Below are 57,671 nucleotides of genomic sequence, written 5' to 3'. Positions count from 1 at the left end.
CACCCGTCGACAGCGTGACATGTCGCACCTCCATATGCGGGCCGAAAAAGGACAGGATCTCCGGCCCCAGCCCGAGCATGAATCCCAGCGAGACGTTGGCGACAATGCCCGACAGATTGCGCTTCCAGAAGCTGGCAATGCGCTGTGCGCCCTGGGTGCCGACCATGAAGCGCAGGCGCCGGTGATAGGCAATCACATCGTGCACACGATGCAGCGCAAACCAGTTGTCGGCCCAACCCGCCGCCAGGCTTGAGGCCCACAGCAGCACACCCGTGAAGATGGCGTACAGCGGTGTCGGCCCGAGAATCGAAAACGACTCGATGGTCGCCATCGCCTTCGCGGCCGAAATCAGGTCCGCATGGAACAACCGCCCGGCCAGCCACTGCACCAGGAAAGCCACCGGCGCCACGGCCACCAGGTTGCCGGCGATCGCTGCCGCGTTGGAGCGGATCATGGCGACGGTATCGTCGACAAAGCGGTCCAGCCCTTCCTGGCGCCCCACCTGGTCCAGCCGATGCGCCAACGCGGGCGCCGTCATGGCGGGTTGCTTGGTGGCCAGCGTGAAATGCGCGAAATGGATGCCGAGAAAGCTGAGCGCATAGTTGATCGACGCGAACAGCCCTTCGGTAAAGCGCGACAGATGCGCTCCGGTGATGAAGAACTTGATGTACACCGTGGCCGCCGTGATGACGCCACCGCCCGCTGCGGCCTTCACCATCGCCCCGTATTCCTTGCCGTCGCGGGTGATGTAGTGCTCGCCGCTCTCGGCAGACCGCTCGACCACCTTGCGCGCCAGATCAGCGAACGTGGAGCGGATCAGATACCCCACGCTGCGGCGATGCTGGCTGGCCGACACCAGCTCGGCCGTCATATGCACGAAGCGACGCGAGCCCTGCGTGTCCGCCCATGCCGTCAGCAGCAAATCGATACGGCCCAGCCACGCCTTCATGCGCTCAACCTGGAAGACGACTTCCACTGAGACGCCGTTCTCGTCCAGATGCTGATACACGCTGGCCGTCGCCGTTCGGCAGCGGTCCAGCACGGCGCGGAAATAGTTGAGTTCCTGCAGGAACCGCTCGGGGCTTGCCAGCGCCGTGTTGGGCCGCTCCAGGAAGATCGCGTTGGCCGCATCGGCGAGCAAGTAAAACGGAGAATCGGTGAGTTCCGCATGGTCCATACGGCTGCGAATGCCGCGCGACAACCCGGCCGCGCGCACCTGGCTGATCAGGATCTGGATGCTGATACCGAGGCTGCGCTCCAGTCGTGTCTGGCCTACAGCGTGCTCGTCATCGCTCATCCCGGCGCGGAACAGCCCGTAAAGGCGCGTGACCAGTTCGTCGTCCAGACCGTCGACCCACTGCGCGTCGGTCGGCCCCACAAACAGCAGTGCAAACAATGTCGCCAGTTGCGCCTGATTCGGGGCGGGCGGCAGCCAGCGCGCCTGCCAGCGGTCGATCAATTCGCTCCAGAAACCCGAGCGTGACGACAACCCCGTATCGCACAGCAGCGACACCGGATCGTTGTCCTGCACGATGCTGCGCAATGTCTGCCCGACGCGCTCTGCCAAGGCCGGATTGTTCTCCAGCACTTGCAGCAGATAACGCAGGCGGGCATAACGCCACGACTCTGAGGCCGCGCCCGCAGGCCTGTCCGCGCGGCGCAGCCAGTAGCCCAGTTCGATCAGCCATTCATTGCGTTCGGCCAGGCTGCGCGTGGGCTCAAACTGCGCCAGGATGGCATCGAGTTGATGGCTGGCGTGCCGGGACGCGCGCCACTTGCGCCACGGGTTAAGCAAAAAATCGAACATCGAACTCCCTTGATGGCAGACGCGTGCAGCAAGCGCTGCAGCAGGTGCCGGCTCCCCGGTCAGGCGACGCGCACGGCCCGAATTTGATCTGAAATGATGTCAACAGCAACCCCTGCCACCTGCAACGAGGTGGCGGGGTTTCAAGCGGAGGCCGCGCGATTCAGGCGGCCGGAACGATGTGGTCTTCGCCGCTCGCCCCAAAGAGCTGCGACTTGAGCTTGGCAAGCTGATCGCGCACCGCCGCCGCCTTTTCGAATTCGAGATTCTTGGCGTGATCGAGCATCTGTTTTTCCAGGCGCTTGATTTCCTTGGACGCCTGCTTCTCGCTCATGTCTTCGTACTTGGCGGCCTCTTGCGCGGCCTTCAGTTCCGCGCGCGCGTCGTCGACGTTGTACACGCCATCGATGATGTCCTTGATGCGTTTGACGACGCCGCGCGGCGTGATGCCATGCGCCTCGTTGTGGGCGATCTGCTTGGCGCGGCGGCGCTCGGTTTCGTCGATCGCCTTCTTCATTGAATCGGTCATGCGGTCCGCATACAGGATGGCGGTACCGTTCACGTTGCGCGCCGCGCGGCCGATGGTCTGGATGAGCGAGCGCTCGGCGCGCAGGAAACCTTCCTTGTCCGCATCCAGGATCGCCACGAGCGACACCTCGGGAATGTCCAGCCCCTCGCGCAGCAGGTTGATGCCGACCAGCACGTCGAAGGTGCCCAGTCGCAGGTCACGGATGATCTCCACGCGCTCGACGGTGTCGATGTCCGAATGCAGGTAGCGGACCTTGATGCCGTTCTCCGACAGAAACTCGGTCAACTGCTCGGCCATGCGCTTGGTGAGCGTCGTTACCAGCACGCGCTCGCCAGCCTCGACGCGCACGTGGATCTCAGACAGCAGATCGTCGACCTGCGTTGTCGCCGGGCGCACCTCGATGATCGGGTCGACAAGGCCCGTGGGGCGCACGACCTGCTCGACGACTTCCGTGCCGGCGGTCTTCTTTTCGTAATCCCCCGGCGTGGCGGACACGAACGTCACCTGCCGCATCTTGGTCTCGAATTCGGCGAATTTCAGCGGCCGGTTGTCGAGCGCAGAAGGCAGGCGGAAACCATATTCGGCCAGCGTTTCCTTGCGCGCGCGGTCACCGTTGTACATGCCGTTGAGCTGGCCAATCAGCACGTGCGATTCATCCAGGAACATCAGCGCATCCGGCGGCAGGTAATCGACCAGCGTCGGCGGCGGCTCGCCCGGCGCAGAGCCAGACAGGTGCCGCGAATAGTTTTCGATGCCCTTGCAGAAGCCCAGCTCCTGCAGCATCTCCAGATCGAAGCGCGTGCGCTGCTCCAGCCGCTGCGCTTCCACCAGCTTGTTTTCCTTGTAGAAGAAATCGAGCCGCTCGCGCAGTTCGGCCTTGATGGTTTCGATGGCGCGCAGCACGGTCTCGCGCGGCGTCACGTAGTGGCTCGAGGGGTACACCGTGAAGCGCGGAATCTTTTGCCGCACACGGCCCGTCAGCGGATCGAACAGTTGCAGCGATTCGACTTCATCGTCGAACAGCTCCAGGCGCACGGCCATTTCTGCGTGCTCGGCGGGGAAGATGTCGACCGTGTCGCCGCGCACGCGGAAGGTCCCGCGCTGGAAATCCGTCTCGTTGCGCGTGTACTGCATGGCGATCAGGCGTGCGATCACGTCGCGCTGGCTGACCTTGTCGCCTGCGCGCAGCGTCAGGATCATCTGGTGGTATTCGCTCGGGTTGCCGATACCGTAGATGGCCGAGACGGTGGCCACGATCACCACATCGCGGCGCTCCAGCAGGCTCTTGGTGGCGGAGAGCCGCATCTGCTCGATGTGCTCGTTGATCGACGAATCCTTCTCGATGAACAGGTCGCGCTGCGGCACATAGGCCTCAGGTTGGTAGTAGTCGTAGTACGAGACGAAGTATTCGACTGCATTGCGCGGGAAGAACTCGCGGAACTCCGAATACAGCTGCGCCGCCAGCGTCTTGTTCGGCGCAAAGACAATCGCCGGACGACCTACGCGCGCGATCACATTCGCCATGGTGAACGTCTTGCCCGAGCCCGTGACGCCCAGCAGTGTCTGGTACGACAGGCCGTCTTCGATGTTCTCGACGAGCTGGCGGATCGCCTCCGGCTGGTCGCCGGCCGGCGGGTACGGCTGGTACAACTGGAACGGGGAGCCCTCGAAAGTCACGAATTTCGACTCGTCGTGCGGGCTGGGGACTTGGCTCAGATCGGTCATGGCGGGGGGCAGGATGGCAGCGCAGAAAGTCGACAAAGTGACTCGCACGCCCTTAGCAAATGAGGACGGCAGCGGCAATTGCAACCAATCGTCTAGTGTAGCGTGCGGCCCGGGCAATCGTTTGGACGACCGGGCCCGCAGATCTGTACCGGCCGTTGAAACGCTTTAGGCGCCTGTTCTGCAAGGATTTTTCGGGCGATTAGAGCGTGTATTCGGTACAATCCATCTTCGTGCGCGCCTCGTTGTACATCTGGCGCCGGGCGAGCCGCCCCGGAGTCCGCGCCGCACCGCCTGCAAGATCCCACCGAATTCCGAACCAACCGATCGAGACATCTCATGTCGCTTTTCTCTGCCGTCGAACTGGCCCCGCGCGACCCCATCCTGGGCCTGAATGAAGCTTTCAACGCCGATACCCGCAGCACCAAAGTGAATCTGGGCGTGGGCGTGTACTTCACCGACGAAGGGAAAATTCCGGTGCTGCGCGCCGTACAGGAAGCCGAAAAGGCCCGCCTGGCTGCCGCTGCCCCGCGCGGCTACCTGCCGATCGAAGGCATTGCCGCCTACGACCAGGCCGTGCAGAAACTGCTGTTCGGCGCTGAGTCGCCGCTCATCACCGAAGGCCGTGTGGTCACCGCGCAAGCCCTGGGCGGCACCGGCGCACTGAAGATCGGCGCCGACTTCCTCAAGCGTCTGTACCCGAACGCCAAGGTCGCGATTTCCGACCCGAGCTGGGAAAACCACCGCGCGCTGTTCGAGTCGGCCGGCTTCGAAGTCGTCAACTATGCGTACTACGATGCCCCGTCGCACGGCCTGAACTTCGCCGGCATGATGGATTCGCTGAACAGCTACGCGCCGAACACGATCGTCGTGCTGCACGCCTGCTGCCACAACCCGACCGGCGTGGACATGACCACCGAGCAGTGGAAGCAGGTCGTGGAAGTCATCAAGGCCAAGAACCTGATCCCGTTCCTCGACATGGCCTACCAAGGCTTTGCCGACGGCATCCAGCAAGACGGCCTGGCGGTGCGTCTGTTTGCCGAATCCGGCCTGCCGTTCTTCGTCTCCAGCTCGTTCTCGAAGTCGTTCTCGCTGTACGGCGAGCGCGTCGGCGCGCTGTCGATCGTGACGACCAGCAAGGACGAAGCCACCCGCGTGCTGTCGCAAGTCAAGCGCGTGATCCGCACGAACTACTCGAACCCGCCGACCCACGGCGGCACGATCGTCGCCAGCGTGCTGACGAGCCCCGAGCTGCGCGCGATGTGGGAACAGGAACTGGGCGAAATGCGCGACCGCATCAAGTCGATGCGCAACGCGCTGGTCGACAAGCTGGCCGCCAAGGGCGTGAAGACCGATTTCTCGTTCGTGAAGGCGCAACGCGGCATGTTCTCGTACTCGGGCCTGACCTCCGCGCAAGTGGATCGCCTGCGTACCGAGCACGGCATCTACGCCGTGTCGACCGGCCGCATTTGCGTGGCCGCGCTGAATACGCACAACATCGACGCCGTGGTGAATGCCATCGCTGATGTCCTGTAAGGTGCGGTAGGCATCACGCCTCACGGGCAATTGCAAAAAGAAAAGCGGCTTCGGCCGCTTTTTTGCTGCATCGGACTAGACTGACACGGGCGCATCATAGAAGCAGCGCAACACTCCGTTATCAGGGTTTATGCTGCATCGCGGTAACGTGCACCCAGGTGCATAATCGTTTGCGTCGCCTTCGCCACCAGAGATCGGTCCAGCCATGCTTTACCAGCTTCACGAATTCCAGCGCGCCCTGCTCAGCCCCATGACGGCTTGGGCCCAGGCCACTGCCAAGACCTTCACCAACCCCCTGAGTCCGCTGTCCCTGATGCCCGGCGCGCAACGCTACGCTGCGGGCTACGAGCTGCTGTATCGCCTGGGCAAGGAGTACGAGAAGCCGGAATTCGGCATCCGCTCCGTCAAGTCCAACGGCCGCGACATTCCGATCGTTGAGCAGACCATCATCGAGAAGCCGTTCTGCCGCCTGATCCGCTTCAAGCGCTACGCCGACGACGCCGAGACCATCAAGCTGCTCAAGGATGAGCCCGTCGTGCTGGTGTGCGCACCGCTGTCGGGTCACCACTCCACGCTGCTGCGCGACACCGTGCGCACGCTGCTGCAGGATCACAAAGTCTACGTGACCGACTGGATCGATGCGCGCATGGTGCCGGTCGAAGAAGGTGCGTTCCACCTGTCGGACTACATCAACTACATCCGCGAGTTCATCAACTACATTGGCGCCGACAAGCTGCACGTGATTTCAGTGTGCCAGCCGACGGTGCCGGTGCTGGCCGCCATCTCGCTGATGGCCTCGGACGGCGAGAAGACGCCGCGCACGATGACCATGATGGGCGGCCCGATCGACGCCCGCAAGAGCCCGACCGCCGTCAACTCGCTGGCGACGAACAAGTCGCACAGCTGGTTCGAGAACAACGTGATCTACACGGTGCCGGCCAACTATCCGGGCCACGGCCGCAAGGTGTATCCGGGCTTCCTGCAACACGCCGGCTTTGTGGCGATGAACCCGGACCGCCACCTGTCATCGCACTACGATTACTACCTGAACCTGGTCGAAGGCGACACGGAAGACGCCGAAGCGCACGTGCGTTTCTACGACGAGTACAACGCCGTGCTCGACATGGCCGCCGAGTATTACCTCGAGACCATCCGCGACGTGTTCCAGGAATTCCACCTGGCCAACGGTACGTGGGTGGTGGAAGGCAAGCCGGTGCGCCCGCAGGACATCAAGAGCACCGCGCTCTTCACCATTGAAGGCGAGCTGGACGACATCTCCGGCAGCGGTCAGACCGAAGCGGCGCATGGTCTGTGCACCGGCATCCCGAATGCGCGCAAGCAGCACCTGACGGCGCCCAAGTGTGGCCACTACGGCATCTTTTCGGGTCGCCGCTGGCGCGAGCAGGTGTATCCGCAGTTGCGGGACTTCATCCGCCGCTACGAAGAGAATGCTCCACGCATCAAGGCTGTGGCCTGAGCCTGAAGCACTCAAGAAAAAGCCTCGCAACCGCGAGGCTTTTTTGTTGTGGCGACGATCCGTTCGCCGATCAGTTCTTGGGCCGGTCCAGATACGCCAGCAGCATCTTGATATGCAGTTGCGCGAAGGCTTCGTGCTCATCGGCCGAGGCGATGTCGCGGCCGACCACAGCGCTGATCGTGTAACGGTTGGACAGCACGTAATAGCCCAGCGCCGAGATCGTCAGATACAGGCGCGACACATCGACATCGTCACGGAAGATGCCGCTGCGCTGGCCGCGCTCCACCACGCCGCGCAGCACGTCGATGACCGGGTTGACCAGCTCCACCAAGTGCGGCGACGTCTTCAGATGCCGCGCCTCGTGCAGGTTTTCGCTGTTGAGCAGGCGGATGAATTCGGGATTCTCGTAATAGAAATCCCAGACGAAACGCGCAAGCTGGATGACCGCCTCACGCGGATCCGACGACTCGATCTGCACCTGTTCTTCCGCCTCCTTGAAGCGGAAATACATGTTCTCGAGCACCGTCAGGAAGAGCTTTTCCTTGCTGCCGTAGTAGTAATACAGCATGCGCTCGTTGGTTTCGGCGCGGCGGGCGATGGCATCGACGCGGGCACCGGCAAAGCCGCCGCGTGAAAATTCTTCAGTGGCCGCAGCAAGGATGCGCCGACGCGTGCCGGCGGGGTCGCGACGCGTGCGGGGTGCGGCGGATTCGCCATGAGCATCCGCTTCGATGTCGGCGAGCGGCGCGGCTGGGTGAGACGGCATGGCACCTCGGTCCGTTTAGAACGCAGGAATTATGTCATAGGGTCAAGACATGCCCGCCGTGTGCGATCTCAGGGCATGCACGCCTTGCGCCGCAGCCAAATCGGCGATAATGGCAGGCTATTCAAACGACAAGTCCCATCGTGGTTTCCTTGGTCTCCACAACCGCCGCATCCTTGGCCGACCGGCTCGAAAACCTCCTGCCGCAAACGCAATGCACCAAGTGCGGCTACAGCGGCTGCCGCCCCTACGCGGAAGCCATGGCCAGCGGCGAGGCGCTCCCCAACCGTTGCCCACCCGGCGGCGCGGAAGGTATTCGCCGGCTGTCAGACGCACTTGGCCGCACGGGCGACCTGCTGCCGCTGGACCCGTCCAACGGCATCGAACAGCCTCGCGCCATCGCCGTCATCGACCCGGAGCGCTGCATCGGTTGCACGCTGTGCATTCAGGCGTGCCCGGTCGACGCCATCGTCGGTGCGCCCAAGGCAATGCACACGGTGCTCGAAGACTGGTGCACCGGTTGCGACCTCTGCGTGCCGCCCTGCCCCGTCGATTGCATCGACATGCGCCCAGTCACCGGCGAGCGCACAGGCTGGGATGCCTGGAGCCAGGAACAGGCCGATGTCGCACGGGACCGCTACGTCTTCCGCAACGCGCGCCTGAAGCGCGAACAAGCCGAGAACGAAGCGCGCCTCGCCGCCAAGGCCGCGGCCAAACTCGCAGCGGTGAGCGCCGAGCAACCGGCCGATGACGCTGAACTCGCCGCCCAGGCGCGCAAGAAGGCGATCATCCAGGCTGCGATCGAACGGGCGCGCCAGAAGCAGGCCGAGATGGCCGCGCGCGGGCTAGGTCCGCGCAACGTGACCAACGTGTCGGCGGATGTACAGGCGCAGATTGACGAGGCCGAAGCGCGCCGCAAGCGCATCGCGAGCCAGATCGAACGCAGCGCCAAACCCGACGCAGATAAACCCTGACCCCGGCCCCGACGATGAATCCCGCCAAGCGCCGCGCCATCTTCGAGACACTGCGCGAAAACAACCCGACGCCGACCACCGAGCTGGAATACACCACGCCGTTCGAGCTGCTGATTGCAGTGCTGCTGTCCGCACAGGCAACGGACGTGGGCGTGAACAAGGCGACGCGCAAGCTGTTTCCGGTGGCCAATACGCCTGCCAAGATGCTGGCGCTCGGCGAGGAAGGCATTACCGAATACATCAAGACCATCGGGCTGTATCGGACGAAGTGCAAGCACATCCTGCAGACGTGCCGCATCCTGCTCGACCAATACGGCGGCGAAGTGCCCCGTGACCGCGCCGCGCTCGAAGAGCTGCCGGGTGTGGGCCGCAAGACAGCCAACGTGGTGATGAACACGGCCTTCGGTGAGCCGACAATCGCGGTCGACACGCACATTTTCCGTGTCGCCAATCGCACGGGGCTGGCCCCCGGCAAGAACGTCCTTGAGGTCGAGCTGAAGCTGCTGAAAGTGGTGCCTGAAGAGTTTCGGCAGGACGCGCACCACTGGCTGATCCTGCATGGGCGCTATGTGTGCAAGGCCCGCAAGCCCGAGTGTTGGCATTGCGCCATCGAGCCGCTGTGTGAATTCAGGCCGAAGACGCCAGCGCCGAAGGAATGAAAAACGGGGACCGCACCTTCCGAGGCGCGTCCCCGTTTTCCTTGCGTGACGGATCGTGGCTTAAATGATCTTGCACGCCTCTTCGAATGACAGGCGCGGGTTGCGCGGGTGCAGCTTCTCGGCGTCGCCATAGCCGATGTTCATGATGAAGTTGACCTTCCACTGGCCATCGGGGAAGAACGTCTCGTTCACCTTGTCGGCATCGAAGCCGGCCATCGGGCCGCAGTCCAGGCCGAGCGCACGGGCAGCAAGCACCAGATAGCCCCCCTGCAGCGAGCCGTTCATCAGCGCGGCCGCGTTGATCTTGGCCTGGTCGCCGGCGTACCACGAGCGCGCATCGGTGTGCGGGAACAGCTTGGGCAGTTGCTCGTGGAATTGCGTGTCATACGCAACGATCACGGCCACGGGCGCCTGGCGGGTCTTTTCCTGGTTGCCGGCCGACATGCACGGAATCAGGCGCTCCTTGGCGGCAGCGCTCTTGACGAACACGAAGCGGGCCGGCGTGCTGTTGGCGGCGGTCGGGCCGTACTTCACGGTGTCGTACAACGTGTGCAGCAGTTCGTCATCGACCGGCTTGTCCAGCCACACGTTATGCGTACGGGCTGCGTGGAACAGTTGGTCCAGCGCGGACGGTTCAAGCATCGGCATTGCAAGGTGCTCCGGAAAAAGTTGAGGAGCGCATTGTAATGCGCCGTATCCGCGCGCGCCGGACACTCGCACGCTCCGGATGGGCGCCCTGCCTTCCATCGGCAGTCCGGTGGCTTTAGAAGAAACGGCATGCCTTCTTTGTATTTAATCGCATCCGCCGCGATGCATCTGCATCAACATGGTCATTTTTACAGTGCATCGCGCACGATAAAAAACAGCCCTTTACAACGGTTTCCTTACGAACTACTTTTTCGTTCGTCATTGCATTACCCGCAGAGTTGGACGTATCGGATTCGCGCCCGAGTTAAAGCAGGCGCGTAGCCGCATTCATCCCGACGCTTTTGCATGGACTGTTACAGACTTTGCGCAAACGCGCTGCGGGCTTGACTCCAGAGCCGTTCTATTTTTGAAATCCGATCGGATTTCAGGGGCTTCTTTTACCAAACAAAAACCGATTGCATTAATTTCCGCAGACAAGGCGGGAAATCAGAATATTCGTTTCGCGTCGCACAGAAATTACAAAACGCAAATCGAATATGGAGCCCACTTAAAACCACACGTTTTAAGTGATGGCGTTCGTCACCCTGAAAAAGGCCATTATCGCCATGAAAAAATCCAGGTTATCGACCAGTGATTTTGCAGGATTGTCCCGGACCCTCGGTGTATCGTTTGCGGCCGCAGCGCTATCCGCGGTGCTGCTGGCAGGTTGCGGCGGTGGCGACTCGTCCGCCGCGGCAAACCCGAGCGGCGTTGCCACCAACGCCGGCAACGCAACCACGCAACCGGTGACGGCCGCCGTGCCGCCCGACCAGCCTTACGTCGACCCGAACGTCTACGGCACCGGGCCCAATGACGCGCTTGCTGCCGATCCGGGCGAAAGCGCGGCCATCACGCACCACACCGTGACGATCGGCGGCAAGAGCATCGCCTACACCGCCACCGCTGGCCACCTGACGACCATCGACCCGGTCACGTCCCAATCCAACGCGACGATGTTCTACGTGGCGTACACGCAGGACAATCCCGATCCGGCAAAGCCGCGTCCGGTGACGTTCTTCTATAACGGCGGCCCGGGCTCGTCGTCGGTGTTCCTGCTGCTGGGCTCGTTCGGGCCGAAGCGGCTGCAGTCGTCGTTCCCGAACTTCACGCCGCCGGCGCCGTACAAACTGCCCGACAACCCGGACAGCCTGCTCGACCGCTCCGATCTCGTGTTCATCAACCCCGTGGGCACCGGTTATTCGGCCGCCATCGCACCGGCCAAGAACAAAGACTTCTGGGGCACAGACCAGGACGCGCGCTCCATCGACCGCTTCATCCAGCGTTACCTGACGAAGAACTCGCGCTGGAATTCGCCCAAGTTCCTGTACGGCGAGTCGTATGGCACGGCGCGCAGTGCGGTGCTGTCGTGGGTGCTGCATGAGGATGGCATCGAGCTGAACGGGATCACGCTGCAATCGTCGATCCTCGACTACGCGAATGCGCTCTCGGCCGTCGGCACCTTCCCGACGCTGGCCGCAGATGCCTTCTACTGGAAGAAGACGACGCTCAACCCGGCACCGACCGACCTCGACAGCTACATGGCCCAGGCACGCAACTACGCCGACAACACGCTCGCACCGCTGGCTCAAGCCCCGAGCGCCGCAGACGGCGGCTTCGTGAACGTGCGCCTGAACCTGAACCTGTCGACAGCGCAGACGATGGGTTCGTACATCGGCACCGATCCGGTCTCGCTGATCCAGACATTCGGCAATCCGGCGGCGCTGGGCAACGTGCCGTCGCAGAACAACAACCCGCCGTACACGTTCTTCCTGACGCTCAACCCGGGCATCCAGATCGGCCAGTATGACGGCCGCGCCAACTACACGGGCCAGGGCATCGCGCCGTTCATCCTGCCGAATTCGGGCAGCAACGATCCGTCGATCTCGAACATCGGCGGCGCGTACACGGTGCTGTGGAACAGCTACCTGAACACCCAGCTCAAGTACACGTCGACCTCGTCGTTCGTGGACCTGAACGACGCCGTGTTCAACAACTGGGATTTCAGCCACATCGACCCGACGGGCGCCAACAAGGGCGGCGGCAACACGCTGTACACCGCCGGCGATCTTGCCTCGACGATGAGCCTGAACCCCGACCTGAAGGTGCTGCAGGCCAGCGGCTATTTCGACGCCGTCACGCCGTTCCACCAGACCGAGCTGACGCTGGCGCAAATGCCGCTCGACCCGACGCTGAAGGCGAAGAACCTGACGATCAAGAATTACCCGTCGGGCCACATGATCTATCTGAACGATGCGTCGCGCACCGCGCTCAAGGGTGACCTGGCTTCGTTCTACGACGGCGTGATGGCCGATCGTCCGGCCCTGATGCGGGTGCAGAGCCTGCAACGCCTGCCGGGCGGGCCGAAGAAGTAATCGGCTCTGGCAGAAAGCAAAACCGCCCAGTTCACGCTGGGCGGTTTTTTGTTGGTTGGACTGTGGATTCGGCTTCAGGCCATGTCGTCTGCACCGTGCCCAGCGGGTTTCGCATCTGCACGTGTGAGCCACAGCACGCCCGCCAGAATCAATGCGCCGCCGGTCATCTGCATGGGCGCGATCGACTCGCCGAGCAGCAATGCCGCGAGCAGCACGGTCACCACCGGCTCCAGCGTCGACAGCATCGACGCCTGCGCGGCCCCCAACTTCTGCAAGCCGGCGAAGAACGTCAGGATGGCCACCACCGTCGACAAGCCGGCAATGGCCAGCGCCGCGGCCCAGCCGCTGAACGTGCCCGGCAGATGCGCCGGCGCGCCGAGCAACGCCATCCCCGTATACACGACAGCCGCAGCGGTACAGATGACGGTCGTACACGCCAGTGGATCGAGCCCGCGCGTGACCCGTGCACCGACCGTGATGTAGATCGAGTAAATGACCGCCGAGGCCACACCCAGCCCGATGCCGAGGAGGCTGCCGCCCGACAGGCCCGCACCGCCCACCGTCAGCCCCGCCCCGACCGAGCACAGCACCAGCGCGATGATCGCCGTGGTGGTCAGCCGCTCGCGCAGGAAAATCGCCGCCAGCACCGTCACGAACATCGGATACAGATACAGCAGCAACGCGACCAGGCTGGCCGGTGCGTAGTTCAACGCCGTGAAAAACGCGAACGACTGTCCGGCATAGCCAATGCCGCCCATTGCCGCCAGCCCCGCCACGCGCGACCACGGCGGTATGCCGATGCGGCGGACACGCATCACGACCATCAGCGCCGCGGCTGCGATCACAAAGCGCACGATCAGCAGACCGACCACGTTGGCGCCACTCGCATAGGCGTAATGCGTGAAGATGGCCATCGCGCCGAAGGATGCGGCGGACACGGCGATCAGCAGCACGCCGAGGAGCTTGTCGGCGGCGCGTGCTGCGAGGGGGGAATCGGCGGCTTGTCTCATGAGGGGCGGCGTTTTTGTTGGAATCGACCTCTGCGGGAGCGGGCGCCATTGTAGCGTTGCCGTCTCGCGAAGCTGCCCGGCAGGCATCGAGGCGCGCCGGTACAATGCCGGGATCATGTTCAATCCCTCCCGCGACGAAGTCCGTCAATTCTTCTGCGGCGCGTGGCGCAAGCACCGCCAGGCAGAAATCCTCACGCCGCTCGAAGCCATGGCGCTCGACTGGATGCTGCAGCATCCCGAATACCACGACACCCTGGAAGCCGGCGAAGAAGCGCTCGCCCGCGACTACACGCCAGAAAGCGGCCAGAGCAACCCGTTTCTCCACCTGTCGATGCACCTGTCGATCAGCGAGCAGGTGTCGGTGGACCAGCCGCGCGGCATTCGCGCCGCGTATGAAGCCCTGGCCCAGCGGCTCGACTCCCCGCACGAAGCGCAGCATCAGGTGATGGAATGCCTGGGCCAGATGCTGTGGACGGCGCAGCGCACCGGCCTGCCGCCCGACGGCGATGCCTACATCGAATGCGTGCGCAAACGCGCCACGGCCCGCTGAATCTGACGCTCTGACGCCAACAAAAAACCGCTCCGAAGAGCGGTTTTTATTTACCGGCGACGCCGCATTACTTCTTGAGCACCAGGGAGCCCGGCAGCGATTCGATGTACGCGGCAATGTCCTTCAGCTCAGCCTGCGTGAACGGACGCGGCTTGCCGTCGGCACCGATCGTGGCAGGGTTGCTGTTGACTTGGCCCGCCATGATGGCGTTGCTGCGGCCCACCAGCGGGTTGTTGCTGGTCTGATAGGCCAGCAGCGCGTGATAGATGTAGTCGCCGTGCTGGCCGGCGAGCTTCGGATAGTCCGGCGAGATCGGGGCATTCAGGCCCGCACCGTGGCAGGCCGCGCACGCGCCCTTCTCCACCAGCTGCTTGCCCTTTTCAATATCTGCAGCTTGTGCCGACACGGCTGCTGCCAGCATCAGCGCGCCCAGATTGAACGAGATTGCGAGCGAGATCTTCTTCATATTCTTCCTCGTCACTTCTGGGGATTGTTTTGGGTGGCAGGCGTCTGCGCCGCGTAATAGGCGGCCAGGTTGGCGATGTCCTGGTCGGTCAGCGACCCGGCGATGGCGCGCATCGTCGGGTGCTTGCGGTCACCCTTCTGGTACGCATGCAGCGCGCTTTCGATGTACTTGGCGTTCTGGCCGCCCAGATAGGGCACGCGATACACCTCGGGGAACGACGTCTTGTAGTCGGGGATGGCATGGCAGCCGATGCACATGGCGACCTTGTTTTCGGCGGCGGCAGCGTTGCCCTGAACATCGGCAGCGGCAGCGCTGTTGGCTGCGGCCAGTGCGCCTAAAGTGCCCAGTGCGGCCACCATGGTGAGGATCTTTTTCATCTCGTTCTTAAGCGTGGAGTTTCAGAATCCTGCTCGCCCTGCCGGCTTGGCTCGTCTCAGCCGGCTGTCTCGCTGGGCGCATTCACCCGCCGTTGGCAACAAGCCAGAAGACGGTCATTTGAGGTGCGTCAAACCGGCGCATTGTACCGCACCGCTTTTTTGCCAGTCCAGTTAGGGCTCCCGTGACTTGACAGCAAGGAATGGCACGGCGCGGCGCCCTCAACCCGCCCCCGCTCACGCCCGGCGTCAAACACCCAAATGCTCTTATACTGGCCGTTTCCAAATCTTTTACCGCCCAGTAGGCTTGCACGATGAACACCACCACCTCGCCTGCCCCATCCGACCAGCGCACCCGCTTCGAAGGCTCCGACCAGTACGTCGCCACCGATGACCTCAAGCTCGCCGTCAATGCGTCGATGACGCTGCAGCGCCCGCTGCTCATCAAGGGCGAGCCGGGCACGGGCAAGACCATGCTGGCTGAGGAAGTGGCCGCCGCGCTGGGCATGCCGCTGCTGCAGTGGCACGTGAAGTCGACCACCAAGGCCCAGCAGGGCTTGTACGAATACGACGCCGTCTCGCGCCTGCGCGACTCGCAGCTCGGCGATGACAAGGTGCACGACATCCGCAACTACATCGTCAAGGGCGTGCTGTGGCAGGCCTTCGAGGCGGATGAACCGGTCGTACTGCTGATCGACGAGATCGATAAGGCCGACATCGAGTTCCCGAACGACCTGCTGCGCGAGCTGGATCGCATGGAGTTCTACGTGTACGAAACGCGCGAAACCATCCGCGCCAAGCATCGCCCGCTGGTGATCATCACGTCGAACAACGAGAAGGAATTGCCCGACGCGTTCCTGCGCCGCTGCTTCTTCCACTACATCAAGTTTCCGGATGCCGAGACGATGCAGGCCATCGTCGATGTGCACTACCCGGGCATCAAACCCGCGCTGGTCAAGGCCGCGCTGGATGCGTTCTACGAGATGCGCAATCTGCCGGGGCTGAAGAAGAAGCCGTCGACGTCCGAACTGATCGACTGGCTCAAGCTGCTGCTGGCCGAAGACATTCCGCCGGAATCGCTGCGCAGCCAGGACAAGAACGCCGCGATTCCACCGCTGCACGGGGCGCTGCTCAAGAACGAACAGGATGTGCACCTGTTCGAGCGCCTGGTGTTCATGAACCGCGCCAATCGCTGAGCGAGCCCCGCCATGCCGCGCCTGATCGAGCCCGTCACGCTGTCCGGCCAGCACGCCTGGCTGGAGCCGCTCGGCCCCGAGCACGACGACGAAGTGCGCACCGCGGCCGCCGATGGCGAGCTGTGGAAGCTTTGGTACACATCCGTCCCGTCGCCCGACAAGACCGGCGAGTGGCTGGCCATTGCGCTGGACATGCGCGAACGCCTCGGCGCGATGCCGTTTGTCGTGCGCGAGATGCGTGACGGACGGCCCGGCAAAGTGGTCGGAGCCACGCGCCTCTTCAACGTCGACGAAGCCAACCGCCGGCTCGAAATCGGCCACACGTGGTACGCCAAATCCGTACAGCGCACGGCCGTCAACACGGAATGCAAGTTGCTGCTGCTCACGCATGCGTTCGAAGCCCTGCGCTGCATTGCCGTGGAATTCCGCACGCACTGGATGAATCACCAGAGCGGGGCCGCCATCGCCCGGCTCGGCGCCAAGCAGGACGGCGTGCTGCGCAACCACCAGCGCATGCCGGACGGCAGCTTCCGCGACACGGTCGTGTTTTCGATCATTGAATCGGAATGGCTGACCGTGAAACGCCATCTGCAATACAAGCTCGAGCAACCGCGCGCCTGAGCGCCGGAGGACCACCATGCTCATCGATTTCTTCTTCACGCTGCGGCACGCCAAGCTGCCGGTCTCGGTCAAGGAATACCTGACGCTGCTCGAAGGGCTCAAGCAGCAGGTCATCGCGCCGTCGCTCGACGAGTTCTACTTCCTCGCGCGCATGACGCTGGTGAAGGACGAAAAGCACTTCGACAAGTTTGACCAGGCGTTCGGCGCCTACTTCAAGGGCGTGGAAGGCGCGGTCGATTGGCGCGCAGACATTCCGCTGGATTGGCTCACCAAGAAGCTGGAGCGCGAACTGTCGCCCGAGGAGAAGGCCAAGATCGAGGCCATGGGCGGCCTGGACAAGCTGATGGAGCGGCTCAAAGAACTGCTGAGCGAGCAGCACGAGCGCCACGAAGGCGGCAACAAGTGGATCGGCACCGGCGGCACGTCGCCGTTCGGGCACGGCGGCTACAACCCGGAAGGCATCCGCATCGGCGGGCCATCGAAGGGCAACCGCACGGCAGTCAAAGTGTGGGAAGCCCGCGCGTACAAGGACTACGACGACACCGTCGAACTCGGCACGCGCAACATCAAGGTGGCGCTGCGCCGCCTGCGCAAGTTCGCGCGTGATGGTGCCGACATCGAGCTGGACCTCGACGACACCATCCACTCCACCGCCGCCAACGCCGGCATGCTCGACATCAAGATGCGCCCCGAGCGGCACAACAACGTCAAGGTGTTGATGCTGATGGATGTGGGCGGCTCGATGGACGACCACATCAAACGCGTGGAAGAACTTTTCTCCGCCGCCAAGACCGAGTTCAAGCACCTCGAGTATTACTACTTCCACAACTGCGTCTACGAATGGCTGTGGAAGAACAACCGACGACGCCACGCAGAGCGCTTCTCCACCTGGGATGTCATCCGCAAATACCCGCCTGACTACAAGCTGATCTTCGTGGGTGACGCGACCATGAGCCCGTACGAAATCCTGCAGGCGGGGGGCTCGGTGGAATACAACAACGCCGAAGCCGGCGCCACATGGCTCAAGCGGCTGATCGAACAGTTCCCGAAGTTCGTCTGGCTGAACCCCGAGCCGGAAGGCCTGTGGGAATACCGCCAATCCATCTCGGTCATCAATCAGATCGTGAAGACGCGGATGTATCCGGTGACGATCGCGGGGTTGGAATCGGCGATGCGGTTGCTATCGAAGTAACACGCCTCCCAGCGTTTCTCCAGGCGTGGACACGGTGATTACCTGACGCGTAATCGACACCATCCACGCGGGTGCCGAAGATGAAGCCATCCAGCGCAATCGATCCATCACCGCGCTGGGCAAGCTCCCCACTTCGAACGGAGAAACGCCATGACAGCCACCCAACTCGCCGCCAACGACACGCTCGCCGATACGCTGGTCGACCGTTACATTGCCGCGTGGAACGCAACAGACGCTGCGCAACGCCGCGCCCTCGTCGCGCAAACCTGGACTGAGAGCGCCACGTATGTCGATCCGCTGATGCAGGGCGCCGGCCATGACGGCATCGACGCGCTCATTGCCGGCGTGCAGGCCAAGTTCCCTGGCTTCCGTTTTGCGCGCGACGGCGGCGCGGATGTCGTGCAGGACACGATCCGCTTCCGCTGGACGCTCGGCCCCGACGGGCAGGCGCTGGTAAAGGGCACCGATTTCGTACGCATCGAAGGAGATCGCATGCAGACAGTCACCGGCTTCATCGACCAGATGCCAGGCATGGGCGACGCCGCCTGAGCGCCCCGCACAAAAGCAAACGCCCCGAAAGTCGGGGCGTTTTGCATGGCGGCACGCGGCAGCGATCAGATGGACAGCGCGCCTTCCTGGCCGGCGTTGGCACTGCGCAAACCCTCAGCCCAACCCTTGGTCGGCAGCTTGAGCGAGGCCTGCAGCGCGGCGGCGCGCGCCTGCACTTCTTCCCAACTCACCTGCAGCGGCGGCCCATTGAACGCAAGCGCGATCACATTGCCGTCGTGCACTTCAGGGAAGACCAGCACGCGATTGTCGAACGCGTCGCAGATGCGCTCGATATTGCGCGGGAAGCTGGTGTGGTCGCCAAACAGGTTGATCGTCATCACACCCGGCGCGCGCAGCACCTGGCGGCAAGCCTTGTAGAACGCCGGCGTATCGAGCACCGGGCCGCGCGCGGTGGCGTCGTACAGGTCGATCTGCAGTGCATCGACGGTGCCGTGGTGGCTGGCGTCCATCACCCAGTCGTAGGCGTCCTGTTCGAGCACGCTCAACCGCGCGTCGTCAAACGGCAGGCCGAACATGCTGCGCGCTGCGACGATTACCGACGGATTCAACTCCACTGCGGTCACCTTCGCGGGCGCGAGTTGACGATGGCAGAACTTGGTCAGCGCGGCCGCGCCGAGACCGAGCTGCACGATGTGGAAGTCCGCGCCTCGCGCGGCCGGATCGAGAAACAGCAGCCACGCCATCATCTGCTGCGCGTATTCCAGTTCGATGGCGTCGGGCTTGGACAGGCGCATGGCGCCCTGCACCCATTCGGTACCGAAGTGCAGGTAGCGCACGCCGGCCAGTTCAGAAAACGTGACGGGCGCGAAGCGCGGGGCCATGCGCTTCGGTTCGTCATCGTGGCTCTGGCGGTCTTCGCGCTTGGCGCGGGCAGGTCGTCGCGAGGCGACGGCCTCGATGGATTTACGTTTCAACAGCGTCATAAAGCGGATCAACGGGAAGAAGACTGAGCGGCAGCCGCGCGCTGCAGCCACTCGCGATTGTGGTCTTTGGCATAGCGCGTCCAGTACTTGGCGTCGCGCAGGATTTCTTCAAACAGGGCCTGCGCGCGCTGCTTGTCGGCATCGTTGTTCTGGGCGAGCAGCCATTCGCCGAAGAGGCAACGGGCTGCGGCATCGTTCGCGCAGGTCAGGGCCTGCTCGAACGCCGCACGCGTATTCGGCGCGTTCGTCGCAGCCAATGCCCGTGCGTAAAGCAATGTCGGCTCGGGCTGCTGGCGCGTCACGCGATGCGCTTCGAACAGTGTGTCGAGCGTGCCCTTGGCGAGTGCCGCATCGCCCGTGGCGAACTGCGCGCGGGCCAAGCCCAGCAGCACGGCCGGGTCACCGGCAAACGGGCCCGTGGCCGCCTGCTCGAAGTGCTGGCGAGCTTCCTTTGCATCACCGGCTTCCAGCAGTGCTTCGCCCAGGCGCAGACGATGCTGCACGGTCGGCGCGCGATCGAAATCGTTGCGCGCTTCGCGTACGGCGCGGTTCGGGTCGATCAGCTGCGTGACGGCGCGACTGGCGACACGGGCGCCGCGCGAGTGGCGCATCTCCGGCAGATAGATCGCGAAGAAATACACCACGCTGCCCAGCAACGGAAACGCAAAGAGGATGAACAACCAGTACATGTTCTGGTTGTTGCGTACGACGTGCACCGCAAAGAACAGCGCGACGATGACGTGAAACCCGATTCCGAGAAACGGCATGTGAAGGCCCGATAGTGAAATGCACCGACGCCCCCCGCGTCGGCCACGGGCGCGATTGTGACAGATGCGCCGCGGCAAGGGCGGGATGCGCCCATAACGTTTGCCTGCCCCGGGGACGACCGATCCACCCATAAACGCCGGCGCCCTCATCAGGCGACCGGCGTTTTCTCTGCGGCCAGGCGGCTCTCAGGGGCGCCCGAGGAAATCCATTTTGCCGATTTCCACACCGTTATGGCGCAGCAGCGCGTAGGCCGTGGTGACATGGAAATACAGGTTCGGCAGCACAAAACCGCGCAGGTAATCGATGCCCGTGAACTGCAGCTCTCGCGCCGGGCTCTTGAGGGTGATCTGGCGATCTTCGCTGCCGGCAAATGCCGCAGCGTCGATGCGGTTGACGAATTCGAGCGTCTTGGCAATGCGCGCCTTCAGCTCAGGAATGGTCGTCTCCACATCCGGGTACGACGGTACCTCGTTGCCCGACAGACGCGCCGCGCCGCCCTTGGCCTGGTCACAGGCGATCTGCACCTGCCGCGTGAACGGATGCATGTCCGGCGCCAGACGCGCCGTCATCAAGTTAGCCGGGTCGAATTTCTTCGCTTCTGCGTGGGCGGCCGCCTTGTCGAGCAGCGCCGACAGGTTGCCCAGCATGCGATTCACGGTCGGGACCAGAAACTCGTACATCGAAGGTGTCGTCATGGAAATGATGTCCTTGGTATCCATCGTTGTGGCCGCCGGCGATCATCTGTCCGGTCTGCCGGCGCCGCGCTTTGTCGCGCAGGGCACAGTGTAGGCCAGCGATCTGGCCGGTGCATGGCGCACGCGCACGCCTCGTCATGAGGCATTTGGCACGAGATTAGTGCGGCTGAGCCCTTTACGGCGTGCAGATCAACGGGCACGTCGATATCTCTCCCGTGGCATGGCTATTGCATGGGCAAGGACAAGGCCAACGGCGGCCTTGATCCACCTTGGCACATCGCAATGACACGCTCCGCAGCGGAGCGTTCGGGGCAACGGCGCTCCGAGGCGACATGGCACGACCCGGGCAACCGGTGCGTCCCCATCTCGCTTCGGAGCGCTTTTTTTCTGGCCAGCGCGACTGCGTCAGCGTCAACACCATCAGCAAGGCATGACATGAACGCTTCCACCACCCGGGGTTCCACGGCCGACGTAACCGTCGAGACCATTGGCGAGCTGATCAACCTTTCCGGACGCCAGCGCATGCTGTCGCAGCGGATCGTGTTGCACATGGTGCTGGCGGCGCAGGGCCACACCACGGCGCTCGACATCGCGAAGTCATGCCTGGCGACATTCGCGGCGGCACACACCGATCTTGTCGAGGGCAATGCGCGGCTGCCCGGCGCATTCTCGGAAGCATTGCGTCAGGTGTACTCCGGCAAATTGCGCGGCGATGCGCGTGTGCGCGAGTTCATCGTGCTGGCCAAGAGCGCCATCGAAACCCTGTCGTCCGGCACGACGCAACGCAACCCGTCGCTGGATGCGCTCGTGTCGCAGGCCACGCCCATGCTGGAGCTGCTGCAGACGATCACCCAGGCCTATCAAGACGAGATGCACGTCTGCGAGGTCGCACAGCGCAAGCGCCAGGCAGACATCGCCGCGCACCTTGGACGCATCTCGATGCAGGCCAACATCGTCGCCATGAATGCGCGCGTCTCGGCGGCGCGGGCGGGGCCATATGGGCGCGAGTTTTCGGTCATCACCACGGTGCTGGCAGACATCATCCACGAGATGGACCAGTTGATCCGCAACGTCGTCGGCACGAACGACGCGCAGTCCGGTGCGGGCACGCGCCGGCCATCGACGCCCGTATCGCCAACCTTCGGGCACATTTCGCTGCGCTGAGCATGAGATTGAGACGGAGCGCCACTTGAAACCTTACCTGCAATTCATCCGCTTGCTGCTCTGCACCGCCCTGCTGTCGGGGCTGATCGGAAGCGCCTGCGCGCAACCACTGACGATCAACTCGGCCATCAACAAGGCGGGCCGCCAACGCATGCTGTCGCAACGCATGGCCAAGGCGTATTGCCAGATCGGGCTGGGCGTCGAGGTCGAGCGATCGAAGAGGATTCTCGAACAGTCCGTCGCGCTATTCGATCAACAACTCACGGAGTTGAAGGCGTTCGCGCCCACACCCGAGATCAAGGACACCTACGCCAAGCTTGAGCAGATGTGGATCGTTTACAGGCGATTGCTCACGGGTGGTGAACCGAACATCGACAACGCGAGGAAGATCGCTCAGGCCAGTGAAGACGTGCTGAAATTCGCACAACAGGGCACGGTACTGCTGGAGAAATACTCGGGCACGGCGACGGGCAAGCTGATCAACGTGGCCGGCCGCCAGCGGATGCTGTCGCAGCGCATCGCCAAGCTGAGCATGTTCCGCGCGTGGGACATTACCTCCGCGCAGATGACGCAGGATCTGGACTCAGCCATGAAGGAATTTGCCGCTGCCCAGGCATTTCTCACGTCTGCGCCGCAGAACTCCGGGGCGATCAGCAGTGAGCTGCAATTGGCCAACACGCAATGGCTGTTTTTTGCAGAAGCCCTCAAGCAAACGGAAGGAACGCGCGCCGAGCAGTTGCGCAACGTTGCCACAACCAGCGAGCGCATCCTTCAGGTCATGGATGACGTGACGGGCCTGTACGAGGGGCTCGGCCGGTAGCAGGACGTTACGACAGCCATTCACGCAGCGCCTGCCACGCCGCCAACTTCTGGGCATACGGCACGGCTGCATAGGCCGGACTGCTGGAAGGGAGCTTGAGAATGGTGTGACGGTCGCCGACCTCGCCCAGCGCCTTCATGCCGATGCGCGCAGCGGTACCGCCGTTGAAGGCGATGACTGCCAGTTCCGGCAGTGAGGCAATCAAGCCGGCAAGGTCATTACCGGCATGGTCCCGGATCTTGCTGTCGAGACTGCCCTCGCGCTTGGCTTCGGCCACCACATCCCACAAGCCGATGCGATGTGCCAGCAGCGCCTGCAAGCGCGCGGCGTATTCCATGCCCGGCAAGTCCTCGCCGATCACCTCGCCGGCGAGGCGCCAGAACTGGTTGTGCTTGTAGGCGTAGTACTGCGATTGCGCAAGCGATGCCTCGCCAGGCAGGCTGCCGAGGATCAGCACGCGCGTGCGCGCGTCGACCACAGGCGGGAAGCATCGCTTGAGCGTCACGCTCGTCGTCAGGCCAGCAGGCGGTTCACGCGTTGGACGTAAGCCGCAGGGTCGGTCAGAGCGCCGCCTTCAGCCAGCAGTGCCTGATCGAACAGCACGTGAATGCGATCCTCGAACGCGGCGCGGTCGGCTTCGTTGCCGGTCACGGTTTCCAGCAGCGCGAGCTTGCGCACGAGCGGATGCGTCGGGTTCAGCTCCAGCACCGGCTTGCTGTCAGGCGCCTGTTGGCCGGCCTGCTTCAGCAGACGGGCCAGCGTGCCGCTGATGTCGCCTTCATCGGCCACCAGGCACGACGGCGAATCGGTCAGGCGATGCGTGATCCGCACGTCCTTGGCCTTCTCGCTCAGCACAGCCTTGGCGCGCTCGACCAGCGGCTTGAACTCGCCTTCCACCTTGGCGTGCTCGGCCTTCTCGGCTTCGTCTTCCAAGGCGCCCAGGTCGAGATCGCCACGCGCCACCGACACCAGTTCCTTCTCTTCGAAGTCGTGCAGGAACGAGAGCATCCACTCGTCCACGCGGTCGGTCAGCAGCAGGACTTCGACGCCCTTCTTGCGGAAGATTTCCAGATGCGGGCTCGACTTGGCGGCCGTCCAGTTTTCGGCGGTCACGTAGTAGATCTTGTCCTGGCCTTCCTTCATGCGGCCGATGTAATCCGCCAGCGAGACGGTCTGGGCGCTGTCTTCGTTGTGCGTGGAAGCGAAGCGCAGCAGCTTCGCAATGCGGTCCTTGTTGGCGTGGTCTTCGCCGATGCCTTCCTTGAGCACCTGGCCAAAGTTCTGCCAGAACGTGGCGTACTTTTCCTTCTCGGCGGCGTCATCCGACTCCACCATCGATTCCAGCATGCCCAGCACGCGCTTGGTCGAGCCCTCGCGGATGGCCTTCACGTCGCGGCTTTCCTGCAGGATTTCGCGCGACACGTTCAGCGGCAGGTCGGCCGAATCGATCACGCCCTTCACGAAGCGCAGGTAGCCCGGCAGCAGTTGCTCGGCGTCGTCCATGATGAAGACACGCTTGACGTACAGCTTCAGGCCGCTGCGGCGCTCGCGGTCCCACAGGTCGAACGGAGCATTGGTCGGGATGTACAGCAGCTGCGTGTATTCGCTGCGGCCTTCCACGCGGTTGTGCGTCCAGGCGAGCGGCTTGCCGTTTTCGTGCGCGATGTGCTGGTAGAACGCGATGTACTGATCGTCGGTCACATCAGTGCGCGGGCGTGCCCACAGCGCGCTGCCCTGGTTGATGGTTTCCCACTCGTCCTGGGCGACCATCGCTTTCTTCTCTTCGTCCCACGCTTCCTTGCGCATCTGGATCGGCAGGGAGATGTGGTCCGAATACTTCTGCACCACTGACTTGATCCGCCAGGTGGAGAGGAAATCGTCCTCGCCCTCGCGCAGGTGCAGCGTGATGGTGGTGCCGCGCTCGGCGCGTTCGATCGTGTCGACGGTGAATTCGCCGTCGCCGGTGCTTTCCCAGCGCACGCCTTCCTCGGCGGCCACGCCGGCACGGCGCGATTCCACCGTCACGCGATCGGCCACGATGAACGCCGAGTAGAAGCCGACGCCAAACTGCCCGATGAGGGCGGCGTCCTTCTGCTGGTCACCCGACAGTTGGCTGAAGAACTCGCGCGTGCCCGACCGGGCGATGGTGCCGAGGTTGCGGATCGCCTCGTCGCGGCTCATGCCGATGCCGTTGTCGGCAATGGTGATGGTGCGCGCGGCAGCATCAAAGCCGATGCGGATGCCAAGCTCGCCGCCGCCTTCCAGCAGCGACGGGTTGGCGATGCCCTCGAAGCGCAGCTTGTCCACCGCATCCGACGCATTGGAAACCAGCTCCCGCAGGAAGATTTCCTTGTTGCTGTACAGCGAGTGGATCATCAGATGCAGAAGCTGCTTCACTTCTGCCTGGAAAGCCATCTTCTCGTGCGGTGCGCTCATGGTGTGCATAAAAAGTCTGGAAAGTGGAAAGAGAAGCGGGCTACACCTTGCGCGTGCGCCCGCATGAATTTGTGAGGCTAGATAGGGCGGGAGAGCGGGTTTTCAAGCCCCGCGTAAGGGCAAAAAAGCCAGAATTGGCTGATTGTGCGGTATGCCAGAGCATTGCTGGAATCGACGCTTTCCATCCGCAGGAGAGTTTCATGTTCGATTGCTGCTTTGAACTGAATGACCAACCGATGAGCGCATTCAAGATCGGCACTGCCGCTTTTCCGGCATTCTCGGGCTACGGCGCCTATATCAACAAACGCGCGTCGATGTGTCTCGCAAATCTAGGCCCGATCCCTACGGGTTCGTATTACATCATTGACCGCCAATCCGGAGGGCGGCTCGGCTGGCTATGGGACCAAGTCCGAGGTCACGCCGACTGGTTCGCGCTGTATGCCATCGACGGTCGAATCGACGACCAGACATACTGCGACCAGGTACTGCGTGGCAATTTCCGCCTGCACCCCAAAACCGGTGCTGGAATCAGCCAAGGCTGCATTACCATTGCCGCGCCTCACAATTTCGCTCGTGTACGGGCCATGCTAAAGACCAGCGCCACCCTCGCTGTACGCGCCGCAGATGGGCAAACCCTGCAGACTTATGGCAAGGTTCTTGTCAAATGAAACGGTGCATCACGAGATCTCTGCTAGCCGTTTGGCTCATCGGCACCTCTTTGATGCTCGGCTATACGTGGTATTACCACCCAGACAACTTCCCTCCTCTACCCGAGTCTGTGGGCCGATGGATAGTGACGGTTTCCGGCGCCCAGACTCCAGAAGACATCGCTGAAGCTAGTCTTTTCTTTGGTTGGCTGGTTTCCTTTTTCCTCGTCTGCTCTGCCACGTCCCTGGCATTTCATGCTTGGAGTTGGATGAAGCGACCACGTACATAAACCACTTCAGGCCTTTTCGAGCTGCTCCGCCAGGAACCGCAGCATGTCCGGATCCGCGCTGGTCGCGATGTTGAAGCGCATCCACGTCGATGGCATCTGGGACGGCGAGAACAGGCTCCCCGGCGCAAACACATAGCCCTGCTCGTGCCCGGCGCGGGCGATGGCGTTGGTGTCCTGGCCGGTATCGGCCCAAAGGAACATGCCCGCGCCTTGCTGCGCAAACAGCTTCAGGCCCATGCGCTCCAGGTTGCGCTGAACGGCATCGCGCGCACGGTCCAGGCGGCCGCGCACGCGCTCAACGTGCTTGCGATATTGGCCTTCGGTGAGGATCTTGTAGAGCACGCGTTCGTTGATCTCGGGCGTAGCAAACCCTGTCAGCAGCTTGGCATCGGTCAGGTTCTTGGCCAGTTCCGGATGGCAGGCAATGAAACCCACGCGCAAATTCACCGCCAGCGTTTTGGAAAAGCTGTTCAGGTAAATCACCCGGCGCAACTGATCCAGGCTTGCAAGGCGTGTCGCCGGATAACCGGGCGGTGCAAGATCGCCGTAAATGTCGTCTTCAACGATCAGAAAACCGTACTGCTCAGCCAACCGCAACAGCTGGAATGCCTTGGCAGCCGAGAGCGACGTGCCGGTCGGGTTGTGCAGGATTGAATTGATGACCAGCAGCTTGGGGCGACGCGCCTGTACCAACCCTTCCAGCGCGACCAAGTCCGGCCCCTCGGTGGTATAGGGCACGCCGATCACCTGCGCACCCTGCGCGGCAAAGCGGCCGAACATCAGAAACCACGCCGGATCGCCCACGAGCACCGTGTCGCCCGGCTGCACATACTGACGCGCAATCAGGTCCAGTGAAGCGGTGATCCCGGAGGTCACCACGATCTGTTCGGGTCGCGCGCCGATTTCCAGCTCGGCCAGCCGTGTTTGCAGTTGCTGGCGCAGCGGCAAGAAGCCCTGCGGCGTGCCCAGCGACAGAAATTGGTTGCCGTTCAGCCGCCCCAGCGAGCGCATCGCGTTGGCGATCAGCTCGCCGTCCAGCCACCCGTTGGGCAAGAAGCCCACACCCGGCGCCTTGCGTGGCTCCGCAGGATGGAACATGTTCCGCAGCAGCCACGTCACGTCGATCTTGCGTGCAGCAGTCGGCGGCGGCGCGACCGGCTCCTCGGGCAGCAGCGCTTGACGCTCCTTCACGTAGAAGCCCGAACCGCGGCGCGACTCCAGATACCCCTGCGCCACCAGCCGCTCGTACGCCTCCACCACGGTGAAGCGCGAAATGCTCTTCTCCTGCGCCAGCTGCCGGATCGACGGCATGCGCATGCCGGCACGAAACACGCGCTCGTCGATGCGCATGCGCGCCCATTCGGTGAGCTGATCCACCAGCGTCATCTGCGCCGACGGAATGGGGTCAGGCAACTGCTCCGCCGCCGGGCGGGCGGCCGCGCGGCGGGCGTCCAGGCTGATGATGTGGGGGGTGGAATTCATGACGGGTAGGCTCCAAGCGGGCCGAAAACTGTACAGAAAGCGCCACGACAAAGTGTACAGGTACTGTACAGACACAGTTCGGTAGGATCAAGGTCAGAATTCCGCCCTCAGCGAACCCGGAGACTGCCCCAATGCCCACGTTGAAACGCTTTGACGAAGACGCCTACCGCGCCACCTGCGACGCCACCGTCGTCGCCGTGCATCCGGAAGGCATTGAACTGGACGCCACGGTGTTCTACGCCCGCAGCGGCGGCCAGGCGGGCGACACCGGCACGCTGGTCCTGGCCGATGGGCAGACCATTGCGATTGCCGACACCGTCTACAGCGCCGATCGCCAAACCGTTCTGCATGTGCCTGCCGACAGCGCAGACGTCTCGCTGCTCGCGCCCGGCACGCCGGTCACGGCCACCATCGACTGGGACCGCCGCCACCGCCTGATGCGGCTGCATACGTGCCTGCACCTGCTGGGCTCGCTGATTCCCGTGCCGGTCACGGGCTGCGGCATCTCGCCAGACGCTGGCCGCATCGATTTCGACCTGCCGGAATCGACGCTCGACCGCGACACGCTGACCACGCAGTTGAACGAACTCATCGGCCGCAATACGCCGGTGCGCATCGACCTGATCACGCCGGAAGAACTGGCCGCGCAACCCGAACTCGTGCGCACCATCGGCGCGGCGCCGCCGGCAGGCGCCTCAGCCATCCGCATCATCCACATTGACGGCATCGACCGCCAACCGTGCGGCGGCACCCATGTGCGGGCCACCGGTGAAATCGGTCGCGTGGTGGTCACCAAGATCGAAAAGAAAAGCCGCCAGAACCGACGCGTCGCCGTAGCGTTTGCCGATTGAGCGGCCGCCATGAACAAGTCCGTCACCCTGCCCGCACCACACATTGACCACGCTGAACGCCGCGGCCTGCTGCTGGGCTTTATCGGCGTGGCCATCTTCAGCCAGACGCTGCCGTTCACGCGCATGGCCGTCGCCGAACTGGATGCCACCTTCGTGGCGCTGGCGCGCGCGGTGCTGGCAAGCGTGCTGGCGCTGGTGCTGCTGGCGGCCACGGGCGCGTTCTCGGCCAGCAAGCGCCCGCGCGGCAATCAATGGTGGCAACTGGCGGTGACGGCAATGGGCGTGGTGGTCGGCTTCCCGCTGTTCTCGTCGCTGGCGATGCGCGATGTGCCGGCCGCCCATGGCGCCATCATCACCGGCCTGCTGCCGCTTGCAACCGCCATCTTTGCCGCGTGGTTCGGGCGCGAGCGGCCGTCTGCCGGGTTTTGGCTGTGCGCGGTCATTGGCAGCGTGCTCGTTGTTTCATTTGCACTGCTGCAGGGAGCGGGTGCCCTCCACCGCGCCGATTGGCTCCTCTTCGCCGCCATGGTGACGGGCGCCCTCGGCTATGCGACCGGCGGCAGGCTCGCGCGCGAACTGGGCGGCACGCAGACGATTGCCTGGGCGCTGGTCGTCTCCCTGCCTGTGCTGCTGCCGCTGGTGGGCGCGCTGGCGTGGCTGCCGTCCACACATCAGGCCGAGGCGCTCGCGCATGCGTCGTCCAGGGCCTGGATGGGGCTGGCTTACGTGTCGGCCTTTTCCATGTTCATCGGCTTCCTGTTCTGGTATTCCGGCCTGGCTGCGGGCGGTGTTGCGCGGGTCGGCCAGATACAATTGCTGCAACCTTTCATGACGTTGATCGGCGGCTGGCTGCTGCTGGGCGAACCGCTCGATGCGCCGACCGTGCTGTTTGCGCTGGCCGTCATTGCCGTGGTCGGCATCGGCCGGCGCACGTCGGTCCGCCGATAGCAACGTTTTCCCTCTTTTGTTGACCGCACTTACCAAGGAGTCTTCATGACCGCCCCGCACGACGCTCAGGCCAAGCTCAAGCAACTCGGCATCGAACTGCCCGCCGCAGGCGCCCCCGCTGCCGCCTACGTCATGGCCGCGCAAACCGGCAACCAGGTCTTCCTGTCCGGCCACATCGCCAAGAAAGACGGCAAGCCGTGGGTCGGCAAGCTGGGCGCCGACATGACGACCGAGCAAGGCAAGGCAGCCGCACGCGCCATCGCCATCGACCTGATTGCCACGTTGAATACGCACCTGGGCGGTGATCTCAGCCGTGTCAAGCGCATCGTCAAGGTGATGAGCCTGGTCAACTCCACCCAGGAGTTCACCGAGCAGCACCTGGTGACCAACGGCGCATCGGAACTGTTCGCCGAGGTGTTTGGCGACGCCGGCAAGCACGCCCGCAGCGCCTTCGGCGTCGCACAGATTCCGTTCGGCGCATGCGTCGAGATCGAACTGATTGCGGAAGTCGCCTGAGCGACGCTTTTTGCTGCTGTGCCACCGGCAGCCGCCCAATATTAGACGGGCCGGTTGCCTGCTATTCTCACCGTCTTGCCCACCCACGGCGCTCGCTCACGAGGTGGGCGCCGCAACACTAGGACCACACCATGGACCACACCGCCTGTACCTTCTCCAGCCGCGCTCAGAAACTCACCAGCTCGGCGATCCGGGAAATCCTCAAGATCACCGAACGTCCTGAGGTCATTTCGTTTGCCGGCGGCCTGCCCGCCCCGGTCACCTTCCCGGTCGAAGCGATTCAGGCGGCGTGCGCCCGCATGTTTGCCGACAACCCGCAGGCCTCGCTGCAGTACACCCCGACCGAAGGCCTGTCGGTGCTGCGCGAGTGGATCGCTCAGCGTCATGGCACCACCGCCTCGCGCGTGCTGATCACCACGGGCTCGCAGCAGGGCCTGGACCTGCTCGGCAAGATCTTCATCGACCCGCAAAGCAAGGTGCTGGTCGAAACGCCGACGTACCTCGGCGCGCTGCAGGCGTTCTCGCTCTTCGAGCCGGCCTATACGTCCATCGCCACCGACGACAAGGGCCTGCTGCCCGACGCGTTGACGCCCGAACTGGCTGCCGGCGCACGCTTCTTCTACACGATCCCGAACTTCCAGAACCCGACCGGCCGCCGCCTGCCGCTGGACCGCCGCCAGGCCCTGGTGGCCCGCGCGAAGGAACTCGGCGTGCTCCTCGTTGAAGACGATCCGTACGGCGAACTCAGCTACACCGGCGACGCCCTGCCCTCGCTGCGCTCGCTGAATCCGGACGGCGTGGTCTACATGGGCTCGTTCTCGAAGATCCTGGCACCGGGCATGCGCCTGGGCTACATCATCGCGCCCGAACATATCCACTTCAAACTCGTGCAGGCCAAGCAGGCATCGGATCTGCACACGCCGAGCTTCACGCAGCGCGTGGCGTACGAGGTGCTGAAGACCGGGCTGCTCGACACGCACATCCCCAGCATCCGGAACCTCTACGGCAAGCAGTGCGAAGCGATGCTCGACTCGCTCACGCGCCACATGCCGGCCGGCGTGCACTGGAACCGCCCGGAAGGCGGCATGTTCATCTGGGTGGAAGTGCCGGAAGGCATCGACACGATGTCGCTGCTGGAAAAGGCCGTCGCGCGCAATGTGGCGTTCGTGCCGGGCGCACCGTTCTATGCCAATGCGCCGCGTCGCAATACCCTGCGCCTGGCGTTCGTGACGGTGGCACCGGAGCGCATCGAGCAAGGCATTGCCGTGCTGGGCGAGCTGATCCGCGCAGAAATCGCTGCGCTCACGCCGAAGGCCGCCTAAATTAGCTAACACCATTCACTCGTCCATCTAAGAAAGGAGCCGTCGTCGATGCTGCGGATCTGGGGAAGACTCTCTTCGGTCAACGTTCAGAAAGTGGTCTGGTGCGCGCGCGAGCTGTCGCTGGACCATGAGCGCATCGACGTCGGCGGCGCCTTCGGCGGCGTCGACACACCGGAATTCAAGGCGATGAACCCGAACGGGATGATCCCCGTCATCGAAGACGGCCTGAACGATTCCGCCGATACCCGCTTCGTGCTGTGGGAATCCAACGCCATCGTGCGCTATCTCTCGGCACGCTACGGCCCGGGCAACCTCTACCCGCTTGAACTTCACGAGCGCGCCGATGCCGACCGCTGGATGGACTGGCAGACCACGTCGTACAGCCCGTCGATGGTGGATGCCTTCATGCAGCTCGTGCGCACGCCGGAAGACCAGCGCGACGCCGCGCGCATTGAACGCTCGCGCCAGGCCGCAGAACGCAGCACCGCCGTCCTCGAAGCCGTGCTGGCCAAGCAGCCCTACGTGGCCGGCCGCCGCTTCACCATGGCCGACATCGTCTGCGGCTGCGCCACACACCGCTGGCTCGGCCTGCCGATGGATCGCCCGGCGCGCCCGAACCTCGAGCGGTGGATGGCCGAGTTGCGCGACCGGCGCGCCGCACGGGAAGTCTTGGCGCTGCCTGTCGTCTAAGCCCGCCCGAAACCGGTTGCGGTAGCATCACCAACCGCGCACGGCACCCAAGCCGGCGCGGTTTTTTGTTTTCACCGAGGGAAACCCGGATGCCATTGAACCGACCTTCCACCACCGTCGCCACGATCCTCTGGGGCGCGCTTTACCTGGTTGCCGCCATCGTGTCGCATCGGCTGAATGGCCCGGTCGACATGACGGGCTACATCTGGCTGCCGGCAGGCGTGACCATGGCGGCGTTCATGCTGCGGCCTTACCGCGAATGGCCGGGGCTCGGCGCGGCGTTTGCCGTGGCCCAGCTGGCGCTGGCCGCGATTGAACACACCAACCCCGCGCACGCCATGCTGTTCGTGCTCGACGAGGCGGGGAGCGCGGCCCTGGCCGTGGCCCTGGTGAGGCTCGCGCGCGTGCCGCTCGAAGGGTTGTACTTCGTGCGCGCGATGCTGGTGGCGGGCGCGGTCAGCGCGCTGCTCGGGGCGCTGTTCGGGGCGGCATGGTTTGCGTGGTCCCAGGGTGGCGCATTCGGGCACGTCCTGCGCATCTGGGCGGCGTCGGATTTCCTGGGCGTGCTGATCGTCACGCCGGTGCTGGCCGCATGGTCGCGCTTTCGCGCATTCCGCTCGGGCGGCACGGACCGCACGGACTTCCTGCTGGGCCTGGCGGCTGCGATTGCGCTGGCGCTGTCGGCGTACGTCATCTTCGATGGCAACAGCGATGCCAAGTTTGGCGACGGCATCGGCTTTGCGCTGACCTACGTCCCGTTGTTCTTTGCCGTGGTGGTGGCCCTGCTGTGGGGCGGCCGCGGCGGCTCCATGGCCGTGCTGCTGCTCACGCTCGTGGCGCTGACGCAAACCGCCGAGGGCGACGGCCCGTTCGCCGTGCTCGATCACCACTATGGCCAGTCGCTGCTGGAAGCGCAGCTGTACCTGGGCATTGCCGCGCTGCTGGTGCTGCTGGTGAGCGCGCTCAAGACCACACGCGAACAACTGCACGAGCAGAGCGCGCAATGGCAGAACCGCGTGGAACTGGCGTTGGCAACATCGGGCCAGCTCGTCTACACCATCGACCCCGCCAGTGGCCGCATCGACTGGGGCGGCGACGTGGTCCTCGTCTTCGGACACGACGCGACGAGCATGGCGTCGATCTCGACCGTCCTGCAACTGGTGCATCCGGATGACCGCGACGCGCTGCGCGCACGTTGGCTCGGAGAAACCGCGCTGGACGACGGGGCCGCCATGCCCGCGCGCCGCCAGACCCTGCGCATCACCGCACGCGACGGCACGCTGCACACCGTGGTGGATACCGGCGGCCCGCTGATGGACGCCGTCGGCAACATGGCGCTTGTCACTGGTACCTGGTCGGTCGAGACCGCACTGTGACGGCATTGGCGTCCGGCAGCACGGCTGTGCTGCTGATCCATGGCCTGGGCGGCACGGCCTACGACGTGGGCGTGCTGCAGAAAGCGCTGCGCAACGCCGGCGCCGCCACGCACGTGCCGACCTTGCCCGGCCATGGCACGCGCCCCGAAGACCTGATCCACATGCCCGCCGAGGCCTGGCTTGAAACGCTCACGCAAACGTATGAGCAGCTCGCCGCCGAGCACGACGCCGTGCATATCGCCGGGATGTGCATGGGCGCATTGCTGGCACTGGTGCTGGCGCACCGGGTTCGGCATGGCATTGCACGCCCGCACGACAGGCTGGCGCTGCTCGCCACGCCGATCCATATCGATGGCTGGTCGACGCCGTGGTATCGGGATCTGCGCCACGTGGTCTATCGCATCCCGGGCATGGCGGCGCGCATGCGCGTGGAAGAAGACGAGCCGTTCGGCATCAAGAACCCGCTGTTGCGGCGGATCATCAAGGCGAAGCTCGCGCGCGGCGACAGCTTCCACTACCCGTGGGTGCCGCTGGCCTGCATTCGGCAGGTGGATCGGCTGCGACGCTGGGCGCTGGCTGGCGCGCCCGAGACGCAGTGCCAGACGCTGGTGATCCATTCACGTGAAGACGAACTCACCAGCCTGCGCTCCGCTGAAACGTTGCAAGCCACCCTGCCCCATGCGCGCAGCGTCGTGCTCGAAAACAGCTACCACATGATCTGCGTAGACAACGATCGCGATCAGGTCGCCGCAGAGGTCCTCGGCTTTTTCGGTTTCGACCCCGCAGCGGCCAGGCGCAAGAGCCCAGCCGCCGCAGATTGATCACGACGCCGGTCAGGCCGCCGGCCCCGCAGTCTCGTGCTCGTGCGCCGCGTCCAGCCGGCGCTGCCGCTCGCTGCCCTTGAACACGCGCCGCACCACCACAAAGAACACCGGCACCAGGAACACCGCCAGCACCGTCGCCGCGATGATCCCGCCCAGCACACCCGTGCCGATGGCGCGCTGGCTGGCCGATGCCGCGCCGGTCGCAACCGCCAGCGGCACGACGCCAAAGGCAAACGCCAGCGACGTCATCACGATCGGCCGGAAGCGCAGCCGCGCGGCCTCCAGCGTGGCTTCAATCAGGCCCATGCCCTGCGCCACCAGATCCTTGGCCACTTCGATGATCAGGATCGCGTTCTTGGCCGACAGGCCAATCGTGGCAATCAGCCCGACCTTGAAGTAGATGTCGTTGGGCAGGAAGCGCAGCGTGGCGCCCAGCAGCGCGCCCAACACGCCCAGCGGCACCACCAGCATGACCGCCAGCGGAATCGACCAGCTCTCGTACAGCGCTGCGAGGCACAGGAAGACGACGAGGATCGACAGCGCAAACAGCGCCGGCGCCTGCGCTCCCGACAGCCGCTCCTCGAACGACTGGCCCGTCCACTCGTAGCCGAAGCCTTCGGGCAGGCCTCGCGCGATCGACTCCATCGCCGCCATGGCCTCGCCTGAGCTGTGACCCGGCGCGGGCGCGCCGGTGATCGTCATGGCCGGAAAGCCGTTGTAGCGGTCGAGCTTGAGCGGCCCGACGATCCACTTCGTCGTGGTGAACGCCGAGAGCGGCACCATCGCCCCAGCCGCATTGCGCACATGCATGCGGCCAAGCTGCTCGACCGAGACGCGCTGCTTGCCGTCGGCCTGCACGATCACGCGGCGCACCTGGTTGCGGTAGACGAAATCGCCTGCGTAATCGGAGCCGAACATCACGGCCAGCGTGCGGTTGATGTCATCAATCGCCACGCCCATCGACAGCGCCTTCTTGCGGTCCACATCGATCAGCACCTGCGGTGCATCGCCCTGGCCCGCAAACGTGACTTCCGACAGCGCGGGATGCTTCGCGGCCTCAGCGAGCATGCGGTCGCGTGCCTGCGCGAGGCGCTCGTAGCCGGCGCCTCCGCGGTCCTCCAGACGCAGGTCGAAGCCGGGCTTGCTGCCCAGCTCCGGCAGCGCGGGCGAGTTCATCGCCATGACCATCGCGCCCTTGATCTTGCCGAACGCCGCGTTGGCGCGCTCGACCACGGCGTCGACGTGCTGGTCAGCGCCCTTGCGCTCCTTCCAGTCCTTGAGCGTCAGGAACAGCATGGCCGCGTTCTGCCCGTTGCCGTACAGGCTGAAGCCCGTGATGGCCAGCGTGGACGCCACCGCCGGCTCCTGCGTCATGAAGTGCTGCTCGGCCTGCCGCACAACGTCGAGCGTTTGCGCCTGTGTGGCGCCGGTCGGCAGCATGACGACGGTCATGAACTCGCCGGTGTCCTCTTCCGGCAGGAAGGCCGTGGGCAGTTGCGTGAACAGCAGCACCACCACGCCGATGACGGCGCCGTACGCAATCAGCGCGCGGCCCGTGCGGTTCAGCAGCCTGGCAACGCCGCCTTGGTAGCGTGCCGTCAACCGCGCAAAGCCCCGGTTGAATGCGCCGAAGAAGCCCTTGCGGTCCACACCGTGGCCAGCCTGCACCGGCTTGAGCAGCGTCGCGCAAAGCGCTGGCGTAAGCGTCAGTGCCAGGAAGGCCGAAAACACCATCGACACCGCCAGCGACAACGAAAACTGCCGGTAGATATTGCCCACCGCGCCGCCAAAGAACGCCATCGGCACGAACACCGCCGTCAGCACCAGCGAGATGCCGACGATGGCCCCGCTGATCTGCCGCATTGCCTTGGCCGTCGCCTCGCGCGGCGAGAGCCCATCTTCGTGCATCACGCGTTCGACGTTTTCCACCACCACGATCGCATCGTCGACGAGGATGCCGATGGCCAGCACCAGGCCGAACAGCGTCAGCACGTTGATGGAAAAACCCATCGGCAGCATCACCGCAAACGTGCCCAGCAGCGCGATCGGCACGACCAGCGTCGGGATCAGCGTCGCGCGCAGGTTCTGCATGAACAGCATCATCACCAGGAACACCAGCACCACGGCTTCGAGCAGCGTCTTGACCACCTGCTCGATGGCGATGCCGACAAAGCGCGAGCTGTCGTACGCCACCTCGTAGCGCACGCCGGGCGGGAAATGCGCCTGCGCTTCGTCCAGCACCGCGCGCACGCGCTTGGCCACGCCCACGGCGTTGGCGCCAGGGGCGAGCTTGATGCCGATGGTCGTGGCCGGCTTGCCGTTCATGCGCGAGAGGTAGAGGTAATCGCTGCCGCCCAGCTCCACGCGCGCCACATCGCGCAGCAGCACCATGCGGCCTTGCGCGTCCGCACGCAGCGGGATCTGGCCGAATGCATCCGGCGTGGTCAGCCCATCGTCGCCGGTGACGCTCGCGTTGATGGGCGCGCTGCCCGGCACGGCGCCGCTGCCGATCTCGCCCACGGTGATGCGCGCGTTGTAGCGGCGCACGGCATCGCTCAGGTCGCCGGCGGTCAGGCCCAATGCGGTCAACTTGTCGGCATCGGGCCAGATGCGCATGGCGTATTCCGCGTCGAACAACTGCGCGGTGCCAACGCCCGGCACGCGGCGCAACTGCGGAATCAAATCTGACGAAGCGAGGTCGCCCAGGTCGATGCCGTCAAAGCGGCCACGCTCGGCCGTCAGCGACAGATACATCATGTAGTTCTCGGCCGCCTTCTCGATGCGGATGCCGTTGCGGCGCACGACCTCGGGCAGACGTTCTTCGACGATCTTCAGCCGGTTCTGCACCTCCACCGCCGCAAGATCGGGGCTTGTGCCCTGCGTGAACGACAGGTTGATCGACACGTTGCCCGCCGCATCGGACGACGACGACATGTACAGCAGCCCCGGCGCGCCGTTCATCTCGCGCTCGATGATGGCGGTGACGGCACTCTCCACCGTGCGCGCCGACGCGCCGGGATAGTTGGCCGAGATGCTGACGTTGGGCGGGGCAATGTTCGGGTACTGCGCCACGGGGAGTTTGGGCAGCGCGAGCACGCCGGCCAGGATGATGGCCAGCGCAATCACCCAGGCAAAGACCGGGCGGTCGATAAAGAAGCGCGCCATGGTCAGCCCTTCTTCGGCTTGGTGTCAGCACGCGGTGCTGCGGGCACCGGCTTGACCGCCATGCCCGCTTCCAGCGTCTGCATGCCAGGAATGGCGAGGCGCTCTCCGCCGGACAGCCCGCTCGTCACCAGCCATTGGTCAGCGGCCAACGTTTGCGCAGTCACGGCACGAGCGGCCAGCGTGTTGTCGGCCTGTACCACGAACACCGATGCCCCGTGGCGATCACGCTGCAACGCGCCCTTCGGGATCGTCACCGCGCCCTGCTGCACGGCGTGGGAGAGCTTCACGCGCACGTACATGCCGGGCAGCAGCAGGCCATCAGGGTTCGGCAGCACGGCGCGCATCGAGACGTTGTCCGTCGCGCGGTCCACCGCCAAGTCGGAGAACAGCAGCTTGCCCGGGCGCTCGTACGCCACGCCATCGCTCAGGATGACCTGCACGCCGATGTCCTGGCCGCTCAATGCAGCGGCCTGGCCCTTCTTGAGCGCGCGCTGCAAGGCCAGCACTTCGGCAGCGGGCTGTGCGAAGTCGACGTAGATCGGGTCGATCTGCTCGACGGTGGTGAGCGGCGTGGCAGCGTCTTCCTTGACCAGCGCGCCTTCGGTGACCTGCGCGCGGCGCGAGCGGCCGGCAATCGGCGCGGTAACGGTGGCATAGCCCAAGCGCAGTTGCGCGGTTTCCAGCGCGGCACGGCTGGAGACCACGTCTGCGGCGGCCTGACGCTCGGCGGCTTGCGCTTCAGCGTATTCCAGCTCGCTCACGGCGCGCGTGGCGGCCAGCCCCTTGTAGCGCGCGGCCTTGTCGCGGGCGATGGCGAGTTGCGCCTGCGCACGGGCAAGCGCGCCTTGCGCGGCGTCCACCTGTGCCTTGAGCGGCGCCGGGTCGATGCGGAAGAGCACCTGGCCGGCCTTGACCGCCTGGCCTTCTTCGTACGCGCGCTTGAGGACGATGCCGTCGACGCGCGCACGCACTTCCGCCGTGCGATACGGCTCAAGCCGGCCCGGCAGTTCGGTCACCAGCGGCGCATCGGAGCGCTGTGCAACGACAAACTCGACCTCCGGCGGGCCAGCGGGCTTGGCGGCCTCATCCGCATGCTTGCCGCACGCCTGCAACACAGCCAACGCGCACGCGCACAGCAACCACCGGGACGAGCGGAAACGACGGAACAACACGGAGAACATCATGAAAAAGGGGGCTGGGCGCGACCGCGCCCGAGGTCTTGAACGAAGCGAAGCGGAAGGCTAGCACGCACGTCCGCCGCGACCTGACCGATTGATTTCCCAGTCTGATCAAGACCTTACGAAGCGCGCATTGCCGCCGCGCGCGCGCAAGCCCGCTGCCGCCTGCTGCGGTTTCAGAACGTCAGATCAGAAGACGCGACCAAGCTGCAGGTACACGTTCCACACGCCCTGCGGCGCCACCGCAAAACCGAAGTACAGCGGCCCGATCGGACTGTTGCCGCCAACGAATACGCTGCCGCTCTTCAGGTAAGGCCCCCGCCCGAAGTTGTTGCGCAGTTGCCAGACGTTGCCGGCCTCCGCGCTGGCGCCGAACACCGGCGCGCGCAGGCCGAGCAGATCGTCGATGCGCAGGTCGTACAGGTAGGTCAGGCGGCCGTACAGCATGTACTGGCCGTTGAACTGATCCTGCGCGTAGGCCGAAAGGTGCTGGAAGCCACCGAGGAAAAAGCCTTCGTTGGCGCCATTGCCCGTGTTGCCGCCGTTTTCCCGCGTCGGGCTGTTGACGCCAAACTGGCCGGCCCCTTCCAGCGCCACATTGAACGTGTGGCGGCCGTAGCTCGTCGCCCACAGGCCCTTGGCCTGGGCGGTGTTGAACTTCTTGTCGAGCGATCCAAAACCGGCTTCCACGCTGCTGTAGAAGTAATAGCCGCTGCGCGGAAACAGCGGGTCATCCAGTTGGTCCAGCGTCAGCTGCGCGCGGAAGGCCGGCTGCTTGGCGCGCAGCGTCGGCAGATCCAGCGCCCCTTCGTCCGTCAACGCCAGATAGTTGAACGCTGCGCTCTTGCTCATGTAGTTCACGCCCAGCCGCAGTTCGCCCTTGCGGCCGAGCGGAATGCCGAGGTCGACGCCGGCACGCGCGGTCTCCATGGTGATGCTGTTGAACGCCTTGGCCTCCTTGGTCGGCGCCTGGTCGTCAAAGTAGAGGTCGAAGCGGCGGCGCGAATACTCGGCATACGGCGCCACGTAGAACCCGCGCGCCTGCCAGAGCGGCTGACGCAATTCGGTATGGATGCTCGCCCGGTTGCTGCCGAGCACGATGTCATTGCGCCATTCCAGCCCGCTCTGCGTGAGCCACGGATACCGGTGGCCGAGATTGACGTTGAACGCGCCGCGCCCGTCGAAGTTGGTCGACATGCCCAGCCCGAACAGGAAGAACTGGTTGCCCCAGGACTTTTCACGCGCGTCGATCTTCAGCGTATGCACGCCGTTCTGTTCCACCAGTTGCTGCGTGACGGTTTCGAAGTCGCCCGTGGTGGCCAGCGCCGACAGCTCGCGGTTGAGCGCCTCGGCGTCATATGCGTCGCCTTCGCGCACCTTGATCAACTGGCGCACACGCGCAGGCGGAACCCGGCCGCTGGTGGTCACGTCAATGGCGTCGATGCGCGCGCCTGCCACCAACGTGCCGTAGGGCTCGTGGGCAGCACGGTACGCGGCATACGCCTGCGGCGAGAGCGACAACGCCGCGAGCTTCGCGCCCACGCCCTGCGCCGCGCGCTCCCCCTGCCGCACGCCCTGCGGGCCCTTGGCGAAATCGGTGAACGAAAGCTCGGAAAGCTGCGGCTCGATCAACACATCCTTGCCGCGCAGCAGCGCCTTTTGCGCCCGCACGTTCTGGCCGACGAGGATGGTGATCATCTGCTGCGTCACCGCCGCCGGCGAGGTCAGATCTTCCGGCCGCTGCAAATCCGACCCGATGTTGACGGCGATGATGATGTCCGCGCCCATGTCGCGCGCGAGCTGCACGGGCAGGTTGCTCACCAGGCCGCCATCCACCAGCGTGCGGCCGCCCACTTCGATGGGCGCGAACAGGCCGGGCACCGCCATGCTGGCGCGCATGGCCAGCGGCAGCGAGCCGTGGTCGAGAATCACCCCGTCGCCCGTGGCCAGATCCGTCGCCATGGCCTTGAAGGGAATCGGCAGGTGCGAGAACGCGATGTTGTCGGGCCACTGCGCCGTCCAGTTCTTGAGCAGCGCAAGCAGGCGGTTGCCCTGCACCAGCCCGGCCGGCAGCTTGAGCCTGCCGTCGCCATAGCCGGCGGACAGGCCGATCGGATACTGGAAATCATCTTCGCGCAGCGACTGCGGCAGCTTGGCCCGATCGTTGCGATCGAAGGCGATGTCGCTCAGGTCCACCTGCGAGAGCTTCTGCTCCAGCGCGTCCGCACGCATGCCGCTGGCGTACAGGCCGCCCACCACGGCGCCCATGCTGGTGGCGGCAATCACGTCCACGGGAATGCGCATGCGCTCCAGCATCTTGAGCACGCCGATATGCGCATAGCCGCGCGCCCCGCCGCCCGAGAGCACCAGACCGATACGCGGCCGCGTCGATTCGGCATTCGGTTGCGTTGGCGCTGCCGCAGTCTGGCCATGCACGGCGGGCGACAGCATTGCCATTGCCACAAACGCGGTGAGCACGGCGGTAGCCAAACGGGCGCCGCGGCGGCGAGACAGGAAGGCCGTCAGAGAAGCCATGGATGGAAGGCGAATTGGGGTGGGTGCGGGTTGGGTGGGGTGCGCTGCAGGCGCAATGATTCCACAACCCGGATTTACCCGGTGCAATTGCGCACCCCGCGCCATACCACGCGCCAGCGCCGATGAATACTTTTCAGGGCGAAAGTGACAGAATATTGCCGGGACCCGGACACGCTTGTTCCTACAATCCGCGTTTGCCCCTTAAAAAAGGGGCGACAGAAGACGTTCGGTATCGAGAAGAACTGAAACGCCCAAACAGGAGGAGATCAAGATGTGGAATCAAGTCTATGACCCGCTCGGCAGTGCCGTGTGGTCGACCATCGCAGCCGGGATACCGGTAGCGGTGCTGCTGTGCTCGCTGGCGTTCTTCCATATGCAGGCGCATCTGGCCGCGGGCCTGGCGCTGATTGTCGGGGTGGGGATCGCCTCGTTCGTGTTCGGCATGCCGACCGCAATGGCCGGCAAGGCAGCGGGCCTGGGCATCGTCTCCGGCCTGTTCCCGATTGGCTGGATCGTTCTCAACATCATCTTCCTGCATCGGCTCACCACCTTGAACGGGTCATTCAAGGTCTTGCAGAGCTCGATTTCCGGCATTACCGAAGACCGCCGCCTGCAACTGCTGCTGGTGGCGTTCAGCTTTGGCGCGTTCTTCGAAGGCGCCGCGGGCTTCGGCACGCCGGTGGCCGTCACGGGCGCCATCCTGATCGGCCTGGGCTTCTCGCCGCTGGCCGCGTCTGGCCTGGCACTCATCGCCAACACCGCGCCGGTGGCCTACGGCGCGCTGGGCGCCCCGCTCATCGGGCTGGCTTCCGTTACGGGGCTGGACTTGCTGCAGCTCTCCGCCATGGTCGGCCGCCAGTTGCCGTTCTTCTCGGTGCTGGTGCCGTTCTGGCTGATCTGGGCGTTCGCGGGCTTCCGCGGCATGCTGCAGATCTGGCCGGCGATCCTGGTGGCGGGCGTGTCGTTTGCCATTCCGCAGTTCCTGGTGTCGAACTTCCACGGCCCGTGGCTGGTGGACGTGATTGCGGCGCTGGTGTCGATGGGCACGCTCACGCTGTTCCTCAAGGTGTGGAAGCCCAAGACGATCTGGACGTCGACCGCCCTGCGCAACCGTGAGGACAACTCCCGCGTCGACCCCGAAGCCGCCGCCGAAGCCCGCGAAGCCACCACGGCCACCAACGGCAAGATCACGCGCGTGCAGGCATGGCTGCCCTGGGTGATCCTCACGGTGTTTGTCTTCATCTGGGGCGTGCCGCAGTTCAAGGCATTTGCCGACGGCCTGTGGGCCTACAAATTCGCCATCCCGGGCCTCGACAAGATGGTGCTCAAGGGCCCGCCGGTGGTGCCCAAGGTGATTGCCGAAGGCGCGGTGTTCAACTTCAACGTGCTGTCGATGGCGGGCACGGGCATCCTGGTGTCGGCCCTCGTGGGCGGCCTGCTGATGGGCTACTCGCTGCCGCGCATGCTCAAGGAGTACTGGAACACCATCAAGCTGACGCGCTATTCGCTGCTGACGATCTGCGCGATGTTCGGCATCGGCTACCTGACCCGCTACTCCGGTCTGGACGCCACGCTGGGCCTGGCCTTCGCCCACACGGGCGTGCTGTACCCGCTGTTCGGCACGATGCTGGGCTGGCTGGGGGTGGCGCTGACCGGCTCGGATACGGCATCGAACGTGCTGTTCGGCGGCCTGCAGAAGACCACGGCCGAGCAGCTTGGCCTGTCGCCGATCCTCATGTCGGCGGCCAACAGCTCGGGCGGCGTGATGGGCAAGATGATCGACGCGCAGTCCATCGTCGTGGCGTCCACGGCCACCAAGTGGTACGGCCACGAGGGCGACATCCTGCGCTACGTGTTCTTCCACTCGCTGGCGCTCGCCTTCCTGGTGGGGCTGATGATTACCCTGCAGGCCTATGTGGAGCCGTTCACGCGGATGGTGGTGCACTGAGCCCCCGCTCCCGACGGAACCCGAAAGCCGCTCAACCGAGCGGCTTTTTTCATGCGAAGCCGACACGTCGAGCGAAAAGCCTCGCACGTCGGGTTCCGAACTCCAGCGTCGGAGCAAAAAGCCTCATACGTCGAGCTCTGAGCTCCACTCGCCGAGCAAAAAGCCTCACCCGTCGAGCTCCGAGCTCCACCTGCCGAGCAAAAAGCCTCGCGCATCGAGCTCCGAGCTCCACCTGCCGAGCAAAAAGCCTCGCGCGTCGAGCTCTGAGCTCCAATCGCCGAGCAAAAAGCCTCACGCGTCGAGCTCTGAGCTCCAACCGCCGAGCAAAAAGCCTCAAGCGCCGAGCTCCGAGCTCCAACCGCCGAGCAAAAAGCCTCACGCGCCGAGCTCCGAGCTCCAATCGCCGAGCAAAAAGCCTCAAGCGCCGAGATCTGAGCTCCACCCACCGAGCCCTGCACGCCGTAAGCCACCCCGCCAACAAGGGCACTTTCACGCGCGTATCATGGGCAGCTCTTCCGCGCACGTCCCGCCCTGGGGCGTCGGTCTCCTCTTCACCCCCGACCCGACATGCTGCTGCGCCGCCTGGAAAAGCTCATCGATCCGTTCCGTCCCCTGCCCGACACACAGCCTCCGGCCAATGTCTGGCGCTTCTACGCCTACTTCCTGCGCGAAGTGCGTGGCGTCTTCGCGTTCCTGCTGGTCGTTGGGTTGCTGGGCGCGCTGATTGAAGTCGCGCTGTTCGACTTCCTGGGCCGCATCGTCGACATGATCCAGGCGACACCCGGCCCCGAGTTCTTCGGCCGCCACCGGAACGAGCTGTTGTGGATGGCCTTTGTGGCGCTGATCGCGCGGCCGGTCATCTTCGGGCTGCACGACGTGCTCGTGCATCAGGTCATCAACCCCAACCTGTCGAACCTGATCCGCTGGCAGAACCACCGCTACGTGCTCAAGCAGAGCCTGACGTTCTTCCAGAACGACTTTGCGGGCCGCATTGCCCAGCGGATCATGCAGACCGGTTTTTCATTGCGCGATTCCGCCGTGCAGTCCGTGGATGCGCTCTGGCATGTGGTGATCTATGCGATCAGTGCGATGGTGCTGTTCGCCAAGGCCGACTGGTGGCTCGTGGTGCCGCTGCTGGTGTGGATTGGCTGCTACGTCGCGGCGCTGAGCTACTTCGTGCCGCGCGTGAAGGCGCGGTCGGTCATCGCCACGGAGTCGCGCTCCAAGCTGATGGGCCGCATCGTTGACGGCTACACCAACATCACCACGCTCAAGCTGTTCGCGCATACGCAGCATGAAGAAAGCTACGCGCGCGACGCCATGGCCGAGCAGACGGATAAGACGCGCCTGTCCGGCCGCATGATCAGCGGCATGGATTTCACCATCACGGCCATGAACGGCCTGCTGATTGTCGGCACATCGGCGCTCGCGCTGTGGCTGTGGAGCGAGGGCCGGGTGAGCGCCGGCACCATTGCGCTGACGACGGGGCTGGTGATCCGCATCAACAACATGTCGGGCTGGATCATGTGGGTGGTCAACGGCATCTTTGAAAACGTCGGGCAAGTGCAGGACGGCATGCAGACCATCGCGCTGCCGCGCGCCGTGATCGACCAGCCCGATGCCAAGCCGCTGCACGTGACGCGGGGCGAAGTGCGCTTCGAGCACGTCGGCTTTCACTACGGCAAGGGCAGCGGCGTGATCGAAGGGCTGGATCTCGTGGTGCGCCCCGGCGAACGGATCGGCCTGGTTGGCCCGTCCGGTGCGGGCAAATCGACGCTGGTGAATCTGCTGCTGCGCCTGTACGACGTGGAGCGCGGCCGGATTCTCGTCGACGGTCAGGACATTGCAGCGGTGACGCAAGAGAGCCTGCGCGACCAGATCGGCATGGTCACGCAGGACACATCACTGCTGCACCGCTCCATTCGCGACAACCTGCGCTACGGCAAACCCGACAGCACCGAGGCTGAGTTGATGCAGGCCGTGCACCGTGCGCGCGCCGACGAGTTCATCCCGCAGCTATCCGATGCGCAAGGGCGACGCGGCTTTGATGCGCTGGTGGGGGAACGCGGGGTGAAGCTGTCGGGCGGTCAGCGGCAGCGCATCGCGATTGCGCGCGTGCTGCTCAAGGACGCGCCGATCCTGATCCTGGACGAAGCCACGTCCGCGCTGGATTCGGAAGTGGAAGCCGCCATCCAGGAAAGCCTGGAAACGCTGATGCAGGGCAAGACCGTGATTGCCATCGCGCACCGGCTCTCGACCATCGCGCGCATGGACCGGCTGGTCGTGCTCGATGGCGGGCGCATCGTCGAGAGCGGCACGCACGCGGAGCTGCTGGAACACGGCGGCCTGTATGCGCGGCTGTGGGCGCACCAGACCGGCGGTTTCGTTGGTGTGGACTGAGCGTTACGACAGGCGGCGGCCGAGCGTCTCGGGCACCATCGCCAGCCCGATCAGCGAGATCAGGCCGCAGCCGATCACGTAGAACGCCGGCGCGTTGGCGTTGCCCGTGAGGTGGATCAGCTCGGTCGAGAAGAACTGCGCAAAGCCGCCAAAGATGGCGATGGCCACGCAGTAGGCAATCGACAGCCCCGTGGCGCGCAGCCGCTGCGGCAGCACCTCGCTCACCAGCACCATGGATGCCGGCGAGGTCATCGACATCGGCACCGACAGGCAGCCGACCACGATCAGCAAGCGGGCGAGCGATGGGTCTGCGTTGATGAGTGCGAAGGCCGGATAGATCATTGCCAGCAGTGCAACACGCGACCACAGCACGACCTTGCGGCGCCCGACGCGGTCGGCCAGCCGGCCGGCGAACGGCGACAGCACCACCTGCACCAGCGCCGCAATGCACGCCGCCCAGATCCCCAGCGACAGCGGCATGTGCAGCACGCTCACGGCGTAGTTGCTGAGGTAGTACACGATGATGTACGTGGACGACGCCACGCCGATCATCAGCAGGATGCTGGCGACCAGCGCACGACGGTGTTCGCGCAGCAACGGCAGCGTGGCGTCGGCTTCGCGCGTGCTGGGCGGTGCGGCGGTTTCCTCCAGACGGCGGCGGATGATCAGGCCGACCGGGATGACGAGAATGCCGATGACGAACGCCAGGCGCCAGCCCCACGACTCCAGCGCCGTAGGCGCCAGCACGTTGCTCAGCAGCAGGCCGACCAGCGCGCCGAACAGCGCGGCCAGCCCCTGGCTGAACGGCTGCCAGCTCGTATAGAAGCCGCGCGAGCGGTCGTCGGCGTATTCCAGCAGCAGCGCAGTCGAAGCACCCATCTCGCCGCCGATGGCAAAGCCCTGCACCAGCCGCGCCAGCACGACGAGCATGGGCGCGAGGATGCCGATCTGGGCGTAGGTCGGCGTGACGACAAAGACGAGCGACGACAGCCCCATCAGCCACAACGTGAGCGCCACGGCGGGCTTGCGGCCTGCGCGATCGGCGTACATGCCGATCAGCAGACCGCCGAGCGGACGCATCAGGAAGCCCACGCCAAAGGTGGCGAACGACATCAGCAACTGGCCAGTCGCGTTGCCGACGGGAAAGTACAGCCGGCCGATCAGCGTGGCGAAGAAGCTGTAGACCACGAAGTCATAGAACTCGAGGCCGTTGCCGATGGTGATGGCGGCAATGGCCCGCGTGCGTGACAGCGGTTGCGTGTGGACGGTCGCCTGCGCGCCGGCGGGGCCGGCGTACGACGGCGCAGAGGTGTGGTTCGACATGGGTTGTCTCCGGAACTCGTCTTCTTATTTGCGGGGGCGGGCCGGGCTCACGCCCCGCTGGCCTCTTCCGCCAGAACGGCCGCTGCGTTGGGCTTCACGCGCAGATACCATGCGGCCGACATGAGCAGCACCCAGCCTGCGCCAACGTACAGCGCCACGCGGGTGTCTTCCATGGTGCCCAGCACGCCGATCACGAACAGCATGAACGCGATGGCAAGGGCCGGCCCCACGGGCCACAGCGGCACCTTGAACTTGAGCGCCCGCACTTCTTCCGCCGACAGGCGACGGCGCATCGCCACCTGCGACAGCAGGATCATCAGCCAGACCCACACGGTGGCGAACGTGGCGATCGACGCGATGATCACGAAGACGTTCTCGGGAATCAGGTAGTTCAGCACCACGCCGCACAGCAGCGCGCCGGCCATGAACAGCACCGTCACCCAGGGCACACCGTGGCGCGACGTGGCCGCAAAGATGCGCGGCGCCTGGCCCTGCTCGGCCATGCCGTACATCATCCGGCCCGCGCCGAAGATGTTGCTGTTGATGGCCGAGATGGCTGCCGAAATGACGATGAGGTTCAGGATTGCCGCCGCCGACTGGATGCCCAGTCCGGAGAAGATCTGCACGAACGGGCTGCCCTGGCCGTCGATGCCCGTCCACGGGAAGATCGCCATCAGCACACACATGGTCAGCACGTAGAACAACAGGATGCGCGCCGGCACGGCATTGATGGCCTTCGGGATGACCTTGTCGGGGTTCTGCGCCTCGCCGCCGGTGATGCCGATGATCTCGACGCCGCCATACGCAAACATCACCACGGCAAACGACGCCACGAGGCCGCCCACGCCGTGCGGCAGGAAACCGCCGTGCGACCAGAGATTGCTCAGGCCCGATGCGTGCTCGCCGTTCATCTTCACGCCGAGGAACAGGATGACGGTGCCGCCGACGATCATGGCGCCGATCGCCACGATCTTGATCAGCGCGAGCCAGAATTCCATCTCGCCGAACACCTTGACGTTGCAGAGGTTGAGGCCGCAGATGAGCATGACGATGCCGAGCACCCAGATCCATTGCGGGACCTCGGGAAACCAGAAGCCCATGTAGATGCCGAAGGCGGTCACGTCGGCCAAGCAGACGATCACCATTTCGAGGATGTACGTCCAGCCGGTGAGAAAGCCGGCGAGCGGGCCGAGGTTGTCGCGCGCATAGCGCCCAAACGAGCCGGAAACCGGCTGGCGCACCGCCATCTCGCCGAGCGCGCGCATGACCATGTAGACGGCCGCGCCGCCGATGATGTACGCGAGGATCACGGCCGGCCCGGCCAGCTGGATGGCCGAAGCAGAGCCGTAGAAAAGGCCCGTGCCGATGGCCGAACCGAGCGCGAGAAAGCGGATATGCCGCGCGCGCAGGTTGCGTTGAAGGTGTTCCAAACTGTCTCCTCTTTATGTCGGCGAGGCTGTCCGTGCAGATCGGGGCTTGACGCATGCGCTAAGCGGACCGGAATTCACATACAGACAACATCGCTTTGATCGATATGTTGTTGTATATACATCATGAGCGGCATTGGGGTATTCCCGAGGGCTGCGCGCCCGGCTCGATGGCGAGCGGGTCAAGAAAAAAGGCGGACATGCGTCCGCCTTGGATTTCGCTGGCCGTGCGGCACGAGCGCTACACCCAACCCATGCCGCCGACCAATGCCCCCAACCCAACCAGCACCAGCGGGTGGACACGGGTGAAGGAGCACGCCACGACCGTCGCCACGGTCAGCGCGATGGTGCTGAAGCTGCTGTCTGCGGCGCGTGCGAGCACCCAGCCGGTGGAGAACAGCAGGCCGATCGTCAGCGGTGCCAGGCCACGGCGGACCAGTGCAATCCAGCGCGCGTCGGGCTTGCGGTCCATGACGCGCGCGATGACGGCAGCAATCACGCACGATGGCCCGCAGATGCCGACCAGCGAGGCAATCGCCCCACCCAGACCCGCCGCCTGCCAGCCGAACAACTCCACGAACAGCACGTTGGGGCCCGGCGCCGCCTGCGAGATGGCATACATGGCGCTCAGCTGCTCGCTTGTCATGTAATGCCGAGTGTCGACCAGGAAACGGTGCATGTCGGGCAGCGTCGAGCTGGCCCCGCCAATGGCGAGAAACGACAGCACGAGAAAGTGCCAGAACAGGTCGAAGACGGTGGTGAGATAACTCATCGCATTGCCCACCATTCGAGCACGAGTGCGAGCGGAATCAGCACCAGCATGACCGGCAGCAACGGCCACTGCAGGACGCCAATCGTCAGGAAAACCGCCAGGCCGATGCCGAGCGCACGCCAGGTGCGCGACTGCCCCTGCGCCAGCTTCACGGCCGTTGAGAGCACCAGCCCCGCTGCCACCGCCGCCATGCCCTTGAGCAGGTTCTGCACCACCGACAGCGCGCTGAAGTGGTCGTACAGCATGACGATCAGCAACAGCACTACGGCGGGCGTGAGCACCAGACCGGCCATGGCGGCCGCGGCGCCGCGCACCCCGTGAAAGCGGTAGCCGAGCATCACCGAAAGGTTGACCACATTCGGGCCAGGCAACACCTGGCCCAGGCTCAGGAGTTCAGCGAACTCGGTGTTGGAGAGCCAGCGGTTGCGATCGACAATGCCGGCGCGCGCAAAGGGCAGCACGCCGCCGAAGCCCGACAGGCCCATCCGCGCAAACTCGGTGAAGAGTTTGCTGCAGGACGGGATGTTTGCTGCGATGTTGGCTTCAGGCGCGGCGGTCGGATCGCTCATGGGTTCAGGCGGCGTCCGGCGCGGGCTTGGGCAACGAGAGCTTCGGATCGCGCAGCTTGGGCTCCAGCGTCTTGCCCTTGCGTGCGCGCTTGCCGGCGTACGGCTCCTGGGCGCGCGTCGTCAGGGTCTGCTCGACTGCCTTGCCGCCGCGCGGACCGGTGCCCGAGAGCACAAAGCCCGCTGCGCCAAAGGCCACCGCCTGGAGCAGCGTTTCGTTTTTCTCCAGCTCCATCAGGATCACGCCACGTCCACCGCTGGCGAGCGTCTTCAACTCGCTGATCTGGAACAGCAGCATGCGGCCGCCTTCGGACAGGCACGCCACGCCGTAAGCGTCCGCCGGCACCGGCGCCGGTTTGTTCGGTTGATCGCCTTCGTCCAGCGTCAGGAACGCCTTGCCGGCCTTCTGACGGCCGACCATGTCGCCCACCTTGGCCAGGAAGCCGTTGCCGCCGCGCGTGGAGATCACCAGGTTCTGTTCGGCATGGCCCGCGAACGTGTGGGCGATGTGCGTGCCCGGCGCGAGTTCGATCAGCGTCGTCAGCGGCACGCCGTCGCCGCGACCGCCCGGCAGGTTCGCTACGGCCACGGAATAGACGCGGCCCGTGCCCTTGTCGTCGCGCGTGCCGAAGATCAGCAGCGCATCAGTGGTGCGGCATTCAAACGTGTCATACAGCGTATCGCCCGCCTTGAAGGCGAACTGCGTGGCGTCGTGGCCATGGCCCTGGCGCGTGCGCACCCAGCCCTTCTGCGAGACGATCACCGTGACGGGTTCGTCGACGACCTTCACTTCGGCAGCGGCGCGGCGCTCTTCCTGGATGAACGTGCGGCGGTCGTCGCCGTATTGCTTCGCGTCGGTCTCGATCTCCTTGATGATGCGACGGCGCATCATGGTCTCGGACTTCAGCAGCACGTCCAGCTCGCCCTGTTCTTCGCGCAGGTTCTTCAGCTCCTGCTCGATCTTGATGGCTTCCAGGCGGGCCAGCTGGCGCAGGCGGATTTCCAGGATGTCTTCGGCCTGACGATCGCTCAGGTTGAAGACCTGGATCAGCGCGGCCTTCGGGTCTTCGCTCTCGCGGATGATGCGGATCACGTCTTCAATGCGCAGCAGCACGAGCTGCCGGCCTTCGAGAATGTGGATGCGGTCTTCGACCTTGCCCAGACGATGGCGCGTGCGACGCGTGACCGTGGCAAAGCGGTATGCAATCCATTCGCGCAGGATCTCGGCCAGGCCCTTCTGGCGCGGCCGGCCATCCGTGCCGATCATCACCAGGTTGATGGCCGCGCCCGATTCCAGCGATGTGTGCGCCAGCAGCGCGTTGGCAAATTCCTGCTGGTCGATGTTCTTGCTCTTGGGCTCGAACACGAGGCGCACCGGCGCGTCCTTGCCGGACTCGTCGCGCACGGCATCGAGCAGGCCCAGCATGGTCTGCTTCATGGTGAGCTGATCCGGCGACAGCGACTTCTTGCCCGTGCGCACCTTCGGGTTCGTCAGCTCTTCAATCTCTTCCAGCACCTTCTGCGACGAGGTGTTGGGCGGCAATTCGTTCACCACGAGTTGCCACTGGCCGCGCGCGAGTTCTTCGATCTTCCAGCGCGCACGCACCTTCAGGCTGCCGCGACCGCTCTCGTACACCTGCGCAATGTCGGCTGCGGACGAGATGATCTGGCCGCCGCCCGGGAAGTCCGGGCCCGGCATGTACTGCATCAGGTCGGTGCTGGTGAGCTTGTCGTCGCGAATGAGCGCCACGGTGGCATTCGCCACTTCGCGCAGGTTGTGCGACGGGATCTCGGTGGCCATCCCCACCGCAATGCCCGATGCGCCGTTGAGCAGCACGAACGGCAGGCGCGCCGGCAGGAGCTTCGGCTCTTCCATCGAGCCGTCGTAGTTGGGGATGAAATCGACCGTGCCCTGGTCCAGCTCTTCGAGCAGCAAGCGCGAGATGGGCGTGAGGCGCGCTTCGGTGTAGCGCATCGCCGCCGCGCCGTCGCCATCGCGCGAGCCGAAGTTGCCCTGGCCGTCGATCAGCGGATAACGCAGCGAGAAATCCTGCGCCAGGCGCACCAGTGCGTCGTAGGCGGATTGATCGCCGTGCGGGTGATATTTACCGAGCACGTCGCCCACCACACGCGCCGATTTGACGGGCTTGGCATCGGCGCGCAGGCCCATCTCGTGCATCGCAAACAGGATGCGGCGCTGCACCGGCTTCTGGCCATCGGCCACCTCGGGCAGCGCGCGGCCCTTGACCACGCTGATGGCGTAGTCGAGGTAAGCGCGCTCGGCATAGGCGCCAAGCGTGAGCGCTTCGGCCGGCTCGCTGGGGTCGAAGAGGATGTCTTGTTGTTCCATGGAGGCTCAAGCGAAAGCGGCGCGCTTCAACGTGGCGGCGCCGCCGGGATCAATGTTGGGGGAGGTTCGTGGCCACGCCGGTGGCCGGGTCCAATACGAGTTCGATGCGTGCGGGCCGGCCCGTGCGGCCCGGCTTGCGCGTAGCGATGACGCCGTTGCCGCTCACGTTCATCAACCCGGGCACGGCGGCGACCGGGTTGTAGTAGCGATAGAACTGCAGCACCGTCTTCACGTAGTTCTGTGTCTCGGCGTACGGCGGAATGTCGTTGCCGTGCTTCTGCACCGCGCCCTCGCCCGCGTTGTAAGCGGCCAATACGAGTTCAAGGTTGCCCGAGAACATACGCAGCAGATCGCTCAGGTAACGCACGCCGGTGGTGATGTTGGTCTTCGGGTCGGCCAGCTTCTGTGCAGCCGTGCGGCGGGCGTCGCCGGTCACGCCGTAACGCGCGCCGGTGTCCGGAATCACCTGCATCAGCCCGATTGCCCCCTTGGGCGACACGGCCTGCGGGTTGAAACCCGATTCAGCGGCAATCACGGCCTTCACCAGCGCGGGGTCGATACCGTGCTTGCTGGCGGCTTGGCGGATCAACGGCTCCACCGTCGGCACGTTCGGATGCTGCAGCACCGCGCGCACCAGGCGCTGGCGCATGCCGGCCGCGTTGTCGAGTGCATCGCGCTTGCTGGCGTTGAGGTACGCATCGGCATCGGGCAGTTCGGTTGCCGGCAGGGCGATGGCGCTGTCGTCCTTGGCCTTGTCGTCACCCTTGCTCGCCACCGCGGCGCCCTTCATGAACAGCACGTAGCGATCGTCCAATCGTTCGGCAGCGAAATGCGCGAGACCGTTTTCATCGATGTAGCCGTAGACGTCCGCGCGCGCCGGCTGGCTGGCCACCAGGGCCAGCGCCGTCAATGCGAGTGCGAAACGTGCAAACAGCTTCATCGTTGTCGGTCAGCGATCAAATATCGGCTTCGACTTCGTTGCCGCGCGCTTCCAGCCACGTGCGTCGCGCGCCGGCTTCGCCCTTGCCCATCAGCATGTTCATCATGTTAATGGTCTGGTCTTGGCCCAGCTCGCCCAGCGCCACGGGCAGCAGGCGGCGCGTGTCGGGGTTCATGGTGGTTTCCCAGAGCTGCTCGGCGCTCATTTCGCCCAGGCCCTTGAAGCGGGAGATCTGCCAGGCGCCTTCCTTCACGCCGTCCTTGCGCAGCTTGTCTTCAATGGCTTCCAGCTCGCCGTCGTCCAGCGCGTAGAGCTTCTGCGCGGGCTTCTTGCCGCGCGCGGGAGCATCGACACGATACAGCGGCGGACGGGCCACGCATACGTTCCCGCGATCGATCAACTGCGGGAAGTGCTTGAAGAACAACGTGAGCAGCAGCACCTGGATGTGCGCGCCGTCCACGTCAGCATCGGACAGGATGCAGATCTTGCCGTAGCGCAGGCCCGACAGGTCGACCGTATCGTTCGGCCCGTGGGGGTCGACGCCGATAGCGACTGCAATGTCATGCACTTCATTGTTGGCGAACAAGCGGTCGCGCTCGGTCTCCCAGGTGTTCAGCACCTTGCCGCGCAACGGCAGGATGGCCTGGAATTCCTTGTCGCGGCCCATCTTGGCCGAGCCGCCGGCAGAATCGCCTTCCACCAGGAAGAGTTCGTTGCGGGTGACGTCGTCGGATTCGCAATCGGTCAGCTTGCCGGGCAGCACGGCCACGCCGGAGCCCTTCTTCTTCTCGACCTTCTGCGCGGCACGTGTGCGCGCCTGCGCCTGCTTGATGACGAGTTCGGCCAGCTTCTTGCCGTGATCGACGTGCTGGTTCAGCCACAGCTCCAGCGCCGGGCGGCTGAAGGTGGATACCAGCCGCACCGCATCGCGGCTGTTCAGGCGTTCCTTGATCTGCCCCTGGAATTGCGGGTCGAGCACCTTGGCCGACAGCACGAACGAAGCGCGCGCAAACACATCTTCGGGCATCAGCTTGACGCCCTTGGGCAGCAGCGCGTGCATCTCGACAAAGCTCTTCACGGCCTGGAACAGGCCTTCGCGCAACCCGGATTCGTGCGTACCGCCGGCGGGCGTGGGGATCAGGTTGACGTACGACTCGCGCACCGGCGAGCCCTCTTCCGTCCAGGCCACCACCCACGACGCGCCTTCACCGAAGGCAAAGCCTTCTTCGCCCGGCTTGTCGGGATCGGCAAAGTGCTCGCCTTCGAACAGCGGGATCACCGGCTCGCGAGTTGGCCCCTGAGCGCTGCCCTGCGCAAGCGATTCGACCAGATAGCCACGCAGGCCCTGGTCGTATTGCCATTCGAGCGTCTCGCCGGTTTTTTCCAGCGTGAGCGTGACCTTCACCCCCGGCAGCAGCACGGCCTTGCTGCGCAGCAAACGCTGCAGCTCGGCCTGCGGGATGTTCTCGGAATCGAAATACTTGGGGTCCGGCCACGCGCGCACGCGTGTGCCGCTCTTCTTCTCGCCGCGTTCGGCCTTGCGGGTGGCGAGCGGTTCGATCACGTCGCCGCCGGAGAACGCGAGCGTCGACACATTGCCGTCACGCCAGACCGTCACTTCCAGCCGCGTCGACAGCGCGTTTGTGACCGACACGCCCACGCCGTGCAAGCCGCCGGAGAACGCGTAGGCGCCGCCGCGGCCCTTGTCGAACTTGCCGCCGGCATGCAGGCGCGTGTAGACGATCTCGACCACCGGCACGCCCTCTTCGGGGTGGATGCCGACAGGAATGCCGCGCGCATCGTCTTCGACACTGACGCTGCCGTCCTTGTGCAGCGTCACGGCGATGAGCTTGCCGTAGCCGCCCAACGCCTCGTCAGCGGAGTTGTCGATGACTTCCTGCACGATGTGCAGGGGATTGTCGGTGCGCGTGTACATGCCCGGCCGTTGCTTGACCGGTTCCAGGCCCTTGAGGACCTTGATCGACGATTCGCTGTATTGGGAGGTTTTGCTCATGGAAGGCGGAAAAACTGACCAGGCTTGGGTCTGTCGCCAAGCACCGGGAATGCAGCGCGCATTGTAAAGGAAGCTGTCCTGGACAATGCGGAGGGATCGTCAGCGTCGGGATGCGCGCGAAAACTCACATTCGCCCGACATCCCGCTGACATATTGCGTGGTTACTGCAGCGTCACACCGTGCCGGCGCGCTTGGCTTCGAGAGCTTCCCAGCGCTCCAGCGCTTCCAGCAGCTCCAGTTCGATGGCTTCGTGGCGCTCGGCCAGCTTTTGCGCGCGCTCCGGGTCGCGGCCGTAGATCGTGCCGTCTTCCAGTTCGCCGCCGACCTGCTTCTGTTCCGCCTCCAGCGCTTCGATGGTGGCGGGCAGCGCGTCCAGTTCGCGCTGCTCCTTGTAGCTGAGCTTGACCGTGGCGCGCTCGCGCGGCTTGGCGGCTTCGGGCTTCTTCTCCTCGGCGACGGGCTTGGCGGCTTGCGCCATCTGCGCCGCGCGCACCGATTGCGTCTGCCAGTCTGAAAACCCACCGACGTATTCACGCCAGCGGCCCTCGCCTTCGGCCGCAATCACCGAAGTCACGACGTTGTCGACGAACGCGCGATCGTGCGAAACCAGGAAAACGGTACCGCTGTATTCCTGCAGCAGTTCTTCCAGCAGTTCCAGCGTGTCGATGTCCAGATCGTTGGTCGGCTCGTCGAGCACCAGCACGTTGGCCGGACGCGCAAACAGGCGTGCCAGCAGCAGCCGGTTGCGCTCACCGCCCGACAGCGAGGCCACCGGCGAGCGCGCACGCTCGGGCGGGAAGAGGAAATCACCCAGGTAGCTCATCACGTGCTTGCGCTGGCCGTTGACTTCGATCCAGTCGCTGCCCGGGCTGATGGTGTCGGCAAGCGAGCGGTTCAGGTCCAATTGCGCGCGCATCTGGTCGAAGTACGCGACCTGCAGGTTGGTGCCGTTGCGCACCGTGCCCGAATCCGGCGCCAGTTCGCCCAGGATCAACTTCAGCAACGTGGTCTTGCCGACGCCGTTGGCGCCGAGAATGCCGACCTTGTCGCCGCGCATGATGGTGGCGGTGAAGTTGTCAACGACGGTCTTGTCGCCATAGCGCTTGGTCACGTCGATCAGCTCGGCGACGATCTTGCCGGAGCGGTCGCCCTGCGAAACCTCCAGCTTCACGTTGCCCTGCACTTCGCGGCGCGCCTGGCGCTCCACACGCATCTGTTCCAGCCGCGCCACACGGCCGACACTGCGTGTGCGGCGCGCTTCCACACCCTTGCGGATCCACACTTCTTCCTGCGCGAGCAGTTTGTCGAAGCGGGCGTTTTCCAGCGCTTCGGCTTCCAGTTCCTGCGCCTTGCGCGTCTGATACGCCGTGAAGTTGCCGGGGTACGAGCGCAGCTTGCCGCGATCGAGCTCGATGATGCGCGTGGCCACGCGGTCCAGAAACGCCCGGTCGTGCGTGATGAACAACACGCTGCCGCGGAAAGCCAACAGCAAGTCTTCGAGCCAGCGGATGGAGTCGTAGTCGAGGTGGTTGGTCGGTTCGTCCAGCAGCAGGATGTCGGGCGCGCCCACCAGCGCCTGGGCGAGCGCCACACGCTTGGTCAGGCCACCCGACAGCGAACCGATGCGCGCGCCGGGCTGCAGGCCCAACTGGGCGATCGTCGTTTCGACGCGCGTGCGCAGTTGCCACGCGTCTGCCGCTTCCAACTGGGATTGCAAGGCCTGCAGCCTGTGCAGCGCATCCTCATCGTTGGAATCGCCCATCGACGTGATCAGCGCTTCGTATTCCGCGAGAAGACCGGCGGCATGCGGCACACCCATCGCCACGGCTTCGGCCACGGTCTGCTCCGGTTCGAATTCGGGCTCCTGCGGCACATAGGCTGAGGTCACGCCGCTCTGGCGGGCGATCAGGCCGTCATCCGGCGACGTCGTCCCCGCCACGATCTTGAGCAGCGACGACTTGCCGGTGCCGTTGCGGCCGATCAGGCCAACGCGCTCGCCGGCCTCCAGCGAGAAATCGGTGTGGTCGAGCAGCGCCACGTGGCCGAACGCCAGTTGCGCATCGGTAATGGAAAACAGGGCCATGCTGGAGTGAAAAAGGTGCAGGCCGCGTACGGGCCGGAAGGCGCGTATTGTAGTCGCCCCGGGCGTCTTCCATCGGCGGCATTGCGCTTGCAGATGCCGGTGCTATAACGCTTGTGCCGCCGGACTCGCTTTTTTCCGGCCGCGCCATCCATACCGTTACGAAAGGGGAACGACGATGCGCGGACTCTTCGGGCTGTTGATCATCTTGATCGTGGCAGGCATTCCGGTGCGGCAGATCTTGCTGCGGACCGGATTCTCACCATGGTGGGCCCTGCTTGTGCTGGTGCCGGTGGTGAATCTGGTGGCGCTGTGGATTTTCGCGTTCTCGAACTGGCCGCGGCAGGCGTCCCAGCCGGGCAACGTGCTGCCGAATCAAAATTGAGCGAGCTCGAACGCGAAAGCGGCAAAGAAAACGGCCCGCTTTCGGCGGGCCGGAAGAGTCTCTCCTCGATGCCTTGCGAACAAGACATGGCCGGAGCATAGCGCCCCTGGTCCGTCTCGGGCAGTCGGGACAAACCCGGTAGGGAAAAACGCCTAACGCTAGGCCCGGTGCGGCTTCGCACCGCAGCAACGCATGCCGCGTCAAGCGTGCACCTCAGGGGGTGTCCCTTGCACCGGCCGCACAGCTGGGACAGTGCGTGGGGGCCACCGCGTGTTGGCCCCGCCCCCCTTGAACCCCCCCCCCCCAGGCCCACATTTTTATGGGGTAATACAAA

The 57,671-nt window shown here is 64.6% G+C and carries 48 protein-coding genes and 2 pseudogenes (1 of these 50 running past the window's edge); 24 read left to right on the top strand and 26 right to left on the bottom strand.

The window, feature by feature from the left end; translation table 11 throughout:
• Together R2669_RS17760 and uvrB are read right to left on the bottom strand one after the other, a co-directional pair.
• On the bottom strand, window positions 1–1,807 hold the 5' portion of the coding sequence (locus R2669_RS17760) for a site-specific recombinase (protein WP_316901555.1). 278 nt of this gene lie to the left of the window's left edge; the window shows 1,807 of its 2,085 coding nt (coding positions 1–1,807); it begins with the start codon at window positions 1,805–1,807; its stop codon lies off the left edge, out of view.
• 160 nt (window positions 1,808–1,967) lie between these two features.
• Complete coding sequence (gene uvrB, locus R2669_RS17755; RefSeq protein WP_147214193.1) at window positions 1,968–4,058, bottom strand: excinuclease ABC subunit UvrB; 2,091 nt, start codon at window positions 4,056–4,058, stop codon at window positions 1,968–1,970.
• Window positions 4,059–4,394: 336 nt separating this feature from the next.
• On the opposite strand from uvrB, the gene R2669_RS17750 reads away from it, so the two are divergent.
• Complete coding sequence (locus R2669_RS17750) at window positions 4,395–5,591, top strand: amino acid aminotransferase (protein WP_316901553.1); 1,197 nt, start codon at window positions 4,395–4,397, stop codon at window positions 5,589–5,591.
• Between the two features lie 205 nt (window positions 5,592–5,796).
• Window positions 5,797–7,068 carry a polyhydroxyalkanoate depolymerase gene (locus R2669_RS17745; protein ID WP_316901552.1) on the top strand — a complete coding sequence of 424 codons (1,272 nt, stop codon included), beginning with the start codon at window positions 5,797–5,799 and terminating at the stop codon, window positions 7,066–7,068.
• 70 nt (window positions 7,069–7,138) lie between these two features.
• On the opposite strand, the gene R2669_RS17740 is transcribed toward R2669_RS17745, so the two are convergent.
• Window positions 7,139–7,834, bottom strand: coding sequence for a TetR/AcrR family transcriptional regulator (locus R2669_RS17740; RefSeq protein WP_147214191.1), 696 nt, complete (start codon window positions 7,832–7,834; stop codon window positions 7,139–7,141).
• Between the two features lie 140 nt (window positions 7,835–7,974).
• Between R2669_RS17740 and rsxB the strand changes: the two genes are divergently transcribed.
• Together rsxB and nth are read left to right on the top strand one after the other, a co-directional pair.
• On the top strand, window positions 7,975–8,805 hold the full coding sequence (gene rsxB, locus R2669_RS17735) for an electron transport complex subunit RsxB (RefSeq protein WP_316901550.1): 831 nt from the start codon (window positions 7,975–7,977) through the stop codon (window positions 8,803–8,805).
• 14 nt (window positions 8,806–8,819) lie between these two features.
• Window positions 8,820–9,464 (top strand): endonuclease III, encoded by a 645-nt coding sequence (nth, locus tag R2669_RS17730; RefSeq protein ID WP_102064839.1) that lies wholly within the window; start codon window positions 8,820–8,822, stop codon window positions 9,462–9,464.
• Between the two features lie 60 nt (window positions 9,465–9,524).
• Here the strand turns inward: nth and R2669_RS17725 are convergent, their stop codons facing one another.
• Window positions 9,525–10,112, bottom strand: coding sequence for a malonic semialdehyde reductase (locus tag R2669_RS17725; protein ID WP_027677800.1), 588 nt, complete (start codon window positions 10,110–10,112; stop codon window positions 9,525–9,527).
• A gap of 406 nt (window positions 10,113–10,518) precedes the next feature.
• On the opposite strand from R2669_RS17725, the gene R2669_RS17720 reads away from it, so the two are divergent.
• Complete coding sequence (locus tag R2669_RS17720; protein WP_180815198.1) at window positions 10,519–10,746, top strand: hypothetical protein; 228 nt, start codon at window positions 10,519–10,521, stop codon at window positions 10,744–10,746.
• Complete coding sequence (locus R2669_RS17715; RefSeq protein ID WP_316901548.1) at window positions 10,718–12,523, top strand: S10 family peptidase; 1,806 nt, start codon at window positions 10,718–10,720, stop codon at window positions 12,521–12,523. The genes R2669_RS17720 and R2669_RS17715 overlap by 29 nt, the downstream gene beginning before the upstream one ends.
• A gap of 74 nt (window positions 12,524–12,597) precedes the next feature.
• Here the strand turns inward: R2669_RS17715 and R2669_RS17710 are convergent, their stop codons facing one another.
• A complete protein-coding gene (locus R2669_RS17710) occupies window positions 12,598–13,533 on the bottom strand; it encodes a DMT family transporter (protein ID WP_027677802.1) in 936 nt (311 codons plus the stop codon).
• 115 nt (window positions 13,534–13,648) lie between these two features.
• Here R2669_RS17710 and R2669_RS17705 point away from each other — a divergent pair, with 115 nt between their 5' ends.
• Window positions 13,649–14,083, top strand: a complete 435-nt coding sequence (locus tag R2669_RS17705; protein WP_009238576.1) for a DUF1841 family protein — start codon at window positions 13,649–13,651, stop codon at window positions 14,081–14,083.
• A 67-nt stretch (window positions 14,084–14,150) separates the two neighbouring features.
• Here R2669_RS17705 and R2669_RS17700 read toward each other — a convergent pair whose 3' ends face one another.
• Together R2669_RS17700 and R2669_RS17695 are read right to left on the bottom strand one after the other, a co-directional pair.
• Entirely contained in the window at window positions 14,151–14,549 is a 399-nt protein-coding gene (locus R2669_RS17700; RefSeq protein WP_316874231.1) for a c-type cytochrome, read from the bottom strand.
• A gap of 11 nt (window positions 14,550–14,560) precedes the next feature.
• Window positions 14,561–14,926: a c-type cytochrome gene (locus tag R2669_RS17695; protein ID WP_027677805.1), complete on the bottom strand. Its 366-nt coding sequence runs from the start codon at window positions 14,924–14,926 to the stop codon at window positions 14,561–14,563.
• Window positions 14,927–15,237: 311 nt separating this feature from the next.
• Here R2669_RS17695 and R2669_RS17690 point away from each other — a divergent pair, with 311 nt between their 5' ends.
• From R2669_RS17690 to R2669_RS17675, 4 genes are all read left to right on the top strand, one after another.
• Window positions 15,238–16,119, top strand: coding sequence for an AAA family ATPase (locus tag R2669_RS17690; RefSeq protein WP_065857353.1), 882 nt, complete (start codon window positions 15,238–15,240; stop codon window positions 16,117–16,119).
• Window positions 16,120–16,131: 12 nt separating this feature from the next.
• Window positions 16,132–16,740, top strand: coding sequence for a GNAT family N-acetyltransferase (locus R2669_RS17685; RefSeq protein WP_316901546.1), 609 nt, complete (start codon window positions 16,132–16,134; stop codon window positions 16,738–16,740).
• A 16-nt stretch (window positions 16,741–16,756) separates the two neighbouring features.
• Window positions 16,757–17,932 carry a vWA domain-containing protein gene (locus R2669_RS17680; protein WP_316901544.1) on the top strand — a complete coding sequence of 392 codons (1,176 nt, stop codon included), beginning with the start codon at window positions 16,757–16,759 and terminating at the stop codon, window positions 17,930–17,932.
• A gap of 150 nt (window positions 17,933–18,082) precedes the next feature.
• Entirely contained in the window at window positions 18,083–18,481 is a 399-nt protein-coding gene (locus tag R2669_RS17675) for a nuclear transport factor 2 family protein (protein ID WP_316888110.1), read from the top strand.
• Between the two features lie 65 nt (window positions 18,482–18,546).
• On the opposite strand, the gene R2669_RS17670 is transcribed toward R2669_RS17675, so the two are convergent.
• From R2669_RS17670 to R2669_RS17660, 3 genes are all read right to left on the bottom strand, one after another.
• Window positions 18,547–19,425, bottom strand: coding sequence for a class I SAM-dependent methyltransferase (locus R2669_RS17670; RefSeq protein ID WP_316888111.1), 879 nt, complete (start codon window positions 19,423–19,425; stop codon window positions 18,547–18,549).
• 8 nt (window positions 19,426–19,433) lie between these two features.
• Window positions 19,434–20,192 (bottom strand): tetratricopeptide repeat protein, encoded by a 759-nt coding sequence (locus R2669_RS17665; RefSeq protein ID WP_316888112.1) that lies wholly within the window; start codon window positions 20,190–20,192, stop codon window positions 19,434–19,436.
• Window positions 20,193–20,378: 186 nt separating this feature from the next.
• A complete protein-coding gene (locus R2669_RS17660; protein ID WP_316901542.1) occupies window positions 20,379–20,888 on the bottom strand; it encodes a DUF1993 domain-containing protein in 510 nt (169 codons plus the stop codon).
• A gap of 435 nt (window positions 20,889–21,323) precedes the next feature.
• On the opposite strand from R2669_RS17660, the gene R2669_RS17655 reads away from it, so the two are divergent.
• Together R2669_RS17655 and R2669_RS17650 are read left to right on the top strand one after the other, a co-directional pair.
• Window positions 21,324–22,052: a type IV pili methyl-accepting chemotaxis transducer N-terminal domain-containing protein gene (locus R2669_RS17655; protein ID WP_316901540.1), complete on the top strand. Its 729-nt coding sequence runs from the start codon at window positions 21,324–21,326 to the stop codon at window positions 22,050–22,052.
• Window positions 22,053–22,077: 25 nt separating this feature from the next.
• Window positions 22,078–22,872, top strand: a complete 795-nt coding sequence (locus tag R2669_RS17650; protein ID WP_147214178.1) for a type IV pili methyl-accepting chemotaxis transducer N-terminal domain-containing protein — start codon at window positions 22,078–22,080, stop codon at window positions 22,870–22,872.
• Window positions 22,873–22,879: 7 nt separating this feature from the next.
• On the opposite strand, the gene R2669_RS17645 is transcribed toward R2669_RS17650, so the two are convergent.
• Both R2669_RS17645 and htpG read right to left on the bottom strand, forming a co-directional pair.
• A complete protein-coding gene (locus R2669_RS17645) occupies window positions 22,880–23,377 on the bottom strand; it encodes a DNA-deoxyinosine glycosylase (RefSeq protein WP_316901538.1) in 498 nt (165 codons plus the stop codon).
• Window positions 23,378–23,385: 8 nt separating this feature from the next.
• Window positions 23,386–25,308 (bottom strand): molecular chaperone HtpG, encoded by a 1,923-nt coding sequence (gene htpG, locus R2669_RS17640; protein WP_316901536.1) that lies wholly within the window; start codon window positions 25,306–25,308, stop codon window positions 23,386–23,388.
• Between the two features lie 200 nt (window positions 25,309–25,508).
• On the opposite strand from htpG, the gene R2669_RS17635 reads away from it, so the two are divergent.
• The gene (locus R2669_RS17635) at window positions 25,509–25,976 is read left to right on the top strand and encodes a DUF2778 domain-containing protein (protein WP_316888117.1); all 468 of its coding nucleotides are present in this window, start codon (window positions 25,509–25,511) and stop codon (window positions 25,974–25,976) included.
• Between the two features lie 275 nt (window positions 25,977–26,251).
• On the opposite strand, the gene R2669_RS17630 is transcribed toward R2669_RS17635, so the two are convergent.
• Complete coding sequence (locus R2669_RS17630) at window positions 26,252–27,802, bottom strand: aminotransferase-like domain-containing protein (protein WP_316901534.1); 1,551 nt, start codon at window positions 27,800–27,802, stop codon at window positions 26,252–26,254.
• 56 nt (window positions 27,803–27,858) lie between these two features.
• Here R2669_RS17630 and R2669_RS17625 point away from each other — a divergent pair, with 56 nt between their 5' ends.
• The 7 genes from R2669_RS17625 (at window position 27,859) to R2669_RS17595 (ending at window position 34,251) form a co-directional block, all read left to right on the top strand.
• Window positions 27,859–28,578: an alanyl-tRNA editing protein gene (locus R2669_RS17625; RefSeq protein ID WP_316901532.1), complete on the top strand. Its 720-nt coding sequence runs from the start codon at window positions 27,859–27,861 to the stop codon at window positions 28,576–28,578.
• Between the two features lie 9 nt (window positions 28,579–28,587).
• A complete protein-coding gene (locus R2669_RS17620) occupies window positions 28,588–29,526 on the top strand; it encodes a DMT family transporter (RefSeq protein ID WP_316901530.1) in 939 nt (312 codons plus the stop codon).
• A 45-nt stretch (window positions 29,527–29,571) separates the two neighbouring features.
• Window positions 29,572–30,042 (top strand): RidA family protein, encoded by a 471-nt coding sequence (locus tag R2669_RS17615; RefSeq protein WP_316901528.1) that lies wholly within the window; start codon window positions 29,572–29,574, stop codon window positions 30,040–30,042.
• 131 nt (window positions 30,043–30,173) lie between these two features.
• A complete protein-coding gene (locus R2669_RS17610) occupies window positions 30,174–31,364 on the top strand; it encodes an aminotransferase-like domain-containing protein (protein WP_147214170.1) in 1,191 nt (396 codons plus the stop codon).
• Between the two features lie 48 nt (window positions 31,365–31,412).
• Window positions 31,413–32,054 carry a glutathione S-transferase family protein gene (locus R2669_RS17605; protein WP_316901526.1) on the top strand — a complete coding sequence of 214 codons (642 nt, stop codon included), beginning with the start codon at window positions 31,413–31,415 and terminating at the stop codon, window positions 32,052–32,054.
• A gap of 89 nt (window positions 32,055–32,143) precedes the next feature.
• Window positions 32,144–33,430: an MASE1 domain-containing protein gene (locus tag R2669_RS17600; protein ID WP_147214168.1), complete on the top strand. Its 1,287-nt coding sequence runs from the start codon at window positions 32,144–32,146 to the stop codon at window positions 33,428–33,430.
• Window positions 33,427–34,251 carry an alpha/beta hydrolase gene (locus tag R2669_RS17595; RefSeq protein WP_316901521.1) on the top strand — a complete coding sequence of 275 codons (825 nt, stop codon included), beginning with the start codon at window positions 33,427–33,429 and terminating at the stop codon, window positions 34,249–34,251. Before R2669_RS17600 ends, R2669_RS17595 begins: the two co-directional genes overlap by 4 nt.
• A gap of 12 nt (window positions 34,252–34,263) precedes the next feature.
• On the opposite strand, the gene R2669_RS17590 is transcribed toward R2669_RS17595, so the two are convergent.
• From R2669_RS17590 to R2669_RS17580, 3 genes are all read right to left on the bottom strand, one after another.
• A complete protein-coding gene (locus R2669_RS17590) occupies window positions 34,264–37,419 on the bottom strand; it encodes a multidrug efflux RND transporter permease subunit (protein ID WP_316901519.1) in 3,156 nt (1,051 codons plus the stop codon).
• 2 nt (window positions 37,420–37,421) lie between these two features.
• Window positions 37,422–38,603: an efflux RND transporter periplasmic adaptor subunit gene (locus tag R2669_RS17585; protein ID WP_430708808.1), complete on the bottom strand. Its 1,182-nt coding sequence runs from the start codon at window positions 38,601–38,603 to the stop codon at window positions 37,422–37,424.
• Window positions 38,604–38,786: 183 nt separating this feature from the next.
• Window positions 38,787–41,132 (bottom strand): patatin-like phospholipase family protein, encoded by a 2,346-nt coding sequence (locus R2669_RS17580; protein ID WP_316901517.1) that lies wholly within the window; start codon window positions 41,130–41,132, stop codon window positions 38,787–38,789.
• A gap of 271 nt (window positions 41,133–41,403) precedes the next feature.
• Here R2669_RS17580 and R2669_RS17575 point away from each other — a divergent pair, with 271 nt between their 5' ends.
• Together R2669_RS17575 and R2669_RS17570 are read left to right on the top strand one after the other, a co-directional pair.
• Window positions 41,404–43,080, top strand: a complete 1,677-nt coding sequence (locus R2669_RS17575) for an L-lactate permease (protein WP_147214163.1) — start codon at window positions 41,404–41,406, stop codon at window positions 43,078–43,080.
• Between the two features lie 567 nt (window positions 43,081–43,647).
• A complete protein-coding gene (locus R2669_RS17570; RefSeq protein ID WP_316901516.1) occupies window positions 43,648–45,480 on the top strand; it encodes an ABC transporter ATP-binding protein in 1,833 nt (610 codons plus the stop codon).
• Window positions 45,481–45,483: 3 nt separating this feature from the next.
• Here the strand turns inward: R2669_RS17570 and R2669_RS17565 are convergent, their stop codons facing one another.
• The 10 genes and pseudogenes from R2669_RS17565 to R2669_RS24835 form a co-directional block, all read right to left on the bottom strand.
• Window positions 45,484–46,803, bottom strand: a complete 1,320-nt coding sequence (locus tag R2669_RS17565) for an MFS transporter (RefSeq protein WP_316901514.1) — start codon at window positions 46,801–46,803, stop codon at window positions 45,484–45,486.
• Window positions 46,804–46,850: 47 nt separating this feature from the next.
• The gene (locus R2669_RS17560) at window positions 46,851–48,233 is read right to left on the bottom strand and encodes an amino acid permease (RefSeq protein WP_147214160.1); all 1,383 of its coding nucleotides are present in this window, start codon (window positions 48,231–48,233) and stop codon (window positions 46,851–46,853) included.
• Between the two features lie 238 nt (window positions 48,234–48,471).
• A complete protein-coding gene (locus R2669_RS17555) occupies window positions 48,472–49,017 on the bottom strand; it encodes a chromate transporter (RefSeq protein WP_316888132.1) in 546 nt (181 codons plus the stop codon).
• Entirely contained in the window at window positions 48,999–49,571 is a 573-nt protein-coding gene (locus R2669_RS17550; protein ID WP_027677829.1) for a chromate transporter, read from the bottom strand. The genes R2669_RS17555 and R2669_RS17550 overlap by 19 nt, the downstream gene beginning before the upstream one ends.
• A 4-nt stretch (window positions 49,572–49,575) precedes the next feature.
• Window positions 49,576–51,918 (bottom strand): DNA topoisomerase IV subunit A, encoded by a 2,343-nt coding sequence (parC, locus tag R2669_RS17545; protein ID WP_316901511.1) that lies wholly within the window; start codon window positions 51,916–51,918, stop codon window positions 49,576–49,578.
• Between the two features lie 49 nt (window positions 51,919–51,967).
• The gene (locus tag R2669_RS17540) at window positions 51,968–52,858 is read right to left on the bottom strand and encodes a lytic transglycosylase domain-containing protein (protein WP_316901508.1); all 891 of its coding nucleotides are present in this window, start codon (window positions 52,856–52,858) and stop codon (window positions 51,968–51,970) included.
• Window positions 52,859–52,874: 16 nt separating this feature from the next.
• On the bottom strand, window positions 52,875–54,872 hold the full coding sequence (locus R2669_RS17535; protein ID WP_316901507.1) for a DNA topoisomerase IV subunit B: 1,998 nt from the start codon (window positions 54,870–54,872) through the stop codon (window positions 52,875–52,877).
• A 172-nt stretch (window positions 54,873–55,044) separates the two neighbouring features.
• Entirely contained in the window at window positions 55,045–55,350 is a 306-nt protein-coding gene (locus R2669_RS24845) for a hypothetical protein (protein WP_410003868.1), read from the bottom strand.
• A gap of 258 nt (window positions 55,351–55,608) precedes the next feature.
• Window positions 55,609–55,920: pseudogene (locus R2669_RS24840) on the bottom strand (ATP-binding cassette domain-containing protein); the annotation flags it as partial.
• A 201-nt stretch (window positions 55,921–56,121) separates the two neighbouring features.
• Window positions 56,122–56,955: pseudogene (locus tag R2669_RS24835) on the bottom strand (ABC-F family ATP-binding cassette domain-containing protein); the annotation flags it as partial.
• A 175-nt stretch (window positions 56,956–57,130) separates the two neighbouring features.
• On the opposite strand from R2669_RS24835, the gene R2669_RS17525 reads away from it, so the two are divergent.
• Window positions 57,131–57,337, top strand: coding sequence for a hypothetical protein (locus R2669_RS17525; protein WP_316874205.1), 207 nt, complete (start codon window positions 57,131–57,133; stop codon window positions 57,335–57,337).
• Window positions 57,338–57,671 lie beyond the last annotated feature (334 nt).

The organism is Ralstonia edaphi, from assembly GCF_958350185.1.
Lineage (GTDB): Bacteria > Pseudomonadota > Gammaproteobacteria > Burkholderiales > Burkholderiaceae > Ralstonia > Ralstonia edaphi.
Note: the sequence above shows the minus strand (reverse complement) of the source record. Positions and strands in the feature narration are given on the sequence as shown.

Bases quoted from the DNA above. Each gene is read 5' to 3' on its own strand.
- R2669_RS17620 (WP_316901530.1), top strand. From the start codon at position 28,588: ATGAACAAGTCCGTCACCCTGCCCGCACCACACATTGACCACGCTGAA.
- R2669_RS17540 (WP_316901508.1), bottom strand. From the start codon at position 52,858: ATGAAGCTGTTTGCACGTTTCGCACTCGCATTGACGGCGCTGGCCCTG.
- R2669_RS17635 (WP_316888117.1), top strand. From the start codon at position 25,509: ATGTTCGATTGCTGCTTTGAACTGAATGACCAACCGATGAGCGCATTC.
- uvrB (WP_147214193.1), bottom strand. From the start codon at position 4,058: ATGACCGATCTGAGCCAAGTCCCCAGCCCGCACGACGAGTCGAAATTC.
- R2669_RS17695 (WP_027677805.1), bottom strand. From the start codon at position 14,926: ATGAAAAAGATCCTCACCATGGTGGCCGCACTGGGCACTTTAGGCGCA.
- R2669_RS17670 (WP_316888111.1), bottom strand. From the start codon at position 19,425: ATGACGCTGTTGAAACGTAAATCCATCGAGGCCGTCGCCTCGCGACGA.
- R2669_RS17575 (WP_147214163.1), top strand. From the start codon at position 41,404: ATGTGGAATCAAGTCTATGACCCGCTCGGCAGTGCCGTGTGGTCGACC.
- R2669_RS17750 (WP_316901553.1), top strand. From the start codon at position 4,395: ATGTCGCTTTTCTCTGCCGTCGAACTGGCCCCGCGCGACCCCATCCTG.
- R2669_RS17690 (WP_065857353.1), top strand. From the start codon at position 15,238: ATGAACACCACCACCTCGCCTGCCCCATCCGACCAGCGCACCCGCTTC.
- R2669_RS17700 (WP_316874231.1), bottom strand. From the start codon at position 14,549: ATGAAGAAGATCTCGCTCGCAATCTCGTTCAATCTGGGCGCGCTGATG.
- R2669_RS17550 (WP_027677829.1), bottom strand. From the start codon at position 49,571: ATGAGCGATCCGACCGCCGCGCCTGAAGCCAACATCGCAGCAAACATC.
- R2669_RS17580 (WP_316901517.1), bottom strand. From the start codon at position 41,132: ATGGCTTCTCTGACGGCCTTCCTGTCTCGCCGCCGCGGCGCCCGTTTG.
- R2669_RS17725 (WP_027677800.1), bottom strand. From the start codon at position 10,112: ATGCCGATGCTTGAACCGTCCGCGCTGGACCAACTGTTCCACGCAGCC.
- parC (WP_316901511.1), bottom strand. From the start codon at position 51,918: ATGGAACAACAAGACATCCTCTTCGACCCCAGCGAGCCGGCCGAAGCG.
- R2669_RS17600 (WP_147214168.1), top strand. From the start codon at position 32,144: ATGCCATTGAACCGACCTTCCACCACCGTCGCCACGATCCTCTGGGGC.
- R2669_RS17680 (WP_316901544.1), top strand. From the start codon at position 16,757: ATGCTCATCGATTTCTTCTTCACGCTGCGGCACGCCAAGCTGCCGGTC.
- R2669_RS17570 (WP_316901516.1), top strand. From the start codon at position 43,648: ATGCTGCTGCGCCGCCTGGAAAAGCTCATCGATCCGTTCCGTCCCCTG.
- R2669_RS17715 (WP_316901548.1), top strand. From the start codon at position 10,718: ATGAAAAAATCCAGGTTATCGACCAGTGATTTTGCAGGATTGTCCCGG.
- R2669_RS17565 (WP_316901514.1), bottom strand. From the start codon at position 46,803: ATGTCGAACCACACCTCTGCGCCGTCGTACGCCGGCCCCGCCGGCGCG.
- R2669_RS17745 (WP_316901552.1), top strand. From the start codon at position 5,797: ATGCTTTACCAGCTTCACGAATTCCAGCGCGCCCTGCTCAGCCCCATG.
- R2669_RS17625 (WP_316901532.1), top strand. From the start codon at position 27,859: ATGCCCACGTTGAAACGCTTTGACGAAGACGCCTACCGCGCCACCTGC.
- R2669_RS17710 (WP_027677802.1), bottom strand. From the start codon at position 13,533: ATGAGACAAGCCGCCGATTCCCCCCTCGCAGCACGCGCCGCCGACAAG.
- R2669_RS17675 (WP_316888110.1), top strand. From the start codon at position 18,083: ATGACAGCCACCCAACTCGCCGCCAACGACACGCTCGCCGATACGCTG.
- R2669_RS17740 (WP_147214191.1), bottom strand. From the start codon at position 7,834: ATGCCGTCTCACCCAGCCGCGCCGCTCGCCGACATCGAAGCGGATGCT.
- R2669_RS17525 (WP_316874205.1), top strand. From the start codon at position 57,131: ATGCGCGGACTCTTCGGGCTGTTGATCATCTTGATCGTGGCAGGCATT.
- R2669_RS24845 (WP_410003868.1), bottom strand. From the start codon at position 55,350: ATGGCGCAAGCCGCCAAGCCCGTCGCCGAGGAGAAGAAGCCCGAAGCC.
- R2669_RS17615 (WP_316901528.1), top strand. From the start codon at position 29,572: ATGACCGCCCCGCACGACGCTCAGGCCAAGCTCAAGCAACTCGGCATC.
- R2669_RS17590 (WP_316901519.1), bottom strand. From the start codon at position 37,419: ATGGCGCGCTTCTTTATCGACCGCCCGGTCTTTGCCTGGGTGATTGCG.
- R2669_RS17655 (WP_316901540.1), top strand. From the start codon at position 21,324: ATGAACGCTTCCACCACCCGGGGTTCCACGGCCGACGTAACCGTCGAG.
- R2669_RS17685 (WP_316901546.1), top strand. From the start codon at position 16,132: ATGCCGCGCCTGATCGAGCCCGTCACGCTGTCCGGCCAGCACGCCTGG.
- R2669_RS17705 (WP_009238576.1), top strand. From the start codon at position 13,649: ATGTTCAATCCCTCCCGCGACGAAGTCCGTCAATTCTTCTGCGGCGCG.
- R2669_RS17610 (WP_147214170.1), top strand. From the start codon at position 30,174: ATGGACCACACCGCCTGTACCTTCTCCAGCCGCGCTCAGAAACTCACC.
- R2669_RS17665 (WP_316888112.1), bottom strand. From the start codon at position 20,192: ATGCCGTTTCTCGGAATCGGGTTTCACGTCATCGTCGCGCTGTTCTTT.
- R2669_RS17660 (WP_316901542.1), bottom strand. From the start codon at position 20,888: ATGACGACACCTTCGATGTACGAGTTTCTGGTCCCGACCGTGAATCGC.
- nth (WP_102064839.1), top strand. From the start codon at position 8,820: ATGAATCCCGCCAAGCGCCGCGCCATCTTCGAGACACTGCGCGAAAAC.
- R2669_RS17585 (WP_430708808.1), bottom strand. From the start codon at position 38,603: ATGATGTTCTCCGTGTTGTTCCGTCGTTTCCGCTCGTCCCGGTGGTTG.
- R2669_RS17535 (WP_316901507.1), bottom strand. From the start codon at position 54,872: ATGAGCAAAACCTCCCAATACAGCGAATCGTCGATCAAGGTCCTCAAG.
- htpG (WP_316901536.1), bottom strand. From the start codon at position 25,308: ATGAGCGCACCGCACGAGAAGATGGCTTTCCAGGCAGAAGTGAAGCAG.
- R2669_RS17555 (WP_316888132.1), bottom strand. From the start codon at position 49,017: ATGGTGGGCAATGCGATGAGTTATCTCACCACCGTCTTCGACCTGTTC.
- R2669_RS17605 (WP_316901526.1), top strand. From the start codon at position 31,413: ATGCTGCGGATCTGGGGAAGACTCTCTTCGGTCAACGTTCAGAAAGTG.